This window comes from Streptomyces sp. NPDC052107 (assembly GCF_040680215.1).
Classification (GTDB): Bacteria; Actinomycetota; Actinomycetes; order Streptomycetales; family Streptomycetaceae; genus Streptomyces.
Map to the genome: position 1 here is coordinate 56,665 of NZ_JBFAWG010000004.1, position 57,380 is coordinate 114,044.

Here is a 57,380-nt window from a genome sequence, read left to right on the forward strand (position 1 = left end):
AGGCTGCTCAGGCTCTGCTCCTCCAGCAGCGCGAGCGCGGCGTCGAGGAACGCCTGCCGGGTCTTCTGCTTCTGCGCCTGCCGGATGCCGAGGGTGTGACTCATGTCATCCAGTTAACAACTGTTCTCTGGAATTGGGAAGCCGGGAAGCGCGCTAGAGTAGAAGTCAGTGAACAACTGTTACTACAACTGTTCACCGAAACTTCACACCGGCCCGATACGAGGTATCTCGGAGGGGGGATCTGATCCCATGCTGTTCCTCGTCGCCGCACTCATGCTGCTCGGTGTCGTGCTGGGCACCGTGGCCCACGCACCGCTGACCGTCACCGCCGCCGTCGCCGCCGTCATCGCCGTCTGGCTCGGCGTCTTCGCGATTCGCGAGCGCCTCGGCCGCCGGCGCCGTACGCCGGCCAACTGACCGTCCGCCACGACATCCAGGAGCTGAGCACCATGCAACTCACCGCACCGGTCACGAGCGGCAACGACACCCGCCCGGCCGCGCGCGACGCCGACGGCATGGCCGTGGCGTCCTTCATCCTGGGCCTTCTCGGCCTGCTCGTCCTCAACATCTTCCTCGGCCCGATCGCCATCGTCCTGGCCGCCGTCTCCCTCTGGCGCGGCACCACCCGCCGCGGCCGGGCCCTCCTGGGCCTGACCCTGGGCGTGGCAGACCTGGCCGTCCTGGCGATCGCCATGCAGGTCTCCCACACCCTGTCCTGGAGCCTGTGACCCGCCGAACCACCCCCTGACCGGCCAGGGCCCCGAGGGCGACGGGGCCACCGGCCGAAACACGAACACCACGTGGGCCGCGCCGCCAGGCAGCGACTTGCCACCGCGGCCATGGTTCCCACCGCCAGGCAGCGATCAGCCACCACGCCACGGCCCCACCGCCAGGCAGCCGCCCCCGCTACCGCCGCCGTGGGCAGCCGCCCCCGCTACCGCCGCCGTGGGCAGCCGCCCTGCCACCGCCGCCGTGGGCAGCCGACCTGCCGCCGCTACCGCCGCTACCGCCGCCACCGCCGTGGGGCCTGGGCCTGTCAACCGCCACCACCGCCGCGGGATAGTCGCCCCGCCAGCGCCACCGCCGGTCTAGCCTTGGGGGGACTTGGCCCGCCACCCGTCGCCCCGCCACCGCAGTGCGACAGCCGCCCGCCACGACCGCCCCGCCGCCACCGCCGTGGGCAGTCGTTCCGCTGGGGTGGAACGGGTGGGCACGGCCGACAGCGCAGGGCGCCTCGCCGCCAAGCCCAGGCGCAGGGCAGGCAGGGCGCACGGCAAGCCCAGCGCAGGGCACGTCGCCACCGAGCCCAGGTGCAGCCAGCGAAAGGCGCACGGCCGAAGCCAACCGCAAGGGACCCGTAGAATCAGGGCACCATGGCTTACCTCGACCACGCCGCGACAACCCCGATGCTCCCGGAGGCGGCAGAGGCCCTGACCGCCCAGTTGAGCATCACGGGCAACGCCTCCTCACTCCACGCATCCGGCCGGCGGGCGCGCCGCACGGTCGAGGAATCCCGCGAGATCCTCGCCGAAGCGCTCGGCGCCCGCCCCAGCGAGGTCGTCTTCACCTCGGGCGGCACCGAGGCCGACAACCTCGCGGTGAAGGGCCTGTACTGGTCCCGCCGCGACGCCGACCGGGCCCGCACCCGCGTCCTGGCCAGCCCCGTCGAACACCACGCCGTCCTCGACGCCGTCCACTGGCTCGGCGAGCGCGAGGGCGCGACGATCGAGTATCTCCCCGTCGACTCCTACGGCCGCGTCCACCCCGACGCCCTGCGCGAGGCCATCGCCCGCAACCCCGACGACGTCGCCCTGGTCACCGTGATGTGGGCCAACAACGAGATCGGCACGATCCTGCCGGTCCACGAACTCGCCGAGGTGGCAGCCGAGTTCGGGATCCCGATGCACGCCGACGCGGTCCAGGCCTTCGGTCAGGTCCCGGTCGACTTCGCCGCCTCCGGCCTCGCCGCGATGACCGTCTCCGGCCACAAGATCGGCGGCCCGTACGGCATCGGCGCCCTGCTGCTGGGCCGCGACCAGACCCCCGTGCCCGTCCTGCACGGCGGCGGCCAGGAGCGGCATGTCCGCTCCGGCACCCTCGACGTCCCCGCCATCGCCTCCTTCGCCGTCGCCGGGCGGCTCGCCACCGAGGGGCGGGAGTGGTTCGCCAGGGAGATCGGCGCCCTGCGCGACCAGCTGATCGCGGCCGTCCGCAGTGCCGTCCCCGATGCGATCCTCGGCGGCGACCCGGCGGCCGAGGGCCGCCTGCCGGCCAACGCGCACTTCACCTTCCCCGGCTGCGAGGGCGACTCCCTGCTGCTACTGCTGGACGCCCAGGGCATCGAGTGCTCGACCGGTTCCGCCTGCACCGCGGGCGTCGCCCAGCCCAGCCATGTCCTGCTCGCCACCGGCACCGACCCGGACCTGGCCCGCGGCACCCTGCGCTTCTCCCTCGGCCACACCTCCACGGAGGCGGACGTCGAGGCGGTTGCCAAGGCGATCGGCCCGGCGGTGGAGCGTGCCCGGGCGGCAGGGCTCAGCTGAGGGCACGAAAGCGACCTACGAGGCGGGTTCCCTTCGCCGGCATTGTCCGGATCAGGTTATGGGGGTCGCCTTCCGGTCCAGTACTTGCGACCTTCCGGCCTCTCAGCCCGAGCGTCGATGTCGGCACCAGCGGAGATGGTGTGTACCTCTCCTTGAAGAGAACAGATCTCTCACGCTGAAGTCGGCTACTCCGCTTGGGCTCCCTCACTCGTCTCGTAGGCCTTGTAAACAGGATAGAACCATCCCTACCGGACGAAAAAGGGCCTAGGCCTTGATTTTTTTCAGGTATCGCTCCCAGTCCCAGTGCGGCCCCGGATCGGTGTGGTCCGTCCCCGGCACCTCCACATGCCCGATGATGTGCTCACGGTCCACGGGTATGCCGTACCGCCCGCATATCGCCGCCGTCAGCCGCGCCGAGGACGCGTACATGGCGTCCGTGAAGGAGGACGCGTCCTCCACGAAGCCCTCGTGCTCGATACCGACACTGCGTTCGTTGTACTCCCGGTTGCCCGCGTGGAACGCCACGTCCAGCTCCCGTATCAGCTGGGTGATCCGGCCGTCCTTGCGCACGATGTAGTGCGCCGCCGCGCCGTACGCCGGATCCTGGAAGACCTTCACCGCGCTCGCGTAGCCGCCCTGCGTGACATGGATGACGACCCGGTCGACCGTGTAGTCGTCCGGCCGGTCCGCCCGCCGGTAGTTGGCCGGGGAGGCCGGCAGCCAGCGCGCACCCCGGAAGTCCACGGCCCCCGCCACCCGGGGCTTGTCCACGCCGGGCAGCCGCCACCACAGGTGCGTCAGCTCCTCGCGGGCCAGCGCGGCCGTGCCGACGGCGGCCGCCGCACCGCCGACGAGCAGGGCCCGCCGCCCCAGCCGCCGATCGGTGTCGCCTTCGAGCCGCCGATCCGTGGCGCTCATGCCCGCCCCCTCCGCCGTCTGGCCTGCCCGGCCTGTCCGTCCTGGCCGCCCTGTTCCGCCCCTCGTGATCGTCAACGGATATCCGGCGGTCCCGGTTCCCACGGCCCCGTACCCTGGAAGGGTTATGACTGAGACCCCGCTGCGCCCCCTCCGCGTCCTCGCCGCCATGTCCGGTGGAGTCGACTCCGCCGTCGCCGCCGCGCGCGCCGCGGAAGCCGGCCACGACGTCACCGGCGTCCACCTCGCGCTCTCCGCGAACCCGCAGTCGTTCCGGACCGGCGCGCGGGGCTGTTGCACGATCGAGGACTCGCGTGACGCCCGCCGCGCGGCCGACGTCATCGGCATCCCCTTCTACGTGTGGGACCTCGCCGACCGTTTCCGCGAGGACGTGGTCGAGGACTTCATCGCCGAGTACGAGGCCGGCCGCACCCCCAACCCGTGCCTGCGCTGCAACGAGAAGATCAAGTTCGCCGCGCTGCTCGACAAGGCCCTGGCCCTCGGCTTCGACGCGGTCTGCACCGGCCACTACGCCAAGGTGATCGTGAACGAGGACGGCTCCCGAGAACTGCACCGCGCCTCCGACATGGCGAAGGACCAGTCGTACGTCCTCGGTGTGCTGGACGAGAAGCAGCTCGCCCACGCGATGTTCCCGCTCGGCGACACGGTCACCACCAAGGAGGAGATCCGCGCCGAGGCCGAGCGCCGGGGTCTCGCGGTCGCCAAGAAGCCCGACTCGCACGACATCTGCTTCATCGCCGACGGCGACACCCAGGGCTTCCTCGCCCAGCGCCTGGGCAAGGCGGAGGGCGACATCGTCGACGAGTCCGGCGCCAGGCTGGGCACGCACGAGGGCGCGTACGGCTTCACCATCGGCCAGCGCAAGGGCCTCAGGATCGGCACCCCGGCCCCCGACGGCAAGCCCCGCTACGTCCTCGACATCTCGCCGGTCAGCAACACCGTCACCGTCGGCCCCGCCGCCGCCCTGGACGTCACCGCCCTCACCGCGATCAAGCCCCGCTGGTGCGGCACCGCCCCCGCCGGCCCCGGCACCTACACCGCCCAGCTGCGCGCCCACGGCGGCGAGACCGAGGTCACCGCGGAGCCGGTCGACGGCGAGCTGCGCGTCACCTTCACCGCACCGGTCCGCGGTGTCGCCCCCGGCCAGGCGATCGTCCTCTACGACGGCACGCGCGTGGTCGGCTCGGCCACGATCGCGTCGACCACGCGCGCGACGGCCGCGGCGGTGTAGTCGACAAAGCGACAGCCGCCTAGCCCGCGAAGAACTCCGCCAGCACCGGCCCCAGGACGTCCGGCTCCACCATGTGCGTCTGGCCCGCCAGCTCGCGGTAGACGCCGTCGGGCACCGCCCTGGAGGCCTCCCGGGACGCCTCACGCATCCACTGCGGGCTCGCGCCGCCCGCGACCGCCAGCACGGGCACGGAGATCGCGGCGAGCCGGTCCCGGGGGAGCAGACCGTCGCCCATGACCGTGTCGTCGTAGGCGAGACTCGGCGCGACGGCCTCCATGCCGGCCCACATCGGCGACTGGCGGGCGCGCTGGATCACCTCCTCGGCCAGGCCCGTCAGCCGCAGGAACAGCTCCACCGCGTCCCCTCGGCGGTCCTCCGAGAGCGCCTTGTTCAGCCGCTCCTTGTACGTGGCCTCTCGCTCGGCGCCTCCCTGAAGGAAGTTCGCGTACGGCACCTCGTACACGGCGGCCCGGCCGGCCGGCAGCCCGCTCGCCACCGCCTCCAGCACCAGCGCGCCGCCCGAGGAGACCCCGAACAGCGCCGCCCCGCCTCCCACGGCGTCGATCAGCGCGGCCAGGTCCTCGACCTCGCGCTCGACCGCGTACGGCTTCGTGTCACCGCTCTCGCCGCGGCCCCTGCGGTCGTAGACGACGGCCGTGCAGCGGTCCGCGAGCCGCTGCGCCAGGGGCGCCACGGTGCCACCGGTGGACATCGCGCCGCTCACCAGGATCACCGTCGGCCCCTGACCGGTCACTTGGTACGCGAGGGCCGTTCCGTCCCGCGAAGTCGTCTTCTTGTCCATGTCGGTGCAGACTGCCGTACCGGCACGGGCTCATCGCTCACGACACGTCGACGTCGTAGAAGCAGAAGTGATCCTTGATCTCCGCCACTCCCGGCTTCGGCTCCGGGTACGCCCACACCAGGTCCGGCGCGTCCGGCAGGGACCAGTAGGACGCCGTGCCCTTGAAGGGGCACACGGTGTGCGTCTCGGAGGGGGTCAGCAGATCGAGGCGTACGTCCGCGGCGGGGATGTAGTACCGCACCGGAGAGCCCGTCTCGCGCAGCACCAGCGGTCGGTCGGTCTCCGCGAGCACCTGGTCGCCGTGCACCACGCGCACGTGCTGCTCGCTCTTGTCGATGGTGATCGTATGTCCTTGGGCCATATAAGGGCAGCACCGGCGGGCCCGTGGTTCTTCCCGCCGGGTACGGCTTTCCCGGTACGCCCGCCCGGTTCGGTCCGTGCGGAGGGGCCGTGCGGAGGGGCCGTACGGTAGGGGCCATGAACATCTGCGTCTTCCTGTCCGCCGCCGATCTCGACGAGCGTTACACGCGTCCCGCGCGCGAGTTCGCGGAACTGATCGGCAAGGCCGGTCACACCCTGGTGTGGGGCGGTTCCAACGTCGGTCTGATGAAGGTCGTCGCGGACGGGGTGCACGAGGCGGGCGGCAGGCTGCTGGGCGTGTCCGTGGAGTTCCTCGCCGCCAAGGCGCGGCCCGCCGCCGACGAGATGGTCATCGCCGCCGACCTCGCCGAACGCAAGAAGCTGCTGCTGGAGAAGGCCGACGCCGTGGTGATCATGGTGGGCGGGACCGGCACGCTGGACGAGGCCACCGAGATCCTGGAGCTGAAGAAGCACGGCCGCACCGACAAGCCGGTCGTCCTGCTGAACACCGCGGGCTTCTACGACGGCCTCAAGCAGCAGTTCCGCCGCATGGAGGACGAGGGCTTCCTGCCGCGGCCGCTGTCCGAGCTGGTGTTCTTCGCCGAGGAGCCGGTCGGCGCGCTGGCCTACCTGGAGGAGTCGTTCGGCATCCGCTGATGCCAGCATGGCGGGCATGGCTACTCATGTGATCACCGGGGCCGGATCCGGCATCGGCGCGGCCGTCGCCCGCCGGCTGCACGCGCGCGGGGACGAACTCTTCCTGCACGCGCGTGACGCGGGCCGCGCGAAGGAACTTGCGGCGGAGTTCCCCGGCGCCCGCACCCTGGTGGGCGACCTCGCGGCCCCGGACAAGCTGTCCTGGGCGTTCTCCCACCAGACCCTCCCGGACCGCGTGGACTCGCTGCTGCACATCGCCGGTGTCGTCGACCTGGGCGAGGTCGGTGACCTGACCCCCAGGTCCTGGCACCACCAGCTCAACGTCAACCTGGTCGCCCCCGCCGAGCTGACCCGGCACTTCCTGCCCCAGCTGCGTGCCGCCCGCGGCCATGTGATCTTCGTCAACTCAGGCGCCGGCCTCAACGCCCACGCCGGCTGGTCCGCGTACGCCGCCTCCAAGCACGGCCTGAAGGCCCTCGCCGACTCCCTGCGCCACGAGGAGCACGCGAACGGCGTCCGGGTCACCTCCGTCTACCCCGGCCGCACGGCCAGCCCCATGCAGGCCAAGGTCCACCAGCAGGAGGGCAAGGACTACGACGCCTCGAAGTGGATCGACCCCGAGTCGGTCGCCACGACGATCCTGATGGCCCTGGACCTGCCCCGGGACGCTGAGGTCAACGACCTGACGATGCGTCCGGGGCGGTGAGCGGCACGGCGGGGTGGGCGCCACGATCCCGGTCCGGTGCGGTACAGGCGTGGTCCCGGACCGAGGCCGCGCCCACTGCACTCCGAGTCGGGTGGCGGGCGGGCGTAGGCCCGGGGTCCAGGGGCAAAGCCCCCTGGGTGTTCGGCATACCCTGCCGAGGTGAGTGACAACAGCGAGTTCAGGTTCCCGGGAGCCACCGGAATCGGGTCCATGCCCGGCGGCGACGCCAGGGAAGCCGCCAAGACCGTCACCGGCAGCTTCGAGGACTTCCCCTTCCTGCCCGAAATGCCCGCGCGCGGACCCGGTGCCGACATGATCGGCCGTACCGCCGGGATGCTCGTCGAGCTGTACGCGCGCGTGGAGCCCAGCGGCTGGCGCATCGGGGACCGGCCGGGCCGGGACACCAAGCGGGCGCGCTCCTGGCTGGGGGAGGACCTGGACGCCCTGGAGGAGTTCACCCAGGGGTACGAGGGCGACCTGAAGGTGCAGGCGGTCGGGCCGTGGACCCTGGCCGCCGCCCTGGAGCTGAAGAACGGCGAGTCCGCGCTCTCCGACCCCGGTGCCTGCCGTGATCTCGCCTCCTCCCTCGCCGAGGGGCTGCGACTGCACCTGGCCGAGGTCGGGCGCCGCATCCCGGGCGCCCGGCTCGTGCTCCAGCTCGACGAGCCCTCCCTCACCGTCGTCCTGCGCGGACAGGTCCGTACCGCCAGCGGCTACCGCACGCACCGGGCCGTGGACCGGCAGATCGTGGAGGCCACCCTGCGCGACGTGATCGGGGCCCACGACGGCGGGCCCGCGGTGGTGCACTCCTGCGCGCCCGACGTGCCGTTCGCCCTGCTGCGGCGGGCCGGCGCGACCGGCGTCTCCTTCGACTTCTCGCTGCTCACCGAACGTGACGACGACGCGATCGGTGAGGCCGTCGAGGGCGGTACCCGGCTGTTCGCCGGTGTCGTGCCGGGCACGGACGGCCCATTGTCAGACCCTGCCGGTAGCGTCGTGGGTGTCAGGACGCTGTGGCGCAGGCTGGGACTGCATCCGGGGCTGCTCGCGGAGGCGGTCACGGTCACCCCGGCGTGCGGTCTGGCGGGCGCTTCCCCCGCCTACGCACGGCAGGCGCTCGCCCACTGCGTCCGGGCGGCGAGATCCCTCGCGGACAACCCAGAGTAACGGGAGGACAACACGGTGGCCGGCGACAAGCAGCAGGCGGAGACGGCAGTGCCCGCCGAGGCACGTGACAAGCACGCGCAGCTCGCTGAGCAGATCGAGGAGCACCGCTTCCGGTACTACGTGAAGGACGCTCCCGTCATCAGCGACGCGGAGTTCGACAAGCTCCTGAAGACTCTGGAGGCCCTGGAGGAGCAGTATCCGGAGCTCCGTACCCCGGACTCGCCGACCCAGAAGGTCGCGGGGTCGTACGCGACGGAGTTCACCGCGGTCGAGCACCGCCAGCGGATGCTGTCCCTCGACAACACCTTCAACGACGAGGAGCTGGCCGCCTGGGCCGAGCGCATCGCGCGCGAACTCGGCGACCAGGACTACCACTTCCTGTGCGAGCTGAAGGTGGACGGCCTCGCGGTCAACCTCACCTACGAGAACGGCCGGCTCACGCGCGCGGCGACCCGTGGCGACGGCCGCACCGGCGAGGACATCACCCCGAACGTCCGGACGATCGCGGAGATCCCGGACCGCCTCAAGGGCGACGAGGTGCCCGACCTCGTGGAGATCCGCGGCGAGGTCTACTTCCCGATGGAGAAGTTCCTCGAACTGAACGAACGCCTGGTCGCCGCCGGTGACAAGCCGTTCGCCAACCCCCGTAACGCCGCCGCCGGTTCGCTGCGCCAGAAGGACCCGCGGGTCACCGCCACCCGCCCGCTGCACATGGTCGTCCACGGCATCGGCGCCCTGGAGGGCTTCACGGGCCTGACCCGCCTCTCCCAGGCCTACGACCTGCTGAAGACCTGGGGCCTGCCCACCTCCCCGCACAACCGCGTGGTCGACGACCTCGACGGCGTACGCGAGTTCATCGCCCACTACGGCGAGAACCGCCACTCCGTGGAGCACGAGATCGACGGTGTCGTCGTCAAGCTGGACGAGATCCGCCTGCAGGGGCGCCTCGGGTCCACCGCGCGTGCCCCGCGCTGGGCGATCGCCTACAAGTACGCGCCGGAAGAGGTCAACACCAAGCTCGTCGACATCAAGGTGGGCGTCGGCCGCACCGGCCGGGTCACGCCGTACGCCCAGGTCGAGCCGGTCACGGTCGCCGGCAGCGAGGTCGAGTTCGCCACCCTGCACAACCAGGAGGTCGTCAAGGCCAAGGGCGTCCTCATCGGGGACACGGTCGTCCTGCGCAAGGCCGGTGACGTCATCCCGGAGATCCTCGGCCCGGTGGTCGACCTGCGCGACGGCAGCGAGCGGGAGTTCGTGATGCCGGGCGAGTGCCCCGAGTGCGGCACTCCGCTCAGGCCCATGAAGGAGGGCGACATCGACCTCCGCTGTCCCAACGCCCGTACCTGCCCGGCCCAGTTGCGCGAGCGCGTCTCCTACCTCGCCGGCCGCGAGTGCCTGGACATCGAGCACTTCGGCGCGGTGGCCGCCGCCGCGCTCACCCGCCCGCTGGAGCCGGCCGGCCCGCCGCTGGTGGACGAGGGCGACCTGTTCGACCTGACGGTGGAGAAGCTGCTGCCCATCAAGGCCTATGTCCTCGACCCCGACAGCGGTCTGCCCAAGCGGGACCCCAAGACGGGCGAGGAGAAGGTCGTCACGGTCTTCGCCAACCAGAAGGGCGAGCCGAAGAAGAACACCCTCGCCCTGCTGGAGAACATCGAGGTCGCCAAGTCCCGCCCGCTCGCGCGCTTTCTGAACGGCTTGTCCATCCGGCACGTCGGACCGGTCGCCGCGCAGGCCCTCGCCCGAGAGTTCCGCTCCATCGACCGCATCGAACAGGCCACCGAGGAAGAGCTCGCCACCACCGACGGCGTCGGCCCGATCATCGCCGCCGCGCTCAAGGAGTGGTTCGCCGAGGACTGGCACCGCGAGATCGTCCGCAAGTGGAAGGCCGCCGGCGTCCCGCTGGAGGACGCCTCGACCGGCGAGGACGAGGGCCCGCGCCCGCTGGAGGGGCTCACGGTCGTCGTCACCGGCACACTGGAGAACTTCACCCGTGACGGCGCGAAGGAGGCACTGCAGAGCCGGGGCGCGAAGGTGACCGGATCGGTCTCGAAGAAGACCTCGTTCGTCGTCGTGGGTGACAACCCGGGATCAAAGTACGACAAAGCCGTGCAATTGAAGGTTCTGGTCCTGAACGAGGACGGTTTCGGCGTCCTCTTGGAGCAGGGTCCCGAGGCGGCGGCCGAAGTCGCGCTTCCGACCGAGTAGTAGCGGTTGAAGGCCACCCGTTCGGCGCATATCAGTTGCATACGGGTGGCTCGGGCACATTCGGGCAACCGTCGACGACCGGTGCCCGTGGAAGCCTTCCGCGGCCTACTGTTGAGATGTGCACCTGCCGTGCCCAACTGCGGTTGGGGCATCCCCGTGCGCTTCCGGCGTGCGAGGAAGGTTTCTTCAACGCGGAGCTGCTGATGGCTGTCGGACATCGGGCCGCGTGGCGTGGGCACCGCCGGCTGTGAGAGGGACGGGAATGGAACCGACCGAGAGCGTCGCCCCGGACTCACGGCTGCGTCTGCGCCGGCGCGCATGCACCTGGCGGGCGACCCGGTGGACGGGGCGGGGGCATGGACGCACCGGCGGCCGGGCCCGCGCGGCCGGACCGGGCGCCGCCGCCGACGCCCGCCCGCCGATACCCCTGGCCATCGAGCCCGCCCCCGTCCTGACCGGCGCCGACCCCGAACGGCACCTGTCCTGGCCCACCCTGCCGGCGGCCGTCGTGGCCGCCGCCGCGTTCGTCCTCGGCGCCGGCTTCTACCGCGCCTTCTCCGGCCACCACGCCCTCTTCCCGAGCGGCACCGTCGGCTGGGCGCTGGCCCTGCTCACCGGTGTGATCGTCGGCCACCTCGTCATGCTGGGCCGCGCCCGCTGGTGGCGGGGGACCGGCTCCGGCGCCGCGCTCACCCTCGCCGTACTGCTGCTCTACGGCTGGGTGCCGGCCGGCATGGTCAGCCTCACCGTCGTCGTCCTGGTCGGCATCGCCCGGCGCCACCACTGGCGGCAGGGCGTACTGCACGGCGCGGTGGACATCCTCGGCATCGGCGCCGGCGCGCTGCTGCTCGGCCTGTTCGGCCGCGTCCCGAGCGTCGAGACGCCCTGGCGGCCGGACACCTGGACCTTCGCCACCGCTCCCGAGGCGGTCCTCGCCGCCGCCACCTACCTCGCGGTCAGCCGCGGCCTGCAGTGGTACCTGTACGCCCCACGCGCCGGCGGAGTGCCCACCGTGGCCCGTACCGCTCTGGTCAGACAGGGCCTGCTCGCCGTCGCACTGCTCGGCATCGCACCGCTGCTGTGTGTCGTCGCCGACGCCCAGCCGGTCCTGCTCCCGCTGTTCGCCATCCCGCTCATCGCCCTGGACTCCACCCTGTGGATGGCACGCGCGCGTGCCGAGGAGCAACTGCGCGACCCGCTCACCGGGCTGCCCAACCGGCAGTGGCTGCTGGAGCGGATCTGGACGGCCCTCGACGACGCCGAACGCATCGGCGCCCGTTCCGCCCTCATGCTGATCGACCTCGACCGTTTCCGGTCGGTGAACGACACCCTCGGTCATCTCGCCGGTGACCGGCTGCTGCTCCAGATAGCCGACCGGCTGCGGCTCGCCCTGCCGCGCGGGGCGGAGGCCGCGCGGCTCGGCGGTGACGAGTTCGCCGTGTTACTGCCCGTCGCCGACTCCACGACCTCGGCCACGCGGGTCGCCCGCGGCCTCGTCGCCGCGCTCAGCTCCCCGCTGGACCTCGACGGGCTCACCCTCGTCCTGGAGGCCAGCGCCGGTGTGGCCGTCTTCCCCGACCACGCGCTGGACGCCGAAGGGCTGCTGCGGCGGGCCGATGTGGCGATGTACCAGGCGAAGAGGGACCGTACGGGCGTCGAGGTGTACGAGTCCAAGCGGGACTCCAACACCCCGGACCGGCTCGGTCTGCTGGGCGACCTGCGCCGGGCGCTGGACGCGCACGAGGTGCAGCTGCACTACCAGCCCAAGGTCCGCTTCGACGGACAGGTCGCCGGCCTGGAGGCGCTGGTGCGCTGGGTGCACCCCGAGCGCGGGAAGGTTCCGCCGGACGAGTTCATAGCGATCGCCGAGTCCTCGGGGTTGATGCCCCATCTGACGGAGTACGTCCTGGAGACCGCGCTCGGGCAGGTCGCCAAGTGGCGCGCGCAGGGGCTGCGGGTGCCGGTCGCCGTCAACGTCTCCCCGCGCGACGTCCACACGCCCGGTTTCGCGGGGTCGGTCGCCGCGCGGCTGGCCCGGCACGGGGTCCCTGCGGGGGCCTTGCAGCTGGAGATCACCGAGCATGTGCTGCTGGAGGATCCGCAGCGGGCCGCCGACACCCTCGCGGGTCTGACCGGACACGGCGTCAAGATGTCGCTGGACGACTTCGGCACCGGGTATTCGTCGCTGGTGCATCTGCGGCGGCTGCCGGTGAGCGAGCTGAAGATCGACCGGTCGTTCGTGGCTCGGCTGGCTGTCGACGCCGAGGATGCGGAGATCGTGCGGTGCACCGTGGATCTTGCGCATTCGTTGGGGTTGCTCGTCGTTGCCGAGGGGGTCGAGGACGACGAGACCTGGGAGCGGTTGCGGGATCTCGGGTGTGACGCCGTGCAGGGGTGGCTGGTCGCTGCGGCGATGCCGCCCGAGGAGACGACGGCGTGGTTGCGGGCGCGGGGGACCCGGGGGTGGCAGCGGCCGCGGGCGGCCCTGCCGGCCGCCGAATAGTTCTCCCACCCGCCCGTGCTGCTTGGCCGGAGGGCGGGCGTTCGCAGTGGGGGCTGGTCGCCGTCGGCGGGCGCGGGTCGTCGCGGGTTGCTCGCGTCCACGCGGCGGAGCCGCATATCGACACAGCTCCGTGCCCCTTACGGGGCGCCTCATCGCACCCTTTGCTTCCCCGGGGCCGTCAGTCGCCCGTGAAGTGGGCGATCAGCAGGGCCAGCCGGCGGTCATGCGCCTCCTCCGGCAGCCGACCGCTCCTCATCAGCGTCGCCAAGCCGTGCAGCGCCGCCCAGAACGTCTCCGTCAGCAAGCCGGGGTCCTCTCCTTCGGCCGTGATCGGCTCGACGACGACCATCAGCTCCCCGAAGGCCTCCCGCAGCGGGGCCGGGGCCTGCTCCGTGGCGAAAGGCAGGTCCACCAGGTGGGTGAACATCGCGTCGTAGAGGGCGGGCCGGCGTCGGGCGAAGGACGTGTACGTCTGCCCCACCGCCGTCAGCGCCTCCCACGTGCCCGGTGCCGCCGTCCGCGCCTGCCGCAGCTCGACCGCCAGGTCGGCGCAGCCCTGCACCGCCACCGCCGCCATGATCGCGTCCTTGCCCTTGAAATGGCTGTAGAGGACCGGCTGGCTGTACTCGATCTCGGCGGCCAGCCGGCGCGTGGTCACCGTGTCCCAGCCCTCCGCCTCGGCCAGTTCCCGTGCGGCCGTCACGATCAGCCGCTCACGCTCCGCTCGTTCGCGCTCCCGGCGCGTCTGGATCGTCATCCGAAATTCTAGCAACGCTAGCCAATCTGTCGATGCTCTGCTAGCTTCGCTCTTGTCGCTAACGATGCTAGAAAACCGGAGGGGTCATGACCGTCACCGCGTACACCCTGGCTGTCCTGCTCGACCTGTTCTGCGTGTTCCTGGGCTACCGGTTCTGGTTCCAGCCGGCTCCCGCCGCTGCCGGTTACGGCGTTCCGGCCGATCCGCGTGGCGACGCCGGCGCCTACCTGTCGATCAAGGGCCTCAGGGACGGCACCTTCGGAGTGCTGGGCCTGGTCCTGCTGGCCGCCGTCGGTGCCCGTGCCGAGGCGTGGTTCATGGTCTGCGTGGCACTCGTCCCGCTCGTCGACACCCTGATAGTCCTGCGCCACGGCGGGACGAAGGCGGTCGCGTTCGGGATCCACCTCGCCACCGCGATCGTTGTACTCATCAGTGCCGCACTGCTCTTCGCGGTCTGACCGACACTCTCAGGGGGAGAACGACCATGTCGTTGTTCGTACCGAAGTTCGAAGAGTCCGTGATCGTCCGCGAGGCCGAGGCCGAAGTCGTCGGGCGCGTCCCCACCACCGTCCGTCTGCTGGCCGACAGCAGCGCCACCGGCGGCGCCCTGTCCACCCAGCGAGTCACCCTCACGGCCGGCGCCGACGGCGCCAAACCGCACTGGCACGACAACTCCGCCGAGATGTTCTTCCTGCTCGACGGCGCGGCCGAGATCCTCTCCGGGGAGGACGTCGTCACCGCCGAGCGCGGCGACCTCGTCATCGTCCCGCCCGGCCGGCCGCACGCCTTCGCCGCCGTACCGGGAGCCGACGCCGATCTGCTCATCGTGATCACGCCGGGCGTGGAGCGTTTCGAGTACTTCCGTCACCTCCAGCGCATCCGCCTCGGCGAGGCAACCCCGGAGAGCATCCTCGAGGTCCAGGATCTGTACGACAACCACTTCCTGAAGAGCGAGGCCTGGGACGGGCGGCGCCGGTGAGCGACGGGGCCGGGAAACCGTTTCACGGCCACCCGGCCCCGCCCCATAGGATTGGGGCTCAGACCACACACACTCACCCCAGAGGATCGCTGCATGCCTGGCATCACGCGCGAGGAGGTCGCCCACCTCGCCCGGCTGGCGCGTCTGGAGCTGAAGCCCGAAGAACTCGAACACTTCGCAGGCCAGCTGGACGACATCATCGGCGCGGTCGCCCGCGTCAGCGAGGTCGCCGACCAAGACGTACCGCCGACCTCGCACCCGCTCCCGCTGACGAACGTCATGCGCGCGGACGAGGTCCGTCCCTCGCTCACCCCCGAGCAGGCGCTCTCCGGCGCCCCGGCCCAGGAGCAGCAGCGTTTCAAGGTGCCGCAGATCCTGGGGGAGGAGTGACCACCATGACGGACAGCAACATCATCAAGCTCACCGCCGCGCAGATCGCCGAGAAGATCGCCTCGGGCGAGCTCACGGCCGTCGAGGTCACCGAGGCCCACCTCGCCCGGATCGAGGTCGTCGACGAGAAGGTGCACGCCTTCCTGCACATCGACCGCGCGGGCGCCCTCGCCCAGGCCCGTGCCGTGGACGAGAAGCGGGCGCGAGGGGAGAAGCTCGGGCCCCTCGCCGGCGTTCCGCTCGCGCTCAAGGACATCTTCACCACCGAGGGCGTACCCACGACCGTCGGCTCGAAGATCCTGGAAGGGTGGATCCCGCCGTACGACGCCACCGTCACCAAGAGGCTGAAGGCCGCCGACGTCGTCATCCTCGGCAAGACCAACATGGACGAGTTCGCCATGGGGTCCTCGACGGAGAACAGCGCCTACGGCCCGACCGGCAACCCCTGGGACCTCACCAAGATCCCCGGCGGCTCCGGCGGCGGCTCCTCCGCCGCCCTCGCCGCCTTCGAGGCCCCGCTAGCCATCGGCACCGACACCGGCGGCTCCATCCGCCAGCCGGCCGCCGTCACCGGCACGGTCGGCGTGAAGCCGACGTACGGCGCGGTGTCCCGCTTCGGCATGGTCGCCTTCTCCTCGTCCCTCGACCAGGGCGGCCCGTGCGCCCGTACGGTCCTGGACGCGGCGCTGCTGCACGAGGTCATCGCCGGACACGACCCGATGGACTCCACCTCCATCGACGCCCCGGTCCCGCCGGTGGTCGAGGCCGCCCGCAACGGCAGCGTCCAGGGCATGCGCGTCGGCGTGGTCAAGCAGTTCCGCGGCGAGGGCTACCAGGCCGGTGTCATCCAGCGCTTCGACGAGTCGGTCGAGCTGCTGAAGGAGCTCGGCGCCGAGATCGTCGAGCTGGACTGCCCGTCCTTCGACCTCGCGCTGTCGGCGTACTACCTGATCGCGCCGTCCGAGTGCTCCTCCAACCTCGCCCGCTTCGACGGCCTGCGCTACGGCCTGCGGACCGGCGACGACGGCAGCCACTCGGCCGAGGAGGTCACCTCCCTCACCCGTGAGGCCGGCTTCGGACCCGAGGTCAAGCGCCGCATCATGCTCGGCACGTACGCCCTGTCGAGCGGCTACTACGACGCGTACTACGGCTCCGCGCAGAAGGTCCGCACGCTCATCACGCGCGACTTCGAGAAGGCCTTCGAGCAGGTCGACGTCATCGTCTCGCCGACGACCCCGACCACCGCCTTCGCGATCGGCGAGCGTGCCGACGACCCGATGGCGATGTACCTCGCGGACCTGTGCACCATCCCGACCAACCTGGCGGGCAACGCGGCCATGTCCCTGCCCTGCGGTCTCGCCCCGGAGGACAACCTCCCGGTGGGCCTGCAGATCATCGCCCCCGCGATGAAGGACGACCGGCTGTACAAGGTGGGCGCCGCCGTCGAGGCCGCCTTCGTGGAAAAGTGGGGTCACCCGCTGCTGGAGGAGGCTCCGTCGCTGTGAGCGCACTGTCCAAGGCCAAGGGCTTCAAGAAGTCCAAGTCCGGTACGTACCTGTCCATGGGCACCACCGCGTTCGGCGCGGTCGGTGTCGCCAAGCAGATCAAGAAGGCCCGTGCCGAGGGCGACACGCTGCGGCTGATCGACGCCACCGTGTCCGCCGTCGCGATCGTCACCGGCCTCGCGATCCTCTACCGCGAGCTGAAGCGGCTGGGCGACGACGACGTCCTGCTGGGCTGAGAGGGAAGTTTCACCGTGACCACCACGACCGACCTGGTGTCGTACGAGGACGCGCTGGCGTCGTACGACCCCGTCATGGGCCTCGAGGTCCATGTCGAACTCGGCACCAAGACCAAGATGTTCTGCGGCTGTTCGACGGCGCTCGGCGCCGACCCGAACACCCAGACCTGCCCCGTCTGCCTCGGCCTGCCCGGCGCGCTCCCGGTCGTCAACGCGACCGGCGTCGAGTCGGCGATCAGGATCGGTCTCGCGCTGAACTGCGAGATCGCCGAGTGGTGCCGCTTCGCCCGGAAGAACTACTTCTATCCGGACATGCCGAAGAACTTCCAGACCTCCCAGTACGACGAGCCGATCGCCTTCAACGGCTACCTCGACGTGCAGCTGGAGGACGGCGAGACCTTCCGCGTGGAGATCGAGCGCGCCCACATGGAGGAGGACACCGGCAAGTCCACCCACGTGGGCGGCGCGACCGGCCGTATCCACGGCGCGCAGCACTCGCTGCTGGACTACAACCGCGCCGGCATCCCGCTGATCGAGATCGTCACCAAGCCGATCGTCGGCGCCGGCGAGCGCGCCCCCGAGGTCGCCAAGGCGTACGTCCGTGAGCTGCGCGAGGTCATCCGTGCCCTCGGCGTGTCCGAGGCCCGCATGGAGATGGGCCAGATGCGCTGCGACGTCAACCTGTCGCTGATGCCCAAGGGCGCCGACAAGTTCGGCACCCGCAGCGAGACCAAGAACGTCAACTCGCTGCGTTCGGTGGAGCGCGCGGTCCGCTTCGAGGTCATGCGCCACGGCGCGGTCCTCTCCGGCGGCGGCACGATCGTCCAGGAGACCCGCCACTTCCACGAGGACACCGGCAGCACCACCTCCGGCCGTACGAAGGAGGAGGCCGAGGACTACCGGTACTTCCCGGAGCCCGACCTCGTGCCCGTCGCGCCCACGCGCGAGTGGGTCGAGGAGATCCGCGCGGCGCTGCCCGAGCTGCCGCTGGTCCGCCGCACCCGGCTGCTCGCCGAGTGGGGCATCTCCGCCACCGACATGCAGGCGATCCTGAACGCCGGAGCGCTGGACCCGATCGTCGCCACGATCGACGCCGGTGCCGACGCGGCCTCCGCCCGCAAGTGGTGGATGGGCGAACTGGCGCGCAGCGCCAACGAGTCCGGCAAGGCGCTGGACGAGCTGGCGATCACGCCCGCGCAGGTCGCCCGGGTCACCGAGCTGGTCGCGAAGGGTGACCTGAACGACAAGCTGGCCCGCCAGGTCATCGAGGGCGTCCTCGCGGGCGAGGGCACTCCGGACGAGGTCGTCGACAAGCGCGGTCTGAAGGTCGTCTCCGACGAGGGCGCGCTGACCGCCGCCGTCGACGAGGCCATCGCCGGCAACCCGGGCGTCGCGGACAAGATCCGCGGCGGCAAGGTGGCCGCGGCCGGCGCCCTGGTCGGCGCGGTCATGAAGGCGACCCGGGGTCAGGCCGACGCGGCCCGCGTCAAGGAGCTGATCCTGGAGAAGCTGGGCGTGAGCGAGGGCTGAGGCCCGGGCTTCATACGCGTACGGCCGTAAGGTCCCGTTAAGGCCCCGGAAGGCATGCCGCCTTCCGGGGCCTTACGTTTTTGCGCGAAGTGCCGGTCGGGGCGACAGAGTTCGCCGGAGTGTCCTGTGATGCCCCTCCCACTCCTGTGAATAAGCCCACGATCATGGCAAACGATCATTTTTGCCTGCAAGAGTGTCTGCAATTGCTCATTCGTTCTTTGCGGGCTGTTCAGTTTATGAACGATCGTTCCCGGTCAAAGATCCACAAATTATCTTCTGGGAGCAAGTCCGTGGCAGACCTCGCCCGTTGGTGCGTCCGGCATCGGCTGATCGCCGTGCTGCTGTGGCTCCTCGCCTTCGGCGGGGTCACCGCGGCCGGCGCCGTGGCCGGTTCGTCGTACTCGAACGCCTACGACGTTCCCGGCACCGAGGCCGGCCGCGCCGCGGAGCTGCTCAAGGAGGGCTTCCCGGGCCTGGGCGGGGACAGCGACACCGTCGTCTGGCACACCGGCAGCGGCACCGTCCGCGCCGCCGACGTCGAGCAGACCATGACCCGCACCCTGGACCGGATCGCCTCGCTGCCCGGCGTGGCCTCCGTGACCAGCCCGTACGGCCGCCAGGGCGCGCACCGGATCAGCGACGACGGACATACCGCCTACGCCACCGTCACCTTCACGCGGGAGGCCGAGCACATCGGCAAGGCCGAGGCGCAGGCCGTGGTGAACACCGCCAAGGCCGCCGAGGGCGACGGGCTCCAGGTGGAACTGGGCGGCAGCGCGATAGGCCTCACCGCGTCCCCGCGCGAGCACACCGCCGAGGTGGTCGGCGTGCTCGTCGCGGCCGTCGTGCTGTTCCTCGCCTTCGGCTCGCTCGCCGCCTCGGCTCTGCCCATCGCCACCGCCCTGGTCGGCGTCGGCACCGCCTACTCCGGTATCGGGCTGCTCGGACACGCCATGACGGTCGCCGACTTCGCGCCCATGCTCGGCATGCTCATCGGCCTCGGCGTCGGCATCGACTACGCGCTGTTCATCGTGACCAGACACCGGCGCGGACTGAAACAGGGCCTGAGCGTCACCGAGGCCGCCGTGAACGCCGTGGCCACCACCGGACGCGCGGTCGTCTTCGCGGGTGCGACGGTGTGCATCGCCCTGTTGGGGATGCTGATACTGCGGCTGAGCTTCCTCAACGGGGTCGCCGTGGCCGCCTCGTTGACGGTCCTGCTCACCGTCGCCGCCTCCGTCACCCTGCTGCCCGCCCTGCTGTCGTACATCGGCCCCCGGGCCCTCAGCCGCCGCGAGCGGCGCCGGCTCGCCGAGCACGGGCCGCGCCCGGAGCTGCCCACCGGTCTCGCCGCCCGCTGGTCGGCGTTCGTCGAACGCCATCCCAAGCTGCTCGGCTCGCTCGCCGTCGCCGTCGTCGCCCTGCTCGCCCTGCCCACCCTCTCCCTCCACCTCGGCACCTCCGACCAGGGCAACGACCCGCGCACCTCCACCACCCGCAAGGCCTACGACCTGCTCGCCGACGGCTTCGGGCCGGGCGTCAACGGGCCGCTCACCCTGGTGACGCGCGTGGACGGCGCCGCGGACAAGCTGGCCCTGGACAACCTCGACACCACCCTGCGCGCCACCCGGGGCGTCGCCTCCGTCACCCCGGCCACCTACACCTCCGGCGGCGGCATCGCCTACCTCACCGTCGTCCCCGACTCCGCACCGCAGTCCCAGGACACCAGCGACCTCGTGGCCCGGCTGCGCACGAAGGCGCTGCCGCGCGCGGAGGCCGGCACCGCCCTCGACATCCAGGTCGGCGGGGTCACCGCCGGCTACGACGACTTCGCGAGCGTGATCGTCGGCAAACTGCCGCTGTTCGTCGGCGCGGTCATCGGGCTGGGCTGTCTGCTGCTGCTCGTCGCGTTCCGCTCGCTCGGCATCCCGCTGAAGGCCGCCGTGATGAACATCGCCGCCGTGGCCGCCGCGTTCGGCATCGTCGTCGCCGTCTTCCAGTGGGGCTGGGGCAGCGAACTCCTCGGCCTCGGCCGGGCCGGCCCCATCGAGCCCTTCCTCCCCGTGATCATGGTCTCCGTCCTCTTCGGACTCTCCATGGACTACCAGGTCTTCCTGGTCGGCCGGATGTACGAGGAGTGGCTGGAGACCGGCGACAACCGGCGCGCCGTCCGGGTGGGCCTCGCCGAGACCAGCCGGGTCATCAACTCCGCCGCGATCATCATGATCTCGGTCTTCCTCGCCTTCGTCCTCAGCGGCGACCGCGTGATCGCCATGTTCGGCATCGCGCTCGCCTCCGCCGTCGCCCTGGACGCCTTCGTCCTGCGTACCCTCCTCGTGCCCGCGCTGATGCATCTGCTCGGCGCCGCCAACTGGTGGCTGCCGGCCTCGCTGGAGCGCCGCCTGCCCCGCGTCAGCATCGAGCCGCCCGAGTGCGGCGCCGCGCATGAGAGGCTCGGCAAGGTCTCGGTGGAGGAACTGCGGAAGGAAGAACAGCGCGATGTACGCGATATCCCTGGGTGACGACGGCGCCGAGCTGCGGCCCCTGGAGGTCTGGCACGCCGAGGAGGTCCTCGCCAACATCGACCGGGGGCGGGAGTTCATCGGCCGGCACATCGGGCTGCCGGACGTGATCACCGACCTGGACTCCGCCCGCGCGTACCTGAAGTCCTACGCCGACAAGCGCGGCGCCGACGCCGGCGGCCTGCACGGCATCTGGCTGGACGGGAAACTGGTCGGCGGTCTGCTGTTCCGGGTGTGGGACACCCCGAGCGGGGTGTGCGAGGCCGGCTGCTGGCTGGAGCCCGCGGCGGCCGGGCGCGGGCTGGTCACGCGGGGCATGCGGGTGCTGCTGGACTGGGCCTTCGAGGAGCGCGGCATGCACCGCGTGGAGTGGCAGGTGTCCTCCGCCAACGAGCCCAGCGTCAACGTGGCCCGCCGGCTCGGCATGAGCCGCGAGGGCGTCCTCCGCGAGAACTACCCGCACCGGGGAGTGCGCACCAGCACCGAGATCTGGTCGGTGCTCGCACCGGAATGGCGTGCGGCACGCGCGCGTACCGCACACAACGATCATTAAGGCGCCTCTCAGACTGGGTCCGTACGGTGCCGGGCATGGCTACGAAGACACAGGAAGGCGCCGAGGCCGGCACGACGGCCGGCACCGAGGTGCGCAGCGACGACGAGACCAGGGAGAACACCGGGACCGCCGGGGAGCGGGGGGCCGCCGAGCCCGAAGGCGCGGAGTCCGCGGCCGTGGCTGCCGGTGGGGCGGAGGCCGAGGACTCCTCGGAAGCCGAAGGGGCCGAGCTCGCTGAAGAGGCCGAGGGCGCCGAAGACGGCGATGCCGGCGGCAAGGCGCCCTCCGGAGTCGGACAGGGCGCCGGTGCCGTCGTCTCCGCCGCGCTGGGCTTCGTCTCGCTCAGCGGTGGCTGGATCGGCACCATCGCGGGCGCCCGTGAGCAGCTCGTCGGTCAGCTGCGGACCTCCTCCACCGCGAGCGTCGCCACCCAGATCAAGGCGGTCTACGGCAACGCCTGGCACAGCACCGCCCTGTGGGCCGGCCTGTTCGCGCTGGCCGCGCTGCTCACCGGCGTGGTCGTACTCGCCCGGCCCGCCTTCGGCGCCCCCGGTCGCCCTCAGGCGCCCTGGATCAAGTCGGTCACGTGGGCCGGGGTCTCGCTCGGCGTCATCGGCCTGCTGCTGGCCGTCCTGAAGTACTCCGACGCCCTGCTCGCCCTGCCCTCGACCGGCTGAGAACCCGCAGGTCCCAGGGGCCTTAGGGAATCCGAGACCACCTTACGGACTCCCTAAGGCCCCTTACGCGCGCGTGCGGCCCGTACGCCGCCCGAAGATGCGGAACACTCCCGATGTGGCGCACCCCCCTGGGAGACGAAGGTGGAGGCATCGCAGAAAGCGACGCACGACACCGGATCTCCTCGAAGGACACGTCATGATCGAGATCGAGTACCACAAGATGCGCTCCGCCCAGCTGATCCACGAGGCCGAGCAGGTGCGCCTGGCCCGCGAGGTCGCCCGGGCCCGCCGTGCGGCCCGCCGCGAGGGCTCCGCCGGCCACGACGGCGCGGCCGCCGAGTCCCATACCGACCGGCGCCGCCGGCCCCGCATCCCGCGCACCGCGTGAACACCGGACCGACGGACAGGGCCGGCACGGAGGGTGGCCGTACGGGGGTCGGCCGCCCTCCGGGCCTTCCGGACCAGGGCCGTACCACTGCCCACCCCAGTCGTACGACCCTTCCGTCTGTCACCACGACCGCCCAGCCCGTCAGTACGACGATCGCACCAGGCCTGTGGAAAACCGCTGCCCTGCCGTCCGGACCTCGTGCGATGCTCGGGCCCGTGGAGACCAGGTCCGTCAGCCCCGTGTTCGTCGGCCGCACCGACGAGCTGGACACCTTGAACGACGCGCTCGCCCGCGCCCGCGCCGGCGAGCCCCAGGCACTGCTGCTCGGCGGCGAGGCCGGGGTCGGCAAGACCCGCCTCGTCGAGGAGTTCGCCACGGCCGCCGGCCGGAACGCGGTCGTCGCCATCGGCGGCTGTGTGGAGATCGGCGCCGACGGGCTGCCGTTCGCGCCTTTCTCCACCGCGCTGCGCGCCCTGCGCGACGCCCTGCCCGAGGAGTTCGCCACCGCCGCCCAGGGCCAGGAGGAGGAACTGGCCCGCCTCCTGCCCGACTTGGGCGAGGCCGGCGCCGGCCGCCACGACGAGCAGGGCATGGCCCGCCTGTTCGAACTCACCGCCCGGCTGCTGGAGCGGGTCGCCGCCGAGCACCCGGTCGTGCTCGTCCTGGAGGACCTGCACTGGGCCGACGCCTCCACCCGCCACCTCCTCGCCTTCCTCTTCCGCACCCTGCGCGCGGGCAAGCTCCTCGTCCTCGCCAGCTACCGCTCCGACGACATCCACCGCCGCCATCCGCTGCGCCCCCTGCTCGCCGAACTCGACCGGCTGCGCACCGTCCGCCGCATCGAACTAGCCCGCTTCACCCGCGAGGAGGTGGGCCGCCAGATCGCCGGCATCCTCGCCGCCGAACCCGACCCCGCGCAGGTCGACGAGATCTTCGAACGCTCCGACGGCAACGCCTTCTTCGTCGAGGAACTCGCCGTCGCCGCCTGCGACGGCTGCTGCACCGGCCTCACCGACTCGCTGCGCGACCTGCTCCTGGTCCGGGTCGAGGCGCTGCCCGAGAGCGCCCAACGGGTCGCCCGGGTGGTCGCCGAGGGCGGCTCCACCGTGGAGTACCGGCTGATCGCCGCCGTCGCCCAGCTCGGCGAGGACGACCTCATCGAAGCGCTGCGGGCCGCCGTCGGCGCCAACATCCTCACCGTCACCGCGGCCGGCGACGGCTACCGCTTCCGGCACTCCCTGGTCCGCGAGGCCGTCGCCGACGACCTGCTGCCCGGCGAACGCTCCCGGCTCAACCGCCGCTACGCCGAAGCCCTGGAAGCCGATCCCACGCTCGTCCCGGCCGACGCCCGCGTGATGCGCCTGGCCAGCTACTGGTACCACGCCCATGACGCCGCCAAGGCCCTGCCCGCCGTCCTGGACGCCTCCGTCGTGGCCCGCCGCCGGCACGCCTACACCGAGCAACTCATGCTCCTGGAGCGGGCGATGGAGCTGTGGGACGGCGTTCCGGAGGAAGTGCGCTCCGCCCTGCGCCCGGTCGACTACACCGAGGTCTACCCTCCGTGCGGCTGCGACCCGGCCACCGCACCCCTGCGCTATCTCGACCTGATGGCCGAGGCGGCGGTGGCGGGCCGCTTCGGCGGGGAACGCGAACGCGCGCTGAAGATCACCAAGCGGGCCCTGCGCCTCCTGGAGGACGAGCCGGATCCTCCCCCTGGCTCTCAACACCGTCCGAGCAGGGGGGACCCCCAGCGCGCCGCCTGGTTCTGGATCCAGCGCTCCCGCCTGGTCCAGGCCCAGGCCCGCGGCGACGGCTGGCAGGAACTGGCCACCGCCCAGGACCTGGTGCGCGGCCTGCCGCCGTCCGAGGTGCACGCCGAGGTACTGGCCCTCGCCGCCAACTGGTCCATGCTGCACCGGCCCGGCCCCGACGCCTTCGCCGCCGCCGAGCGGGCCGTGGAGTACGCGCGCATGGTCGGCGCCCGCGAGATCGAACTCCACGCCCGCCTCACCCTCGGCTGCCTCAAGGTGGACGCGGGCGACACCGAGACCGGCCTGGCGGAGATGCGGCAGGTGCTGCGGGACACCCTCGCGGAGGGCGTACACCATGTCGCGGGCCGAGCCTATGTGAACCTTCCCTCCCAGCTGCAGGGCATCGGCCGCGACCGGGAGGCCGTGCCCCTCCTGCGCGAGGGCATCGCCTTCGCCCGCACCCACGGGCTGCTGGACTCCGAGGCCTGGATACGGGGCAACCTGTCCGAGGCGCTGTACTCGCTCGGCGACTGGGCGGAGGCCGCCGAGACCGCCACCCACGCCACCCGGGTCGGCCACAGCGCCAAGCCCCGTGGCCAGGGCGCCCTGCGCCTGGCACACCTGGCCCTCGCCCGCGGCGACCTCGCCGAGGCGGGCCGCCAACTCGCCGCGGCCCGCGCCCACTACGGCACCCACGACCCGATGCCCCAGCTCTCTTTGCCCCTGGCCCGGGTCGCCCTCGGTGTGGCCGCCGAGGAGGGCCGTATCGCCGACGCCCGCGCCGAACTGCTCCGGGCCCTGGACACCGGATTCCCACCCGGCACCCAGCGCTACGGCTGGCCGCTGCTGCGGGCCGCCGCCACCGTGGAGGCCGAGGCCCGCACCCTGTCCGCCGCCGAGCCCGGCCGCGCCGAGATCCTCGACCGCCTCGGCGAAGCCATACGGAATCTCACCACCGGCGCCCCCCTCTGGCAGGCCTACGACCAGTGGGCCCGTGCCGAACTGCGCCGCGCGAAGGGCATGGACACCACCGACGACTGGTCGCCGGTCGTCACCGCCTTCGAGTGCCTGGACCGCCCCTACGAGCTCGCCCGGGTCCGCCACCGCCTCGCCGCAGCGCTCCTGGCCGACGGCGGCGACGACGAACGCGACCGCGCGGTGGAACTGCTCCGGCTGGCCGCCGCCGTCGCCGCTCACCTCGACGCCCGCTCTCTCGCCGAGACCGTCGCCCGGCTCGCCCAGCGCGCCCGCCTCACCTTGACCCGCGCACCCCGGCAGGCCCTCGCCTCCACCGACCCGGCCGCGGCTCTCGGCCTCACCAGCCGGGAGCGGGACGTCCTGCGCCTGGTCTCGGCCGGCCGCACCAACCGCCAGATCGCCGAGGAGCTGTTCATCTCCCCGAAGACCGCGAGCGTCCACGTCTCCAACATCCTCAGCAAGCTCGGCGTCTCCGGCCGGGGCGAGGCGGCGGCGATGGCACACCGGCTGGGGCTGTTCCCGGCCGAGACGCTCACTGCCGGAACGGCGGGATGAGACCTACGCTGAAGAAAAGCCGCAAGGGGGAGAAAGCGGGGGAGGGGCCGTGTTCAATGCCTTCGAGGAACTCTTCGCACCCGGCCGCAAACACACCCGGGATGAACAGAACCGCTTGGAGCTGACCCGTGAGGACGTGGGCGACAACGACCCCGGAAGGGGCCCGATAGACCTGACCTCCGGGAAGGCGGTCATACGACTCCCGGATCCACCGCCGGCCGAGACGGAGCCGGAGGAGGGCCTGAAAGAGGGCACCGAAGGGGTGTGAGCCGTTCGGGGGGCGCTACTTCACCTCCAGTTCCAGCAGCCGGTCGTCCCCCTTCTTCGGTCGGCCCCGGCCGTCCGTGTTGCTCGTCAGCAGCCACACCTTGTCGCCGCCCGCCGCGACCACCGTGCGCAGCCGGCCGTACTCGCCGGTGAGGAGGGCCTGCGGTGGCGCCGAGGCCTCCGTGCCCTGGAGCGGGATGCGCCACAGGCGTTGGCCCTTCAGGCCCGCCATCCAGATCACGCCCTTGACGTAGGCGATGCCGCTCGGGGAGGCGTCGTCGGTGTGCCACTGGGCTATCGGGTTCTGGAAGGCGGCGTCGGAGGACCTGCCCTCGGCCTGCGGCCAGCCGTAGTTCGCGCCCGGCTTGATCGCGTTCAGTTCGTCCCAGGTGTCCTGGCCGAACTCCGAGGCGAACAGGCGCTGTCTGTCGTCCCAGGCCAGCCCCTGGACGTTGCGGTGGCCGTAGGAATACACCGGGGAGTCGGGGAAGGGGTTGCCCGGAGCCGGCTCGCCCTCCGGGGTCAGGCGCAGGATCTTGCCACCCAGGGACTTCTTGTCCTGGGCCAGGCCGCGCTCGCCGCTCTCGCCGGTGCCCACGTACAGCATGCCGTCCCGGCCGAACGCGATCCGGCCGCCGTTGTGGATGATGCCCTTGGGTATGCCCTTGAACACCGTGTCCGGAGCGCCCAGTTGCTCACCGGGCGGCTTCCGCTCGTCGTACAGCATGCGGACGATGCGGTTGTCCGAGGCCGAGGTGAAGTAGGCGTAGATCATGTGGTCCGAGGCGTAGTCGGGGGAGAGGGCGATGCCCAGCAGACCGCCCTCGCCGGCCGGGGAGACTCCGGAGACCGCGCCCAGCTCGGTCTTGCGGCCCGTCTTCTCGTCGATCCGGATGATCGTGCCGTCGTCGCGGGAGGAGACCAGCAGACCGCCGCCGGGCAGCGGGGCCAGCCCCCACGGTGTCTTCAGGCCGTCGGCCACTGTGCGCAGCACCTTCACCGAGCCCTTGGCCGGCGGTGCCGGCTCGGTGGCGTGGCCGGAGGGGGCCGTGCCCGGTGCCGTACTCGTGGCGGTCGTCCTCCCGGGGCCGCCAGGGGGCCCTCCTCCGTCGGAGGAGCAGCCGGCCGTCAGCAGGAGGGCGGCCGCGGCCCACACGGCCAACGAGGCCGACACAGCTCGTCGTTGCACGATCACGATCCCTTCGAGGCGGTCATCCAGCGGCAGGTGCTACTTCTCATACACCGCCCACCCCGCCCGGGTTCCCGCCCCGGCACAACCGATCCCGGAAAGCCTTCGGCCCCACGCTCCCTGGCCGCTCAGCCCGATGCGCCCTAGCCCCTCAGTCCGACGCCCCCTGGCTCCAGTCCCAGGACCCCCGCCCTCAGTCCCAGGACCCACGCGCCCCTGAGACCCACGGTTCCTGCGCCTGCGCTCCCGTCGCCCCTGCGCCGGGACGCCCACCGCCCCACGTGGTCAGCCCGACGGTCCCTGCACCGTCAATGCGACCGCCCCGGGTGGTCAGTCCCCCCGACCCCCGCGGAGGCATCCCACGCCCCCGCGCCATCACTCCCAAGACCCCTGAGCCGCCGGCAGTCGTGACGCCTCCGCGAGGTCCTCCTCGGTCAGGCGCAGGTCGCCGGCCGCCGCGTTCTCCACGGCCCATCGCTCCTGCTTGGTGCCCGGCAGGGCGATCACATGGCGGCCCTGTGCCAGAACCCAGGCCAGGGCCACCTGGGCCGGGGTGACGTGCTCGCCGTGGCGGCGCGCGATGCGGCGCAGGCCCGCGACGATCGGCTGGTTGGCCGCCATCATCTCCGCCGTGAAGCGGGGGTGGCGGGCCCGCAGGTCGTCCGGTTCGAAGCCCTCGCCCGGGGTCAGCGTGCCGGTCAGGAAGCCGTTGCCCAGCGGCATCGCCGCGAGGAAACCCACGCCCCGAGCCCGGCACCACGGCAGCAGCGCCTGGAGCGCCTCCGGCGACCACACCGACAGTTCCGCCTCCACCGCGGCGACCGGGAACACCTGCTGCACCCGTTGCAACTGGCGCAACGTTCCGTCGTACAGCCCCACCCCGGAGCGGCGGCCGCCACGCGCGCCCACCGCGCACAGGCCCAGCGCCCGCACCTTGCCGGCCCGCACCAGCTCGGCCATCGCGCCCCACGTCTCCTCTACGGGGACCTCAGGATCGGCGCGGTGCAACTGGTAGAGGTCGATCACGTCCGTCTGCAGGCGGCGCAGGGAGGCGTCACAGGCCCGCTTCACATACCCGGGGCGGCCGTTGGCCACGATGTGCTGCTCGCCCACCAGCAGCCCCACCTTCGTGGACACGAAGGCCTCCGCGCGCCGCTCCTTCAGCACCCGGCCCAGCAGCAGCTCATTGGTGAACGGCCCGTACATGTCCGCCGTGTCCAGGAGGGTCGAGCCCAGGTCCAGTGCCCGGTGCACGGTCCTGAGCGATTCGTCGCCCCGCTGCCGCGACCCGCTGTACGCCCAGCTCATCGGCATGCACCCGAGTCCGACGGCCCCCATCGCGAGCGCCCCCGCGCCGATCGTCCTGCGCTCCACCTGCTCGTGAACCTCCCTCTGCCCGGACCCCAACCTAACCTCTGCACGCGCGCGTGCCTGACATAGCCTCCATGGCATGAGTGCAGAGGTGTGGCTTCCCATAGCGCCGGACGAGATCGAGGGGCTCCCCGAAGGGCCCCGGTACCTGTTCTGGGACGGCGGCGAGGAGTTCCCGGCCGACCCGGCCGACTGCTCCTTCTACGTCGTGCCCTACATGAAGCCCGCCGGGATCGGTGTGCGCCCGCTGCCGGAGATGTCCTCCGTCGAGGTCGTACAGACGCTGTCGGCCGGGATCGACCATGTTCAGCCGGGCCTGCACCACCTGCGCCCGGGTGTGCGGCTGTGCAATGCGCGCGGGGTGCACGAGGCGAGCACCGCCGAGCTGACGCTGACCCTGGTCCTCGCCGCCCTGCGCGGCATCCCGGACTTCGTGCGGGCCCAGGAGCGCGGCGAGTGGCTCGGCGGGTTCCGGCCGGCCCTCGCCGACAAATCCGTCCTGATCGTCGGCTACGGCTCCATCGGTGCCGCCATCGAAGACCGGCTCGCGCCCTTTGAGGTCGCGCGGGTGGCGCGCGTCGCGCGCTCCGAGCGCACCACGGCGCGCGGTCCGGTGCATCCGTTCACCGAATTGCCTTCTTTGCTTCCACACGCCGATGTCGTGATCCTTTCCACGCCCTTGACGGAGGAGACGCGGGGGCTGGTCGACGCAGAGTTCCTCGCGCGGATGAAGGACGGGGCGCTGCTCGTGAACGTGGCGCGGGGCCCCGTGGTCGACACGAAGGCGCTGCTCGCGGAGCTGGAGAGCGGCCGTGTCACCGCGGCCCTGGACGTCACCGACCCCGAGCCGCTGCCGCCCGGACACCCGCTCTGGCAGGCCCCCGGCGCGCTCGTCACCCCGCACGTGGGAGGGCCCACCTCCGCCTTCCTGCCGCGCGCGAAGCGGCTGCTCGTCGACCAGTTGACCCGGTTCGTGAACCACGAGCCCCTGCGCAACGTGATCCTGACGACAGGCTCGTAATCCGCTCCCCGCTCTCGGCTTCGCCCGAGCGGGGGTCGCCATCGGCACCCTCCGCAACCCCTCGGATGCGGGCCGTACCCGCATCCCCGCTGGTCGTCACGGAGAGTAGAGAACCTATGTCCCTGAGTGACGATCCTGGTGTATCGTCCCGGACAGGGGCTGCGCCGCCTACCCGTTCGGCGCCGGGGATGGACATTTCAGATTTGTGAGGGGGGCGACGGGCGATGCACGGCCTATGGACGAACGATCCGACGCGGCGGAGCCGCCGACGGCGACCCTGGCGCACGGCCGCGCGTAGACGCGGTCACCAGACCAGCCATCACAGCCACCAGCAGCGCAGGCACAGCGGCCGCAGGAGGCATGCGCACCCAGCGCACCGGGACCGTCGGGACCCGGGAGCGGCGCTCACCGGGAGGCCCCGGTGAGCGCGCCGCCCCCGGTGACGACCGCCCTCGACGCGGCGGTGCGCGCCTCGCATCCGCAGCAGGCGCCGCCGCCCTGGCGCGCGCCCGCCGCTGGACGCACGCGCGCGATGGAGCAACTCGTTCTCGCCCTGGTCTGCGCGGCCTACGCCGTCGGGGCCGCGTTCGACTGGGGTGCGGACGAAGTGGCACTGATCATGGGCGACTTCGGGCTGAGCGCCGCGGCGGGCACCGCCGCAGTCTCGTGCTTCCTGTACGCCCGCAGTCGCCGTGTCCGCTTCCGCTCGGCCTGGCTGCTGTTCGCCCTGTCCTCGGCGATGGCGGCCCTCGGCAACGCGGTCTGGGGCTGGTACGAGGTCGTCCTCGGCCGGCCGGTGCCCAGCCCCTCCTACGCGGACCTGTTCTTCCTGTGCTTCGCGCCGCCGGCCATCGTGGGCCTGCTGGTGCTCGCCAAGCGGCCGGTGACCAAGGCCGGCTGGATCTGCCTGGCGCTGGACGCCTGGCTGATCGGCGGCTCGCTGCTCACGCTGTCCTGGAGCCTGGCGCTCGCCCAGGCGGCCCGGTTCGACGGACCGAGTGTGGCGCACACCGCGCTGTCGCTGGCGTACCCACTGCTCGACATCGCGCTCATCAGCATGGTGCTCGCGCTGCACTTCCGCCGCACCCCGGGCAATCGCACCGCGGTGAACACGGCGATCGGGGCGCTCGGGCTGACCGTGATGTGCGACGCGCTGTTCACCTCGCCGCTGCTGCACAGCAGCTACCGCTCCGGGCAGCTGCTGGACGCCGGATGGTTCGCCGGTTCGCTGCTGCTCGCCTACGCCCCCTGGGCCGCGCCCCGCCGCAAGAGCGCACAGGAGGCGCACGTACCGGACGGGCACACGCGCGTGGTCCACGAACACATGCCCGGACAGCGCGGCACGGGCCACCACCACGTGTCCGTGTCCGCACCGGGAGGTGATCACAGCCGGTATCCGGCCGGCCGGCCGCTCACCGGCTCCCTCGCCGCCCTCACCCCGTACCTCGCCGCCGCCGTGTGCACCCTGGGCATCCTGTACAACGTCCTCAACGGGCGCCGACCCGACCATGTCGTGCTGATCACCGCGGGCGCCGTCGTCCTCGCGCTCGTCATCCGGCAGGGCATCATGCTGCTGGACAACATCACCCTGACCCAGGAACTGGCGCAGAAGGAGAACCACTTCCGCTCCCTGGTGCAGGGTTCCAGCGACGTGATCATGATCGCCGCGCCCAACGGCGTCCTGCGGTACGTCTCCCCGGCCGCCGCCGGGGTCTACGGCCGCCCCGCCGAGGAACTGGTGGGCACGGAACTGGCCGGCCTCATCCACCCGGAGGACCTGGGCTGCGTGGTGCACGAGGTGCGCCGCTTCCTCGCCGCCAGCCCTCTGGAGGAACCCACCACCCGCATCGAATGCCGCTTCCGGTCCGGCGACGGCGGCTGGCTCAACGTCGAGTCGACCGTCAACCGTCACCACGGCGGCCTGATCTTCAACAGCCGGGACGTGACCGAGCGCGTCCGCCTGCAGGCGCAGCTGCAGCACAACGCCGAGCACGACCCGCTGACCGACCTGCCCAACCGCGCGCTGTTCACCCGGCGCGTGCAGCAGGCCCTGTCCGGCCGCCGCGCCACCGACCGGGGCGCCGCCCTGCGCAACACGGCCGTGCTCTTCATCGACCTGGACGGATTCAAGGCCGTCAACGACACGATCGGGCACCAGGCCGGGGACGAGCTGCTCGTCCAGGCCGCCCGCAGACTCCAGGACGCGGTCAGGCAGGGGGACACCGCCTCCCGGCTCGGCGGCGACGAGTTCGCGGCCCTGATCGTCGGGGACGGCACCCGTGACCGTGCCGCCCGGGAGCGGAACATCCTGGAGCTCGCCGACCGCCTCAGGCTGACCCTCTCCCAGCCGTACGCCATCGACGGCAGCGACGTCAGGGTCAACGCCTCCATCGGTGTCGCCTTCGCCGAACAGGGCCTCGCCGCAGGCGAGTTGCTGCGCAACGCCGACCTCGCGATGTACCGCGCGAAAGCGGCCGGAAAGGGCCGGGTCGAGCTCTACAAGCCGCAGATGCAGCAGGACGTCGTACGCAGGGCGGAGCTGGCCACCCGGCTGCGTGCCGCACTGCACGACGGCGAGTTCGCCCTGCTGCACCAGCCGGTGGTGTGCCTGGCGAGCGGCCGGATCACGGCGGTCTCGGCGCAGGCGCGCTGGCGCTCCTCGCAGGGGGTGCTGTTCACCCCGGCCGAGTTCCTGCGGGTGACCGAGGACGGCGACAAGACCGCCGAGCTGGACCGCTGGATCCTGCACGAGGCCGTCGAGCAGGCCGCCGAGCGGGTCGCGACCGGGACCGTCGTACCGGTGGCCGTCCGCACGAGCGCCCGGCGGCTGCTGGAGCGCTCGATGCCGGTCGGCTCCGTGGAGGCGCTGCTGACCCGGCACGGGCTGCCGCCCGGTGGGCTGCTCCTGGAGCTGTCCGACACCGATCCGCGGGTCTGCCTGGACGAGCTGGAGCGGCGGCTGACCGCGCTCAGCCGGCTCGGTGTGCGGATCGCGCTGGACGGTTTCGGCAGCGGCTACGCGTCCGTCACCGCCCTCAGAAGGCTTCCGGTGGACATCCTGAAACTCGACCGCAGCCTGGTCGAGGGCGTCGTGGAGTCCGCGCGGCTGCACAAGATCACCAGCGGTCTGCTGCGGATCGCCGGCGATCTCGGGCTGCAGTCCGTGGCCGAGGGCGTGGATCTGCCGGAGCAGGTCGTCGTGCTGCGCGCGATGGGCTGCACGCACGGGCAGGGCACGGCGTTCGCGGGGCCGCTGGACGAGTACCGGCTGCGCCGGGCGCTCGCGTCCGGCCACTACCCGGTGCCGCACGCACCGGCCGAACCGGCGTTTGCGGGGAGTGTGAGCGAGCCGAAGGGGCGCTCAGGGGTGTACACAGGGGGTGTTACGGCTGTCTTCGGAGGCGGCAGTGCCCATCGTTCACATTCTGAGACTCCCGTCCCACCCACTTGACACGTGGTGCGCGTCGGGGGGAGGGTCAGTGCCATGCGCACCCGAATTCTCGTACTTGGACAGCGCGTCGGCTGAGCTGGGACCCACCGGAGGACGATCCGGAAACCCCAGCGACCTCACCGGCGCGCTCCCCTCGCTTGCCTTGCGGCACGAGGGGTTTTTTGTTGCACGAGTGCCGTTCGTGCAGCGCGTGAACTCCGTACAAACCTCGCAAAAACCCTCAGCATCGAGAAGAGAATGCCGATGACCGAGCAGGCCACCGGGGCCCATCCGCAGCCGCGGCCCCGATCCGGAGGACAGCAGTCCGCCCCCGTCGAGCACGTCACGGGTGCGCAGTCCCTCATCCGCTCCCTCGAGGAGGTCGGCGCTGACACGGTATTCGGCATTCCCGGCGGCGCGATCCTGCCGGCGTACGACCCCCTGATGGACTCGACCAGGGTCCGTCACGTACTGGTCCGCCACGAGCAGGGCGCCGGCCACGCGGCCACCGGCTATGCGCAGGCCACCGGCAAGGTCGGCGTGTGCATGGCCACCTCCGGCCCCGGCGCCACCAACCTGGTGACCCCGATCGCCGACGCCCACATGGACTCGGTGCCGCTCGTGGCGATCACCGGGCAGGTGGCGTCGAAGGCGATCGGCACGGACGCCTTCCAGGAGGCGGACATCGTCGGCATCACCATGCCGATCACCAAGCACAACTTCCTCGTCACCAAGGCCGAGGACATCCCGCGGGTCATCGCGCAGGCGTTCCACATCGCCTCCACCGGCCGCCCGGGCCCGGTCCTGGTCGACATCGCCAAGGACGCCCTGCAGGCGAAGACCACCTTCACCTGGCCGCCCACCATGGACCTGCCCGGCTACCGCCCGGTGACCAAGCCGCACGCCAAGCAGATCCGCGAGGCCGCGAAGCTGATCACCTCCGCCAAGCGGCCCGTCCTCTACGTCGGCGGCGGCGTCATCAAGGCGCAGGCCACCGCCGAGCTGAAGGTCCTCGCCGAACTCACCGGAGCGCCCGTCACCACCACCCTGATGGCGCTCGGCGCGTTCCCCGACAGCCACCCGCTGCACGTGGGAATGCCGGGCATGCACGGTGCGGTCACCGCCGTCACCGCGCTGCAGAAGGCCGACCTGATCGTCGCCCTCGGCGCCCGTTTCGACGACCGCGTCACCGGCAGGCTGGACAGCTTCGCCCCGTACGCCAAGATCGTCCACGCCGACATCGACCCGGCCGAGATCGGCAAGAACCGCGCCGCGGACGTGCCGATCGTCGGTGACGCCCGCGAGGTCATCGCCGACCTGGTCCAGGCCGTGCAGAAGGAGCACAGCGAGGGCCACAAGGGGGACTACACCGCCTGGTGGAGCGACCTGAACCGCTGGCGCGAGACCTACCCGCTCGGCTACGACCAGCCGGAGGACGGCTCGCTCTCCCCGCAGCAGGTCATCGAGCGCGTCGGCCAACTCGCGCCCGAGGGCACGATCTTTGCCGCGGGCGTCGGCCAGCACCAGATGTGGGCCGCGCACTTCATCCAGTACGACAAGCCCGCCACCTGGCTGAACTCCGGCGGCGCCGGAACCATGGGCTACGCGGTCCCGGCCGCCATGGGCGCCAAGGCCGGACAGCCGGACCACACGGTCTGGGCGATCGACGGCGACGGCTGCTTCCAGATGACCAATCAGGAACTGACCACCTGCGCCCTGAACAACATCCCGATCAAGGTCGCCATCATCAACAACGGCGCCCTCGGCATGGTCCGCCAGTGGCAGACCCTGTTCTACAACCAGCGCTACTCCAACACCGTGCTGCACAGCGGCCCCGACGACATCAACCCGGAGGCCAAGGGCACGCGCGTGCCCGACTTCGTGAAGTTGTCCGAGGCGATGGGCTGCGTGGGCCTGCGCTGCGAGCGGCCGGAGGACCTGGACAAGGTCATCCAGGAGGCGAACTCCATCAACGACCGCCCCGTCGTCATCGACTTCATCGTCCACGAGGACGCGATGGTGTGGCCGATGGTCGCCGCCGGCACCTCCAACGACGAGATCATGGCCGCCCGGGACGTCCGCCCCGACTTCGGCGACAACGAAGACGACTGACCCTCGACCAGCAAGGAAGAGCAGAACACCATGTCCAAGCACACGCTCTCCGTCCTGGTGGAGAACACACCGGGCATCCTCGCCCGGATCGCCGCCCTGTTCTCGCGCCGCGGCTTCAACATCGACTCGCTCGCGGTCGGCGTCACCGAGCACCCCGACATCTCCCGCATCACCATCGTGGTGGGCGTCGAGGACCTGCCGCTGGAGCAGGTGACCAAGCAGCTCAACAAGCTCGTCAACGTGCTGAAGATCGTCGAGCTGGAGCCCGGTCAGGCCGTGCAGCGCGAACTCGTCCTGGTGAAGGTCCGCGCCGACAACGAGACCCGCTCCCAGATCGTCGAGATCGTCCAGCTGTTCCGCGCCAAGACCGTCGACGTCTCCCCGGAGGCCGTCACCATCGAGGCCACCGGATCCAGCGAGAAGCTGTCCGCCATGCTCAAGATGCTGGAGCCGTTCGGCATCAAGGAGCTGGTGCAGTCCGGCACGATCGCGATCGGCCGCGGCGCCCGTTCCATCACCGACCGCTCGCTGCGCGCTCTCGACCGATCCGCGTAAAGCTGAAGTACGGCTGAAACCGGGCGGTCGGCGACACGCCGTCCGCCCGGATGCCGAGACCCCGAGACTTCCTTTCCCCCCACCGTCATACGGTGGGACGCACAATCTGCACACCAAGGAGAGAACCCAAAGTGGCCGAGCTGTTCTACGACGCTGACGCCGACCTGTCCATCATCCAGGGCCGCAAGGTCGCGGTCATCGGCTACGGCAGCCAGGGCCACGCCCACGCGCTGTCGCTGCGTGACTCCGGTGTCGACGTCCGCGTCGGTCTGCACGAGGGCTCCAAGTCCAAGGCCAAGGCCGAGGAGCAGGGCCTGCGCGTGGTGACGCCGGCGGAGGCCGCCGCCGAGGCCGACGTCATCATGATCCTGGTGCCGGACCCGATCCAGGCCCAGGTCTACGAGGAGTCCATCGCCCCGAACCTGAAGGACGGCGACGCGCTGTTCTTCGGTCACGGCTTCAACATCCGCTTCGGCTTCATCAAGCCGCCGGCCGGCGTGGACGTCTGCATGGTCGCCCCGAAGGGCCCGGGCCACCTGGTCCGCCGCCAGTACGAGGAGGGCCGCGGCGTTCCGTGCATCGCCGCCGTCGAGCAGGACGCCTCCGGAGACGCCTTCTCGCTGGCCCTGTCGTACGCCAAGGGCATCGGCGGCACCCGCGCGGGCGTCATCAAGACGACCTTCACCGAGGAGACCGAGACCGACCTGTTCGGTGAGCAGGCTGTCCTCTGCGGTGGTACGGCCGCGCTGGTCAAGGCGGGCTTCGAGACGCTGACCGAGGCTGGTTACCAGCCGGAGATCGCCTACTTCGAGTGCCTGCACGAGCTGAAGCTGATCGTGGACCTCATGTACGAGGGCGGCCTGGAGAAGATGCGCTGGTCGATCTCGGAGACCGCCGAGTGGGGCGACTACGTCACCGGCCCGCGCATCATCACCGACGCCACCAAGGCCGAGATGAAGAAGGTCCTCGCCGAGATCCAGGACGGCTCCTTCGCCCGGAACTGGATGGACGAGTACCACGGCGGTCTGAAGAGGTACAACGAGTACAAGAAGCAGGACTCCGAGCACCTGCTGGAGACCACGGGCAAGCAGCTGCGCAAGCTGATGAGCTGGGTGAGCGAGGAGGCGTAAGCCTCACGTCAGGGGGCCGGGGCATGATGCTCCGGCCCCCGTCGTCCATCTGTTGTCCACCCCGTCCAGCCCCGGACGGGTGATCCTTCCGTGGAGGCGCAAGATGCCCTGCGCCACGCCACTAGACTGCTGCACAACACGCGTCAGGCCCACAGCGTCGTGCGTCTTCCGCGGCTAGCCCCCCTCCTCCGCCTGCGGCCGTCGGGACGGCCGTCCGCATGCTTTGGACTTGTGAGGACCTCACGTGAGCTCGAAACCCGTCGTACTCATCGCTGAAGAGCTGTCGCCCGCGACCGTGGACGCACTCGGCCCGGACTTCGAGATCCGGCACACCAACGGAGCCGACCGAGCCGAACTGCTCCCCGCCATCGCCGACGTCGACGCGATCCTGATCCGCTCGGCCACCAAGGTCGACGCCGAGGCCATCGCCGCGGCGAAGAAGCTCAAGGTCGTCGCCCGCGCCGGCGTCGGCCTGGACAACGTCGACGTCTCCGCCGCCACCAAGGCCGGCGTGATGGTCGTCAACGCCCCGACCTCCAACATCGTGACCGCCGCCGAGCTGGCCTGCGGTCTGATCCTCGCCTCCGCCCGCAACATCCCGCAGGCCAACGCCGCGCTGAAGAACGGCGAGTGGAAGCGCAGCAAGTACACGGGCGTCGAGCTGGCCGAGAAGACCCTCGGTGTCGTCGGCCTCGGCCGCATCGGCGCCCTGGTCGCCCAGCGCATGTCCGCCTTCGGCATGAAGGTCGTCGCCTACGACCCCTATGTCCAGCCCGCCCGCGCCGCGCAGATGGGCGTCAAGGTCCTCTCCCTGGACGAGCTGCTGGAGGTCTCCGACTTCATCACCGTCCACCTGCCCAAGACGCCCGAGACCCTCGGCCTCATCGGCGACGAGGCGCTGCGCAAGGTCAGGCCGAGCGTGCGCATCGTCAACGCCGCACGCGGCGGCATCGTGGACGAGGCGGCGCTGTACGCGGCGCTGAAGGAGGGCCGGGTCGCCGGCGCCGGCCTCGACGTGTACGCCAAGGAGCCGTGCACCGACTCGCCGCTGTTCGAGCTGGACCAGGTGGTGTGCACCCCGCACCTGGGCGCCTCCACCGACGAGGCGCAGGAGAAGGCGGGCATCGCGGTCGCCAAGTCCGTCCGCCTCGCCCTCGCCGGTGAGCTGGTGCCGGACGCGGTGAACGTCCAGGGCGGTGTCATCGCCGAGGACGTCAAGCCCGGTCTGCCGCTCGCCGAGCGCCTCGGCCGTATCTTCACCGCGCTCGCCGGAGAGGTCGCGGTCCGCCTCGACGTCGAGGTGTACGGCGAGATCACCCAGCACGACGTGAAGGTGCTGGAACTGTCCGCCCTCAAGGGTGTCTTCGAGGACGTCGTCGACGAGACGGTGTCGTACGTCAACGCGCCGCTGTTCGCGCAGGAGCGGGGCGTCGAGGTCCGGCTGACCACCAGCTCCGAGTCGGCCGAGCACCGCAACGTCGTCACCGTGCGGGGCACGCTCGCGGACGGCGAGGAGGTGTCGGTGTCCGGCACACTGGCCGGCCCGAAGCACGTCCAGAAGATCGTCGCGGTCGGCGACTACGACGTCGACCTCGCCCTCGCCGACCACATGGTCGTCCTGCGCTACGAGGACCGTCCCGGTGTCGTCGGCACCGTCGGCCGCATCCTCGGCGAGGCGGGCATCAACATCGCCGGCATGCAGGTCGCTCGCGCGGTCGCCGGCGGCGAGGCACTGGCCGTGCTCACCGTCGACGACACGGTGTCCGCCGGCGTGCTGAGCGAGGTCGCCTCCGAGATCGGTGCGACGTCCGCCCGCTCGGTGAACCTCGTCTGACGCATCGACAAACGCCGGACGGGCTGAGGTGTCTCAGCCCGTCCGGCGTTTGTCTGTGCCCTACTTCTGTGTGCCCTGCTCGTCGTCCCGCACCTCGATCGTCCGCAGGCTCAGCGCCGCCCCCACCGCCGCCAGCACCAGCAGCGCCGCCCCGGCGATCGCCGCGCCCTGCATCCCCGTGGTGAAGGCCTCCCGGGCCGTGGCGAGCAGGGACTGACCGGCCGCGCCGGGCAGCCGGGCTGCCGTGGCGAGGGCGTCGCCCAGGGTCTCGCGGGCCCCGGCCGGGGCGCCGGCAGGCATCTCGTGGCGGTAGATCGCCGTACCGATCGAGCCGAGGACCGCCATGCCGAGCGCGCCCCCGAACTCGGCGCTGGTCTCCAGAAGGGAGGAGGCCGTGCCCGCCCGCTCCACCGGGGCGCCGCTCAGGGCCAGGTCGGTCAGCTGGGAGACGATCGCGACCATCCCGCAGGCGAGGACGCCGGCCCCGGCCAGCGCCAGCCACAGCGAGTCGGTGCCGACGAGGGCGAGCATCGAGTAACCGGCCGCCATGGCGGCGAAGCCGCCGGCGACGACGTACCCCCGGTTGACGCCCCGCTGGATGAGCTGTGCGGTGACCGGACCGGCGAACCCGATGAACACCGAGGGCAGCAGGCTCCACAGGGCCGCCGACAGCGGGCTCTTGCCGAGGACCGACTGCAGGTACTGCGTGGTGAAGATGGCCGAACCCATCATGGCGAGGGCGGCGACGAGGTTGAGGACCAGCGCCGGGGCGAAGCCGTGGCCCTTCAGCAGGGCCGGCGGGATCAGCGGGGAGGCGCTGGTGCGCTGCCGGTGGACGAACAGAGCCGTGAAGAGCAGGCCGACGGTGACGGAGACGACGTACAGCGGGTGCCAGCCCTCGGAGGGGATCTCCTTCAGGCCGTAGATCACGGGGAGCACGGCGGCCATCGACAGCGGGACGCTCAGCCAGTCGAAGCGGCCGGGGTTCGGGTCCTTCGACTCGGGCAGCAGCACCGGGCCGAGGAGCAGGAGCAGGGCCATCGCGGGCAGGTTGACCAGGAAGACCGAGCCCCACCAGAAGTGCTCGACGAGGATGCCGCTCATCACCGAGCCGAGCGCGATACCTCCGGTCATCACCCCGGACCACAGACCGATCGCCTTGGCCCGCTGGCCGGGGTCGGTGAACATCGTGCGCAGCAGCGCCATCGTCGACGGCATCAGGGTCGCCCCGCCGATGCCGAGGATCGCGCGGGCCGCGATCAGGGTCTCGGCGCTGTCGGCGTAGGCCGCGAGGAGCGAGGCGCCGCCGAAGGCCGCGGCGCCCATGAGCAGGAGCTTGCGGCGGCCGATGCGGTCGCCGAGGGAGCCCATGGTCATCAGCAGGCCGGCCAGGACGAAGCCGTAGATGTCGAAGACCCACAGCTGCTGGGTGCCGCTCGGGTGCAGGTCCGCGGCGATCGCGGGGGTTGCGAAGTACAGGACCGAGACGTCCATCGAGACCAGCAGCAGCGGCAGCATCAGCACGCCGAGAGCGGTCCACTCGCGGCGCCCGGCGCGGCCGGGGGCGGCGCCGTCGGCGCCGACGGAGGTGATTGTGCTCGTCGAGTTCGTCATGCCAGTGACTGTACGGGCGTCTTAAACGCTTGTCTAGAACGAATGTATAAGTCACTCGTCTAGGACATCCGTATGGATCGTCGCTAGGCTGGTGGCCATGGGACACCGTGAGGATCTGCTCGAAGGCGCCAAGCGCTGCCTGCTGGAGAAGGGGTTCCTGCGCACGACCGCGCGGGACATCGTCAAGGCGTCGGGCACCAACCTGGCGTCCATCGGCTACCACTACGGGTCGAAGGCCGAGCTGCTGGTGCAGGCCTACATCTCGCTGATCGAGGGCGTGGGGGAGAGGTTCGACCCGGGACTCGGCGGGACGGTGACAGAGCCTCCGGGTTCGCTGGAGCGCTTCCAGGAGGTGTGGACGAGCATCCTCCGCACGGTGCCCGAGTCACGGGCGATCTGGATGCTGAGCTTCGAGCTCATGTTCCAGGACGAGCGACTCGAAGAGGTGCGCAAGCTGCTGGCCGAGGCCCAGGAGGGGGGCCGCTCGGGGCTGGTGGCGATGTTCAGCGGCATCCCGGAGTCCGACGTCGACAAGGACACCGTCGACACCGAGGGCCGCTTCTACCAGACCCTCCTCAACGGCCTCATGGTCCAGTGGCTCTTCGACCCCGACTCGGCGACCACGGCCGAGCAACTCACCACTGGCCTACGGCGGATCATCGCGGCGACGAGCACGGGCGACACTCGGTGAGGTCCTGCGCTGAGACCGCGTAGACCGAGCAGTGACCCTTGGGCGCCCCACGGCAACTCTTCGACTTGGTCTGCGATGCCCAGTCCCGCCCGGGACGGCGGCTGACGTACAGCGTGGCCGGATTGGCCCGGGTGGACGGTGTGCGGTGAAGGCAGGACCGGCCCGACTCCGGCGATCCGCAGGCGTGATTCGGACATCGGGCAGGGTTACAGCCGGGCCCGCTTCAGCGCCATGTGGAGGAGCAGGCGGTCCTCGCCGTCGTCCAGGTCCAGGCCCGTCAGCTGCTCCACCCGGGAGAGGCGGTAGTACAGGGTCTGCCGGTGGATGCCCAGTTCGGCGGCCGTGCGGGCGGCCTGGCCCGCGCAGTCGAGGTAGACCTCGGCGGTGCGGGCCAGTTCCCGGTGGGTGGGGGAGAGGAGGGGGCCGACCACGGGATCGTGCGCGGCCTGCGGCGGCAGCGCGGTCAGCAGCCGGTACGGCCCGATGCGCGCCCACTCCGCGACCGGCCCGAACCGGGGCTCGGCCAGCGCGGCGCGCGTGGCGCCGGCGGCCTCCTGCCAGACCGTGCCCAGCTCGGCGAGACCGATGCGAGGGTCGCCGACCCCGGCGGCGCATCCGACGCCCCCGGCGACCCGGGCCGCACCGGCGAATCCCGCCGCGGCTGCCGCGGCCGCCCGAGCCCCAGCCCCGCGCGCCCCATTCCCCGGCGCCGGAACACCAGCGCCTGAGCCTGCCCCGCCCCCGCGCCCCGCTCCTGCCCCCGCCCCGGCCCTCCGCCCCGCTCCTCCCGCTGCCCCGCCCCCGAACGCCCCGCCTCCCCGCCCCGCGCGAGCCCCCTCAGCCTCCTTCAGCAACCGCCCAGCCGCTGCCAGGGCAGGTGCGGTCACCTCCGTGGTCCGGAGCCGTACCAGCAGGGCGAGGCTCTGTTCCGAGGTCCCCCAAGGGAGCGTGCACAGGGCGGTGGTGTGAGGGATTGTGCGGGCGGCGGGGGCGTCGTCCGGGTCGGGCGACGGCCAGGGGGCCACGCAGACGAGGGTGAGCGGGCCGTCGGCGCGGGGGCCGAGGGCGGTGCGCAGTTCCGCCACCGCCATGTCCTGCTGCCAGCCGGGCTCGGCGGTGAGCACCGCCCGCAGCTCCCGGCTGAGCCCGGCCCCGGCCTCCGCCTCGTCCGCGAGCAGCGCGCCGATCCGGCCGGCCACCTCCATCGCGGCGGCCAGCTGCGCGTCCGTCGGCCCGGGATCGCCGTCCAGCAGCCAGACGTAACCGAGGACGACACCTCGATGGCGTACGGGCAGACAGATCCGGCCGCGGTACACGCCCGCCTCCGGGCTCGACGGGATCCGCACCGGGCCGGTCGCGCGGGTGATGCCGAAGCCCTCGAACCACGCCCGGACCGTGGCCGTGGAGCGCCGGGTCAGGATCGAGCGGGTGCGCACCGGGTCCAGCGCGGAGGGATCCAGCTCGTCGTCGCTGTCGTACGCCCCGAAGGCGATCAGCTCGAAGTCGCGGTTCTCCAGGGTCGCCGGGACCCCGAGCAGCTCCGAGATCTCGTCCACGAGCTCCTGGTAGTCACCCTTGAAAGCCTTGAAATCCGCCGCCACTCGGGCATTCTCCCTCATTTTCCGGCGGCCTTCATACATCTGTCTGAGATCCCGTGCGCGGATGCGTGACAGCTGTCGATGGCCCACGATCGGAGAGATCCTTAGGTTTCACGGTGGTTCTCCGTGCCGTACCCGAATCGTTGGGTGATGGCCGATTTGGTGCTTGTCTGTGGAGGTGCCCCGTGCTAGGTCCCGTGATTCTCGCCGCGTCGCGCAGCGACCGGATGCGACGCCTGATCTCGGCGGCCCCGGTGACCAAGCAGGTCGTCGACCGCTTCATCCCCGGCGAGACCGTCGGCGACATCGTGCCGATCATCAAGGACCTGACGGCCAAGGGCCTGGAGCTGACGATGGACGTCGTCGGCGAGGACATCACCACCCCGGAGCAGGCCACCGCCGCCCGGGACGCCTACCTGCTGCTGATCGACCATCTCAAGGAGCTGCAGCTCGGCGAGAAGGTCGAGATGTCGGTCAAGCTGTCCATGTTCGGCCAGGCGCTCGAAGGCGGCCACGAGCTGGCCCTCGCGAACGTCCGCCCGGTCGCCGAGGCTGCCGCCGCCATCGGTACGACCGTCACCCTCGACGCCGAGGACCACACCACCCTCGACTCGATGTTCGCCATCCACGAGGAGCTGCGGAAGGACTTTCCGCAGACCGGCTGTGTCATCCAGGCCTACCTCTTCCGCACCGAGGCCGACGCCCGCCGCCTCGCCGCCTCCGGCAGCCGGGTCCGCCTGGTGAAGGGCGCCTACAAGGAGCCCGCCGAGGTCGCCTACCAGCAGAAGCACGAGATCGACAAGGCGTACGTCCGTGTTCTGCGGATCCTGATGGAGGGCGAGGGGTACCCGATGATCGGGTCGCACGACCCGCGCCTGATCGCCATTGCCCAGGAGCTGGCCCACAAGGCCGGCCGCAAGCTCGACGAGTACGAGTTCCAGATGCTGTACGGCATCCGCGGTGACGAGCACCTGCGACTGGCCGCCGAGGGCCACCGCATGCGCGTCTACACCGCCTACGGCACCGACTGGTACGGCTACTTCATGCGCCGTCTGGCGGAGAAGCCGGCGAACCTGCGCTTCTTCCTCCGTTCGATGGTCAGCAAGGGCTGAGTCCGAACACCCGCTCACGTACAAGGAGTCAAGGAACCTATGGACGCTGTGACCCAGGTCCCCACCCCGGTCAACGAGCCGGTGCACGGCTACGCCCCCGGCTCGCCCGAGCGCGCCCGGCTGGAGGCCAAGCTCAAGGAGCTGGCCGAGAACCCGATCGACCTGCCGATGACCATCGGCGGCGAGAAGCGGATGGGCGGCGGCGAGCCGTTCCAGGTGGTCCAGCCGCACAACCACAAGGCCGTCATCGGCACCCTGCGCAACGCCACGCAAGCGGACGCGAAGGACGCCATCGACGCGGCCCTGGCCGCCGCCCCGGCCTGGCGCGCCATGTCCTTCGACGACCGCGCCGCGATCATCCTGCGCGCCGCCGAACTGCTTTCCGGCCCGTGGCGCGAGACGATCGCGGCCTCCACCATGCTCGGCCAGTCGAAGACCGCCCAGCAGGCCGAGATCGACACTCCCTGTGAGCTGATCGACTTCTGGCGCTTCAACGTCCACTACGCCCGCCAGATCCTGGCCGAGCAGCCCCCGGCGAACTCCCCGGGCGTGTGGAACCGCATGGACCACCGTCCGCTCGAGGGCTTCGTCTACGCGATCACGCCCTTCAACTTCAGTGCCATCGCGGGCAACCTGCCGACGGCGCCGGCTCTCATGGGCAACGTCGTGGTCTGGAAGCCGTCCCCGACGCAGACCCACGCCGCCGTCCTGCTCATGCAGCTGCTGGAGGAGGCGGGCCTGCCCAAGGGCGTCATCAACCTCGTCACCGGCGACGGCATCGAGGTCTCCAAGGTCGCCCTGGAGCACCGTGACCTCGCCGGCATCCACTTCACCGGCTCGACCAAGACCTTCCAGTACCTGTGGAAGACGGTCGGCAACAACATCGAGAAGTACCGCACCTACCCGCGTCTGGTCGGCGAGACCGGCGGCAAGGACTTCCTGGTCGCCCACCCGAGCGCCGACCGCGCGGTGCTGAAGACCGCCCTGACCCGCGGTGCCTTCGAGTACCAGGGCCAGAAGTGCTCCGCCACCTCCCGCGCCTACATCCCGGCCTCCATCTGGAACTCGGGCTTCAAGGAGGAGTTCGCCGCCGAGGTCGACTACCTCACCATGGGTGACGTCACCGACCTGTCGAACTTCATCGGCGCCGTGATCGACGACCGCGCCTTCGCCAAGAACAAGGCCGCGATCGACCGCGCCAAGGAGGACCCGACCTGCGAGATCGTCGCGGGCGGCAGCTATGACGACTCGGTCGGCTACTTCGTCCGTCCGACGGTCATCGTCTCCACCGACCCGGAGAACGAGGTCTTCCGCACCGAGTACTTCGGCCCGGTCCTCGGCGTCTACGTCTACGAGGACGACAAGTACGACGAGATGCTGGAGCAGATGGAGTCGGTGTCGGACTACGCCCTCACCGGTTCGGTCATCTCCAACGACCGTGCGGCGGCGGCCTACACGATGGAGAAGCTCCGCTACGCGGCCGGCAACTTCTACATCAACGACAAGTCGACCGGCGCCGTCGTCGGCCAGCAGCCCTTCGGCGGCGGCCGCGCCTCCGGCACCAACGACAAGGCCGGTGCCCCCCAGAACCTCCTGCGCTGGACCCTGACCCGCGCCATCAAGGAGACCCTGGTCCCGCCGACCGACTACTCCTACCCGCACATGGGCTGACCCTCAGCCCCCGCGAACACGGGCCGGCAAGCCTGACCTCTGAGCAGGCTTGCCGGCCCGTTCCCAGTCACGAGAAGTTCAGCGTGACATTGCCCCCGTCGTGTCGGCTGTTCTGGGTTCGTGTTCGGGTGGAAACCGCTGGCCGTCCCGCTCTGGGTCTCGCAGTTCACGGTGACACGGAGCGTTGAACTTCTTGCCCACCGGTACCGGCGGGGTCGGCCGTGCGTCGGCCGGTATGTCACTGCGGTTCTGTCACAGCAGCACCGACCGCCCATCCGTTGCCCTGACAACGTTGCTACAGGGTCTCCCTGCCTGCCACCGCAAACGCTGCTGACCAGGGATTTCCGGGCCTTCAGTCGTTCTGGCCGGGGCGCGCGAGCCGGTCGGCGTCGCCTGCTTCCCCAGCCCGCCCATCTCTAGCCCGTCAAGCATGCTTCAGTGGTTAGGTGCGATACTGCGGCGCATGGCCGTCGATCTCCGTCTCGCCCGCACCGCCGACCTGGATCCCCGCGAACTCCGCGCCGTCCGCGCCCTGTTGGACGAGTCGTTCGACGGGGACTTCTCCGACGAGGACTGGGATCACGGGCTCGGGGGCGTGCACGCGGTCGTTCGCGACGGCGCCGGGATCGTCGCGCACGGAGCCGTCGTGACGCGCCGGATCCGGTACCGCGGGCGCTGGCTGCGGACCGGGTATGTGGAGGCCGTCGCCGTACGCGCCGATGTGCGGCGGTCCGGGCTCGGTGGGCGGGTGATGGCCGGGCTGGAGCAGGTGATCGACCGGGCCTACGACCTCGGCGCGCTCTCCGCGAGCGACGAGGGCGCCGCGCTGTACGCCGCCCGGGGCTGGCAGCAGTGGGGCGGGCAGGTGCACGCCCTGTCCCCGGACGGAATCGTGCGGCTCAAGGAGGAGGAAGGGGGAGTCTGGCTGCGGCCCGCGCTCGCCGGTCCCCTCGATCACGGCGGCGAGCTGGTCTTCGACTGGCGCGAAGGCGATGTCACCTGAGGGTGCTTCAGGCCGCGCGGACCAGGAATCTTGCCCATGTTCCCGCCGCGCGGCATCAGCAGGAACGCCTCCACGATCCGCCCGAACCCGTCGACCACCGTCTCGTCCGCCGTCAGCGCCCCGCTGCGCAGATGCGGTACGGCGAAGTCGTACAGCTCCTCCTGCGCGTCCCGGTGGTCCTTCACCAGGAAGCCCTCGATGCGCAGGCTCTTCTCCACCACGTCCGCGTGGTCGAAGAGGACGGGCGGGGCATCGGGGTTGTTGTACTGGCTGATCGTGCCGACCCGCACCACCCGGCCCCGCTCGCGCAGCGCGCCGATCACCGCGCCGAGTTGCTCGCCGCCGACGTTGTCCACGAGGACGTCGATGCCGGAGGGTGCCGCCTCGGCCAGCAGGTCGGCGGCCGGGGCCGCGCGGTGGTCGAAGGCGGTGTCGTAACCGACCTGTTCCGTCAGGTACTTCACCTTCTGCCCGGTGCCCGCGCTGCCGATCACCCGGCCGGCGCCGAGCAGCCGGGCGAAGCGGCCGGCCGCCGTGCCGACCCCGCCCGCCGCGCCGGAGACGAACACGTCCTCGCCCTCGCGCAGCCGGGCGATCCGCGTCAGGGCGACGTACGCCGTCAGGCCCGTGCCGCCCAGCACGCTCAGATACGCCGGCAGCGGCACGCCCGGGTGGTGCGGGAGCCGCCGGACCTCCTCGGGGCGCACCACGGAGTGCGTGCGCCAGCCCTGGCGGTGGAAGACGATCTCGCCCTCGGGCAGCTCCGGGGTGCGGGACGCGGTGACCCGGCCCAGCGTGCGGCCCTCCAGCGATGGGGGAGTTCGACGGGATGTCCCCGTCCATCATTTCGCGGTGGTACGGGTCCACGGACCACAGCAGGTTCTCCACCAGGGCCGTGCCGGGCGCCGGTTCGGGCACCGGGGACTCGGCGAAGCGGAAGTGTCCGGCGGTGGGGAAGCCGGTGGGGCGGGCGGTCTGCTGCACGGTGAGCGCGATCTCGGTCATGGCAGGGGACGGTGGGGAGGAATGCCGGACGCGGGTAGGGGTTGGGCTCATGGAACGCGCCGATCCATGAATCCGTCTCATGGACGCGGGTGGGAGCCCCGAATGACAGCGGTCGACCTTGCCCCGCAGGAGCTGAGGATCCTGGTCGCGGTGGCCGACGAGGGTGGGTTCTCCACCGCTGCCGCCCGGCTGTGTCACCACCCCCGAGCTCGCCGCCACGACCGCCGTACGGGCCCTGATCCGCACCCTGCGGTCCCTCGGAGCGCCTTCACCCGAACACACGAAAGCCCAGCTCAGAGCGGTGTGACGGGGTCCACCGTCTCAGATAGTAGGAAGTCCGAGTAATTGTGCAGACAGAACCGGGCCGCTCCCTTAACTTTGTAGGAGCCGAACGTCTCGCTCGATCAAGCGAATGGCGGTCGTGAGCCGGGCCCGGTGCAGGCAACCCCTGCGGCCCTTGGCTCCCCGCCCCTACCGGCGTCTCGCAATCTCTCATTGCCGTGCTCCGTGTTTGCCGAAGGAGTCGATTCCCATGGCCGAGACGACCGTCCGCCGCCGCGTCCGCCACGTGACCCGCGCGAGCGAGTCCGACCGAAAGAACGCCGCCGCCGCCCTCCAGCGCGCCCTGGACCGTCGCGACAACGGCGGCGAGACCGGCCACTGACACCTCGTCCGATGCCGTCCCCGTCGTCCATATGGTGGACGGAGCATGTCATTACCTGGGACGAGGAGTAGGGTGCCGACATGTCTCGCAGCATCAATCTCGCAGTGATCCCCGGGGACGGCATCGGACAGGAAGTCGTGTCCGAGGGTCTCAAGGTCCTCTCCGCCGTCCTGCCGCAGGATGTGAAGCTGGAGACCAAGGAGTACGACTTCGGCGCCAAGCGCTACCACGCCACCGGTGAGACCCTCACCGACGCCGATCTCGGCGCGCTGAAGCAGCACGACGCCATCCTGCTCGGCGCCATCGGCGACCCGTCGGTGCCGTCCGGCGTCCTGGAGCGCGGCTTCCTCCTCAAGCTCCGCTTCGCCTTCGACCACCATGTCAACCTGCGCCCGTCGAAGCTCCTGCCCGGTGTCGCCACCCCGCTCGCCGGCCAGCCGGAGATCGACTTCGTCGTCGTCCGTGAGGGCACCGAGGGCCCGTACACCGGCAACGGCGGCACCATCCGCAAGGGCACCGAGCACGAGGTCGCCACCGAGGTCTCCGTCAACACGGCCTTCGGTGTCGAGCGCGTGGTCCGCGACGCCTTCGCCCGCGCCCAGGCCCGCCCGCGCAAGAAGCTCACCCTCGTCCACAAGAACAACGTGCTGACCTTCGCGGGCCACCTGTGGACGAACATCTTCAACAAGGTGGCCAAGGAGTTCCCCGAGGTCACCACCGACTACATCCACGTCGACGCGGCGACGATCTACCTCGTCACCGACCCGGCGCGGTTCGACGTCATCGTCACCGACAACCTCTTCGGCGACATCATCACCGACCTCGCCGCGGCCGTCTCCGGCGGCATCGGCGTGGCCGCGAGCGGGAACATCAACCCCTCTCGCGAGTTCCCCTCGATGTTCGAGCCGGTCCACGGTTCCGCGCCCGACATCGCCGGCCAGGGCAAGGCCGACCCCACCGCCACGGTCCTGTCCGTCGCCCTGCTGCTGCGCCACCTCGGCTACGACGGCGAGGCCGACCGCATCGACACGGCGGTCGCCGCGGACCTCACCGAGCGCGCCGCGCTGGGTGCCCGCAGCACCTCGCAGATCGGCGACGCGCTCGCCGCCCGAGTAGCCGGCTGACCCGGCGCTCCACCCACGAAGCCGCCGGGTCGGACGACCGCCCGGCGGCTTTTCCATGTCCCCGCCGGGTGCCACCATCGACCCCTGGGCCGCTTTCACCCCCATTCCTTCCGCCGCGGGGCCCGCGCGATAATCGGACGCGGAGCCGCGGTATGAGGGAAAGCTCGGACGTCCTAACACTGGCAGGTCGCAGTGACGGGGCGTGAGCGCGGCCCGTCACTACAACCGGTGAAGGACAAACCACTCATGACGACGCCCACGATCGAGCTCAAGCCCTCCGCCAGCCCCCTCGCCGCCGCCGAACGCGAGGCGATCCTGGCCAACCCCGGGTTCGGCCGCCACTTCACCGACCACATGGTGACGATCAAGTGGACCGAGGGCCGCGGCTGGCACGACGCGCAGCTCGTCCCGTACGGCCCGATCTCCCTCGACCCCTCCACCCACGTCCTGCACTACGGCCAGGAGATCTTCGAGGGACTGAAGGCCTACCGCCAGCCCGACGGCTCGATCGCGCTGTTCCGCCCCGAGGCGAACGCCCGCCGCTTCCGCAACTCCGCCCGCCGCATGGCCATGGCCGAGCTGCCCGAGGAGCTGTTCATCGCCGCGCTGGACGCGCTGCTCACTCAGGACGCCGACTGGGTTCCGCCGCACGGTGGCGAACAGTCCCTGTACCTGCGGCCGTTCATGTTCGCCACGGAGGCCGCGCTCGGTGTGCACCCGGCGAACGAGTACCTGTTCATGCTCATCGCCTCGCCCTCCGGCGCGTACTTCGCCGGTGGCGTCAAGCCGGTCACGATCTGGGTCTCCGAGGACCACGTCCGTGCCGTCCCCGGCGGCACCGGCGACGCCAAGACCGGCGGCAACTACGCCGCGTCCCTGCTGCCGCAGGCCGAGGCCGCCGCGCACGGCTGCGACCAGGTCGTCTACCTCGACGCGGTCACCCGCACCAAGGTCGAGGAGAGCGGCAGCATGAACGTCGCCTTCGTCTACGGCGACCGGATCGTCACCCCGGAGCTGACCGGCTCGATCCTTGAGGGCATCACCCGCGACTCCCTCCTCCAGGTCGCCCGCGACCTCGGCTACACCGCCGAGGAAGGCGTGATCACCCTGGAGCAGTGGCGTGCGGACGCGGCCTCCGGCGCCCTCACCGAGGTCTTCGCCTGCGGCACCGCCGCCGTGGTCACGCCCATCGGTCACGTCAAGACCAAGACGGACGGCTGGACCCACGGCGACGGCACCCCCGGCGAGGTCACCCTCCGCCTGCGCGAGGCCCTGCTCGGCATCCAGCGCGGCGTGACGGAGGACAAGCACGACTGGATGCACAAGATCGGCTGAGGTCCGACGCGCCGGCCGCCCGACGGGGAGTGAATGGTGCGCGCGTTCGAGGCGTACCCCCACTCCCGCCCGGGTATCCACCCCTTCCGCGGGGGCGCGTGCCCCCGCGGACACACATCCGGGGTGACACCCGACACGGGGGAGGGGCGCACGTGAACGCATGGTCGCCGGTGCCACGACTGCGCTGGTTACTGCGCGCGTTACGCACCCCGCGCCGACCGCAGAGCCTCACCGCGCTCGCGGCCCTCGCCGGCTGCGCCGCCCTGCTGCTGTGGACCGCTCACGGCATGGACGCCTACCAGCAGAACCTCGCCCTCAATCTCGGCACTGACCTCGTCGGCGTGGTCATCACCGTGTTCGTGATCGGTCCGTTGATCTCCCGCGCCCAGGAGGGCCGGGTCCGTGAACACACCCGGCTGGACTACGAGTGGTTCGCCTCCCAGGTGCACGGCGCCACGGCCTGCGTGAAGGTGCTCGACACCTTCTCCAACCTGTTCGGGCCGCAGTTCTCCGAGCGGCTCTTCCGGGGGATAAGGGCGGCCACCGCGCACGGGGCGCGGGTGCAGATCCTGCTTCTGGACCCCGACTCGCTCGCCGTCATCCTGCGCGGCCGTGAACTGGGCGAGCAGAGCGCCGACATCCGCCGCGACATCATGCGCAACCTGCGCACCCTGGACCACTTCGCGCGCCGCCTGGACGACACCTCCCGCGCCCTGCTCGAGGTCCGCCTGTGCCAGACGTCCCCCGGCGTGACGCTCTACCGCTGGGACGAGCGCTGTCTCGTCTCCTTCCTCACGGTGGGCCGGCTGTCCGGCGAGGGCGTCCAGCTGGAGGTCGCCGTCCGCTCCCCGCTCGGCACCTTCGTGGAGCAGCGCTTCGACGAGCTGTGGGGGCAGGGCAAACCGATGGAGCACTTCACCCGGCTGCCGCTCACCCTGGTGGACGCCTCCGACGCCCGCCGGGAGTTCCGCTGCCCGTTCGTGTCCGTCGAGGACCGCCTGTACGTCGCCGCGCCCGACCTGGTGTCGTACCTGGCCCGGCACCGCCGCGGCCAACTGTCCGCCTACAGCGATGTTTTGACCGTGCCGGGTGGGCACGAGCTGGTCGTGGTCGACGACGAAAGTCCGCTGCACGCGCTCCTCATCCAGCACTACGCGGAGAAGTACGATGCGTCGGCGGCCGCCTTTGTGGAGTTGCGACCGCCGGTCCTGGTCACGGATTAGCGGACCTGGCACAGAATAGAGGCCCTGGCAGAGATGAGTTCAGCGCACCACCCCGCTCCGCACGCGAAACCTCGGTACCGCGCCTTCACCCCCCGTGACCTGGACGGACTGCTGGACCGGGTGTCCCTGCCGCCTGCCGAGCGGCTCGCCCTGCGGGCCGTGTCGGCGGTCCTGCCCTTCCGCACGAACTCCTATGTGGTGGACGAACTGATCGACTGGTCGGCCGTCTCCGAGGACCCCGTCTTCCGGCTGACCTTCCCGCAGAGCGGCATGCTGCCCGCGCACGAACTGCGCCGGATGGCGGACCTGCTCGCCCGGGACGCGCCCGCCGCCGAGGTCCGGCGCGCCGCGCACGAGATCAGGATGCGGCTCAATCCGCACCCCTCCGGCCAGCTCGACGCCAACGTCCCCGTGCACGAGGGCCGCCGTCTGACGGGGCTTCAGCACAAGTACCCCGAGACGGTGCTGGTCTTCCCGCGGCAGGGCCAGACCTGCCACGCCTACTGCACCTACTGCTTCCGCTGGCCGCAGTTCGTCGGCGAGTCCGAGCTGCGCATCGCCACCGACGACGTCGCCGCCACCAGCGCCTACCTGCGCGCCCACCCCGAGGTGACCAGCACGCTCATCACCGGCGGCGACCCGCTGGTGATGAGCACCGAGGTGCTGCGCCGCTATGTGGAGCCGCTGCTGGAGATCGACACCGTCCGCTCGGTCCGGATCGGCACCAAGTCGCTCGCCTTCTGGCCGTACCGCTTCCTGACCGACCGGGACGCCGACGACCTGCTGCGGCTGTTCGAGAAGGTCGTCGCCGGTGGCCGTCACCTGGCGCTCATGGCCCACTTCACGCACCCGCGGGAGCTGCGCCCGCCGGCGGTGCGGGAGGCGATGCGCAGGGTGCGGGACACCGGCGCCGTGATCCGCTGCCAGGGCCCGCTGGTCGCCGGGATCAACGACAGCGCCGAGGCGTGGGCGGAGCTCTGGGAGGAGACGACCGCGCTGGGGGCGGTGCCGTACTACCAGTTCGTGGAGCGGGACACCGGCCCGCAGGGATATTTCGGGGTGCCGCTGGCCCGCGGCCACGCGATCTTCCGGGACGCCTACGCCCGGGTCTCCGGGCTCGCCCGCACCGTGCGCGGACCGGTGATGTCGGCGATGCCGGGCAAGGTCTGCGTGGACGGCATCGCCGAGGTGGCGGGCGAGAAGGTGTTCGTCCTCCACCTCATCCAGGCCCGCGATCCCGGGCTGGTGGACCGGCCGTTCTTCGCCGCGTACGACGAGGGCGCGACCTGGTTCACCGACCTGAAGCCGGCGTTCGGCGCCGAGCGGTTTCTGCCGGGACTGGAGGCGGGATGACTGCCTGAGCGCTCCGCGGGAAGAGCGGGTACGTCTCCTGCGGGTCCGTCGTGGCTGGTCGCGCTCACGCGGCGGAGCCGCATATCGATACAGCCCCGCGCCCTTCGGGGCGCGGCCGAACCGCACCGAACCTCGCCGGGACCCGCTTCAGACCCGGCTCTCGGTGCCGACCGGTTCCTGCGCGGCCTCGACGCGGGCCGATGCCGGCTGCCGCGGCGCCAGGATCAGGTGGATCAGCCCGCCGACCGCGCCCGAGAGCAGGAAGCTGCAGTCCACGCCGCCGGTCAGGTGCAGCAGCGGGCCCTGGTACGACGGCAGGGACACGGCCAGCAGGCCGACGCCGGCGCCCAGGGCCCAGGAGACGGTGGCCCGTACGTTCCAGCCCGCGCGGTACCAGTAGATCCCGCCCCGCGAACGGCGGTTGAAGACCTGCAGGGCGTCGGCGTCGTAGACACCGCGGCAGCGGGCGAAGCCGATGAGGGTGATCACGGCCCAGGGGGTGCCGATGGCGGTGAGGAGGAGGACGAAGGACGTCATCGCGGACTGGGCGTTCCAGGCGTAGTGGCCGACGAACACGCAGGCCGTGGCCACGATCGCGACCGTGCAGGTGGCGCGGGCCCGGGACGCCCTGGGCAGGATGGCGTCCAGATCCAGGCCCATGGAGTACAGCATCAGACCGGCGTTGCCGACCGAGCCGGCCGAGGCGGCCAGCAGCAGCGGGATCAGGTACCAGGTGGGGGAGGCCTGCACCAGCGGGCCGGCGTAGTCGAGCGCCGCGTGGGCGCCGTACGCCGTGAAGGTGCCGAACAGCTGCGGCACCAGCAGGCCCAGCGTCAGTCCCGCCCAAGTGGCCTTCAGGACACGGCGGCTGGAGTGCCGGGCGGGGGAGATGTAGCGGGTGTAGTCGCCGAGCACGGTGATGAAGGCGATGGGACCGGACAGGCCGGCGGCCACGGCCGACAGGAACCAGGTCGGCCAGAACGAGCCGAGCAGGTAGCCGCCGGTCTGCGGCAGCGCCGCGGTGGTGAAGTGCGGGGCGTAGGCGAAGACGCCGAGCACCAGCAGGAGGGTCATGGCGATGGACAGGACCTTGGACATGTTCAGCAGCACCCGGTAGCCGTACACCGCCCCCGCGACCGTGGCACCGGCGAGCAGCGCGTAGACGACGGCGTACGACACCCCGTCCGCGGGCAGCCCGACCATCCGGCCGAGCACGCCGATCATCACGTCGCCGCCGATCCACACCGTCAGCGCGGTGTACCCGAGGGCGAGCAGCAGGCCGACGACCGAGCCGACCAGCCGGCCCCGGACGCCGAACTGGGCGCCGGAGGAGGTGGAGAGGTTGGTCGCGGTGCGCAGGGAGATGAGGGCGAGCGGTGCCGTCACCGCCGTACCGACGATCGTGCCCGCGACGATCGAGCTGACCGACGCCCACCAGCCGAGCCCGAAGGACGGGGGCAGCCAGCCGAAGATGATCACCCCGAGGCAGAGGTTGGAGCCGAGCAGGATGGAGACGAGGTCGCGCGGACCACTGGTCCGCTCCTCGTCCGGGATGGTGTCGACTCCGCGCTGTTCTATCGGCATGGCTGGTCTCCCTCGACTACCGCCGGTTTAGTTTGAGCGACGTTCAATGTGACGTGAAGCCTGGCCCCCGGTCAATGCTTCCGTTTCGTGAATTCCGCGTTTAGAGTGATGTTCTAAAGTGTGGAAGACAAGGAGGCGCCGCGTCGTGAGACTGACCCCTACGGAACGTGACCGGCTGCTGCTCTTCGGAGCCGCCGAGCTGGCCCGGGCCCGCCGGGCGCGCGGCCTGAAGCTGAACGTGCCGGAGGCGACCGCGCTGATCGCGGACACCGTGTGCGAGGCGGCGCGGGACGGCAGGCGGCTCGCCGAGGCCATCGAGGCGGCGCGGTCCGTGCTCGGCCCCGAGGACGTGCTCCCGGGCGTCTCCGACGTCGTCACCGAGGTCATGGTCGAGGCGGTCTTCGACGACGGCTCCCGGCTCGCGGTGGTCTCCGACCCCATCGGCGGCGGTCTGGGGGAGGACGCCCCGGGCGCGCTGCTGCCGGGGCCCGAGCACGCCGACCCCGAGGCGGTCGTACGGCTCACCGTCACCAACACCGCGACCGTGCCGGTCTCCGTCACCTCCCACTTCCACTTCTTCGAGGCCAACCCGCGGCTGGACTTCGTACGGGAGAAGGCCTACGGGATGCGCCTCGCCGTCCCTGCGGGCTCCTCGATGCGCTTCGGCCCCGGCGAGAGCGAGGAGGTCGGTCTCGTGCCGATCGGCGGCGACCGGATCGCGATCGGCTTCGCCGGACTGGTGGACGGACCGCTGGACGCGCCCGGCGCGAAGGAAGAGGCCCTGCGCAGGGCCGCGGCCTGCGGATACCTGGGAACCGCACACGCCGTCACGCCGGAAGGAGGCGAGGAGCGATGAGCCGCTCGAAGGGACGAGAGGTGAGCCGGGCGATCCACATCGACCCGCACGCCTACGCCGCCACCCACGGCCCCCGCGCCGGCGACCGCATCCGCCTCGGCGACTCCGGGCTCACCGTCCGCGTGGAGTCCGACTCCCAGCGCTACGGCGACGAGTTCCTGGCCGGCTTCGGCAAGACCGCCCGCGACGGACTGCACCTGAAGGCCGCCGCCGTCCGCGAGACCTGTGACGTCGTCATCAGCAACGTCGTGGTGATCGACGCCGCCCAGGGCATCCGGAAGGTCTCCATCGGCATCCGGGAGGGCCGGATCTGCGCCATCGGGCGCGCCGGCAACCCGGACACCCTCGACGGCGTGGACGTCGTCGTCGGCACCGGCACCTCCATCGTCTCCGGCGAGGGGCTGATCGCCACCGCCGGGGCCGTCGACACCCATGTCCACCTGCTGTCACCGCGCATCATGGAGGCCTCCCTCGCCTCCGGCGTGACCACGATCATCGGGCAGGAGTTCGGCCCGGTGTGGGGCGTCGGCGTCAACTCGCCCTGGGCGCTGCGCCACGCCTTCAACGCCTTCGACGCCTGGCCGGTCAACATCGGCTTCCTCGGCCGGGGTTCGTCCTCCTCGGACGCCCCGCTCATCGAGGCGCTGGCCGAGGGTGGCGCGTCCGGCTTCAAGGTGCACGAGGACATGGGCGCCCACACCCGGGCCCTCGACACGGCCCTGCGGGTCGCCGAGGAGCACGACGTCCAGGTCGCCCTGCACAGCGACGGCCTGAACGAGTGCCTGTCGGTCGAGGACACGCTGAGGGTGCTGGAGGACCGGACCATCCACGCCTTCCACATCGAGGGCTGCGGCGGCGGGCACGTGCCCAACGTGCTGAAGATGGCCGGTGTGCCGAACGTCATCGGCTCCTCCACCAACCCCACCCTGCCCTTCGGCCGGGACGCGGTCGCCGAGCACTACGGCATGATCGTCTCCGTCCACGACCTCAAGCCCGACCTGCCCGGCGACGCCGCCATGGCCCGCGACCGCATCCGGGCCGGCACCATGGGCGCCGAAGACGTGCTGCACGACCTGGGCGCGATCGGCATCACCTCCTCCGACGCCCAGGGCATGGGCCGCGCCGGTGAGACGGTCCGCCGCACCTTCGCCATGGCCGGCAAGATGAAGGCCGAGCTCGGCCCGATGGAGGGCGACGGCGAGGGCGACGACAACGCCCGCGTCCTGCGCTACATGGCCAAGCTGACCATCAACCCGGCCATCGCGCACGGCCTCGCCCACGAGGTCGGCTCCATCGAGGTGGGCAAGCTCGCCGACATCGTGCTGTGGCGCCCGGAGTACTTCGGCGCCAAGCCGCAGCTCGTCCTCAAGTCCGGCTTCCCGGCCTACGGAGTGGTCGGCGACCCCAACGCGGCCACCGACACCTGCGAACCCCTCGTGCTCGGCCCGCAGTTCGGCTCGTACGGCGCCACGGCGGCCGACATCTCGGTCGCGTTCGTCGCCCGGGCGGCCGTCGACCAGGGCGACGACACCATGCCCACCCGCCGGCGCCGGGTCGCCGTGCGCGGCACCCGGGGCATCGGCCCGGCCGACCTGCGGCTGAACGCCCGCATCGGAGCGGTCGACGTCGACCGGCGCACCGGACTGGTCACCCTCGACGGCGACCCCCTGCGCTCCGAGCCCGCCGACTCCGTCTCCCTCAACC

49 protein-coding genes, 1 pseudogene and 1 riboswitch (2 of these 51 only partly in view) are annotated in these 57,380 nt (G+C 71.2%); of the genes and pseudogenes, 39 read left to right on the forward strand and 11 right to left on the reverse strand.

From position 1 onward, the window contains the following. Window positions 1-104, reverse strand: partial view of a TetR family transcriptional regulator gene (locus AB0M27_RS05760; RefSeq protein WP_365718317.1) — the 5' end (the start) only. Its footprint begins 523 nt before the window's first position; 104 of the gene's 627 nt are visible here — the first part of the coding sequence; the start codon lies at window positions 102-104; the stop codon falls past the left edge of the window. A 145-nt stretch (window positions 105-249) separates the two neighbouring features. Here AB0M27_RS05760 and AB0M27_RS05765 point away from each other — a divergent pair, with 145 nt between their 5' ends. The 3 genes from AB0M27_RS05765 to AB0M27_RS05775 all read left to right on the forward strand — a co-directional run bounded on the left by AB0M27_RS05765 (window position 250) and on the right by AB0M27_RS05775 (window position 2,543). Further along, a complete protein-coding gene (locus AB0M27_RS05765) occupies window positions 250-417 on the forward strand; it encodes a hypothetical protein (protein ID WP_194294248.1) in 168 nt (55 codons plus the stop codon). Window positions 418-449: 32 nt separating this feature from the next. Next, window positions 450-728, forward strand: coding sequence for a DUF4190 domain-containing protein (locus AB0M27_RS05770; protein WP_365718319.1), 279 nt, complete (start codon window positions 450-452; stop codon window positions 726-728). A 645-nt stretch (window positions 729-1,373) separates the two neighbouring features. Next, a complete protein-coding gene (locus AB0M27_RS05775; protein ID WP_365718321.1) occupies window positions 1,374-2,543 on the forward strand; it encodes a cysteine desulfurase family protein in 1,170 nt (389 codons plus the stop codon). An 11-nt stretch (window positions 2,544-2,554) separates the two neighbouring features. After that, a riboswitch (TPP riboswitch) is annotated at window positions 2,555-2,759 on the reverse strand. A gap of 48 nt (window positions 2,760-2,807) precedes the next feature. On the opposite strand, the gene AB0M27_RS05780 is transcribed toward AB0M27_RS05775, so the two are convergent. Beyond that, window positions 2,808-3,461 (reverse strand): N-acetylmuramoyl-L-alanine amidase, encoded by a 654-nt coding sequence (locus tag AB0M27_RS05780; RefSeq protein ID WP_365718323.1) that lies wholly within the window; start codon window positions 3,459-3,461, stop codon window positions 2,808-2,810. 124 nt (window positions 3,462-3,585) lie between these two features. Between AB0M27_RS05780 and mnmA the strand changes: the two genes are divergently transcribed. Further along, entirely contained in the window at window positions 3,586-4,710 is a 1,125-nt protein-coding gene (gene mnmA / locus AB0M27_RS05785) for a tRNA 2-thiouridine(34) synthase MnmA (RefSeq protein ID WP_365718325.1), read from the forward strand. 19 nt (window positions 4,711-4,729) lie between these two features. Here mnmA and AB0M27_RS05790 read toward each other — a convergent pair whose 3' ends face one another. Both AB0M27_RS05790 and AB0M27_RS05795 read right to left on the reverse strand, forming a co-directional pair. Then, entirely contained in the window at window positions 4,730-5,512 is a 783-nt protein-coding gene (locus AB0M27_RS05790; RefSeq protein ID WP_365718327.1) for an alpha/beta hydrolase, read from the reverse strand. Between the two features lie 37 nt (window positions 5,513-5,549). Further along, window positions 5,550-5,873, reverse strand: coding sequence for a DUF427 domain-containing protein (locus tag AB0M27_RS05795; protein ID WP_365718329.1), 324 nt, complete (start codon window positions 5,871-5,873; stop codon window positions 5,550-5,552). A gap of 116 nt (window positions 5,874-5,989) precedes the next feature. Here AB0M27_RS05795 and AB0M27_RS05800 point away from each other — a divergent pair, with 116 nt between their 5' ends. The 5 genes from AB0M27_RS05800 (at window position 5,990) to AB0M27_RS05820 (ending at window position 13,113) form a co-directional block, all read left to right on the forward strand. After that, complete coding sequence (locus tag AB0M27_RS05800; protein WP_365718331.1) at window positions 5,990-6,529, forward strand: TIGR00730 family Rossman fold protein; 540 nt, start codon at window positions 5,990-5,992, stop codon at window positions 6,527-6,529. 7 nt (window positions 6,530-6,536) lie between these two features. Further along, window positions 6,537-7,235 (forward strand): SDR family oxidoreductase, encoded by a 699-nt coding sequence (locus tag AB0M27_RS05805; RefSeq protein WP_365718332.1) that lies wholly within the window; start codon window positions 6,537-6,539, stop codon window positions 7,233-7,235. A gap of 159 nt (window positions 7,236-7,394) precedes the next feature. Further along, complete coding sequence (locus tag AB0M27_RS05810; protein ID WP_365718334.1) at window positions 7,395-8,402, forward strand: methionine synthase; 1,008 nt, start codon at window positions 7,395-7,397, stop codon at window positions 8,400-8,402. Between the two features lie 15 nt (window positions 8,403-8,417). Beyond that, window positions 8,418-10,610, forward strand: a complete 2,193-nt coding sequence (gene ligA / locus AB0M27_RS05815) for an NAD-dependent DNA ligase LigA (RefSeq protein WP_365718336.1) — start codon at window positions 8,418-8,420, stop codon at window positions 10,608-10,610. A 262-nt stretch (window positions 10,611-10,872) separates the two neighbouring features. After that, window positions 10,873-13,113, forward strand: a complete 2,241-nt coding sequence (locus AB0M27_RS05820; protein ID WP_365718338.1) for a bifunctional diguanylate cyclase/phosphodiesterase — start codon at window positions 10,873-10,875, stop codon at window positions 13,111-13,113. Window positions 13,114-13,291: 178 nt separating this feature from the next. Here AB0M27_RS05820 and AB0M27_RS05825 read toward each other — a convergent pair whose 3' ends face one another. Continuing rightward, window positions 13,292-13,870: a TetR/AcrR family transcriptional regulator gene (locus tag AB0M27_RS05825; protein WP_365718340.1), complete on the reverse strand. Its 579-nt coding sequence runs from the start codon at window positions 13,868-13,870 to the stop codon at window positions 13,292-13,294. Window positions 13,871-13,956: 86 nt separating this feature from the next. Here AB0M27_RS05825 and AB0M27_RS05830 point away from each other — a divergent pair, with 86 nt between their 5' ends. The 12 genes from AB0M27_RS05830 (at window position 13,957) to AB0M27_RS05885 (ending at window position 26,202) form a co-directional block, all read left to right on the forward strand. Beyond that, entirely contained in the window at window positions 13,957-14,328 is a 372-nt protein-coding gene (locus AB0M27_RS05830) for a DUF4267 domain-containing protein (protein WP_365718342.1), read from the forward strand. A gap of 26 nt (window positions 14,329-14,354) precedes the next feature. Next, window positions 14,355-14,849: a cupin domain-containing protein gene (locus AB0M27_RS05835; protein WP_365718344.1), complete on the forward strand. Its 495-nt coding sequence runs from the start codon at window positions 14,355-14,357 to the stop codon at window positions 14,847-14,849. Window positions 14,850-14,942: 93 nt separating this feature from the next. Beyond that, the gene (gene gatC, locus AB0M27_RS05840; protein WP_070023066.1) at window positions 14,943-15,239 is read left to right on the forward strand and encodes an Asp-tRNA(Asn)/Glu-tRNA(Gln) amidotransferase subunit GatC; all 297 of its coding nucleotides are present in this window, start codon (window positions 14,943-14,945) and stop codon (window positions 15,237-15,239) included. 5 nt (window positions 15,240-15,244) lie between these two features. Then, the gene (gene gatA, locus AB0M27_RS05845) at window positions 15,245-16,744 is read left to right on the forward strand and encodes an Asp-tRNA(Asn)/Glu-tRNA(Gln) amidotransferase subunit GatA (protein WP_365718346.1); all 1,500 of its coding nucleotides are present in this window, start codon (window positions 15,245-15,247) and stop codon (window positions 16,742-16,744) included. Continuing rightward, the gene (locus AB0M27_RS05850; protein ID WP_365718348.1) at window positions 16,741-16,980 is read left to right on the forward strand and encodes a hypothetical protein; all 240 of its coding nucleotides are present in this window, start codon (window positions 16,741-16,743) and stop codon (window positions 16,978-16,980) included. The genes gatA and AB0M27_RS05850 overlap by 4 nt, the downstream gene beginning before the upstream one ends. Before the next feature lie 15 nt (window positions 16,981-16,995). Further along, window positions 16,996-18,510, forward strand: coding sequence for an Asp-tRNA(Asn)/Glu-tRNA(Gln) amidotransferase subunit GatB (gene gatB / locus AB0M27_RS05855; RefSeq protein ID WP_365718350.1), 1,515 nt, complete (start codon window positions 16,996-16,998; stop codon window positions 18,508-18,510). A 290-nt stretch (window positions 18,511-18,800) separates the two neighbouring features. Next, window positions 18,801-21,032: an MMPL family transporter gene (locus AB0M27_RS05860; protein WP_365718352.1), complete on the forward strand. Its 2,232-nt coding sequence runs from the start codon at window positions 18,801-18,803 to the stop codon at window positions 21,030-21,032. Continuing rightward, window positions 21,010-21,585 (forward strand): GNAT family protein, encoded by a 576-nt coding sequence (locus AB0M27_RS05865; protein ID WP_365718354.1) that lies wholly within the window; start codon window positions 21,010-21,012, stop codon window positions 21,583-21,585. The genes AB0M27_RS05860 and AB0M27_RS05865 overlap by 23 nt, the downstream gene beginning before the upstream one ends. Window positions 21,586-21,620: 35 nt before the next feature. Continuing rightward, entirely contained in the window at window positions 21,621-22,262 is a 642-nt protein-coding gene (locus AB0M27_RS05870; RefSeq protein WP_365718356.1) for a hypothetical protein, read from the forward strand. A 196-nt stretch (window positions 22,263-22,458) separates the two neighbouring features. Then, on the forward strand, window positions 22,459-22,650 hold the full coding sequence (locus AB0M27_RS05875) for a hypothetical protein (protein WP_365718358.1): 192 nt from the start codon (window positions 22,459-22,461) through the stop codon (window positions 22,648-22,650). Between the two features lie 203 nt (window positions 22,651-22,853). Further along, window positions 22,854-25,934: an AAA family ATPase gene (locus tag AB0M27_RS05880; protein ID WP_365718360.1), complete on the forward strand. Its 3,081-nt coding sequence runs from the start codon at window positions 22,854-22,856 to the stop codon at window positions 25,932-25,934. 49 nt (window positions 25,935-25,983) lie between these two features. Then, complete coding sequence (locus AB0M27_RS05885) at window positions 25,984-26,202, forward strand: DUF6191 domain-containing protein (RefSeq protein WP_365718362.1); 219 nt, start codon at window positions 25,984-25,986, stop codon at window positions 26,200-26,202. 15 nt (window positions 26,203-26,217) lie between these two features. Here AB0M27_RS05885 and AB0M27_RS05890 read toward each other — a convergent pair whose 3' ends face one another. Beyond that, a complete protein-coding gene (locus tag AB0M27_RS05890) occupies window positions 26,218-27,396 on the reverse strand; it encodes a PQQ-dependent sugar dehydrogenase (RefSeq protein ID WP_365718364.1) in 1,179 nt (392 codons plus the stop codon). 369 nt (window positions 27,397-27,765) lie between these two features. Then, a complete protein-coding gene (locus AB0M27_RS05895) occupies window positions 27,766-28,764 on the reverse strand; it encodes an aldo/keto reductase (protein WP_365718366.1) in 999 nt (332 codons plus the stop codon). Window positions 28,765-28,840: 76 nt separating this feature from the next. Between AB0M27_RS05895 and AB0M27_RS05900 the strand changes: the two genes are divergently transcribed. From AB0M27_RS05900 to serA, 6 genes are all read left to right on the forward strand, one after another. Beyond that, on the forward strand, window positions 28,841-29,782 hold the full coding sequence (locus AB0M27_RS05900; protein WP_365718368.1) for a 2-hydroxyacid dehydrogenase: 942 nt from the start codon (window positions 28,841-28,843) through the stop codon (window positions 29,780-29,782). Between the two features lie 421 nt (window positions 29,783-30,203). Next, a complete protein-coding gene (locus AB0M27_RS05905) occupies window positions 30,204-33,233 on the forward strand; it encodes an EAL domain-containing protein (protein WP_365718370.1) in 3,030 nt (1,009 codons plus the stop codon). 243 nt (window positions 33,234-33,476) lie between these two features. Next, window positions 33,477-35,324 carry an acetolactate synthase large subunit gene (locus AB0M27_RS05910; RefSeq protein WP_365718372.1) on the forward strand — a complete coding sequence of 616 codons (1,848 nt, stop codon included), beginning with the start codon at window positions 33,477-33,479 and terminating at the stop codon, window positions 35,322-35,324. 30 nt (window positions 35,325-35,354) lie between these two features. After that, window positions 35,355-35,879 carry an acetolactate synthase small subunit gene (gene ilvN / locus AB0M27_RS05915; protein ID WP_055708145.1) on the forward strand — a complete coding sequence of 175 codons (525 nt, stop codon included), beginning with the start codon at window positions 35,355-35,357 and terminating at the stop codon, window positions 35,877-35,879. A 131-nt stretch (window positions 35,880-36,010) separates the two neighbouring features. Then, window positions 36,011-37,009, forward strand: a complete 999-nt coding sequence (gene ilvC / locus AB0M27_RS05920; protein WP_365718374.1) for a ketol-acid reductoisomerase — start codon at window positions 36,011-36,013, stop codon at window positions 37,007-37,009. Between the two features lie 244 nt (window positions 37,010-37,253). Beyond that, window positions 37,254-38,843, forward strand: coding sequence for a phosphoglycerate dehydrogenase (gene serA / locus AB0M27_RS05925; protein ID WP_365718376.1), 1,590 nt, complete (start codon window positions 37,254-37,256; stop codon window positions 38,841-38,843). A 60-nt stretch (window positions 38,844-38,903) separates the two neighbouring features. On the opposite strand, the gene AB0M27_RS05930 is transcribed toward serA, so the two are convergent. After that, window positions 38,904-40,457 (reverse strand): MFS transporter, encoded by a 1,554-nt coding sequence (locus tag AB0M27_RS05930; protein WP_365718377.1) that lies wholly within the window; start codon window positions 40,455-40,457, stop codon window positions 38,904-38,906. 97 nt (window positions 40,458-40,554) lie between these two features. On the opposite strand from AB0M27_RS05930, the gene AB0M27_RS05935 reads away from it, so the two are divergent. Further along, entirely contained in the window at window positions 40,555-41,148 is a 594-nt protein-coding gene (locus AB0M27_RS05935) for a TetR/AcrR family transcriptional regulator (RefSeq protein WP_365718379.1), read from the forward strand. Between the two features lie 206 nt (window positions 41,149-41,354). Here AB0M27_RS05935 and AB0M27_RS05940 read toward each other — a convergent pair whose 3' ends face one another. After that, complete coding sequence (locus AB0M27_RS05940; RefSeq protein WP_365718381.1) at window positions 41,355-42,767, reverse strand: helix-turn-helix domain-containing protein; 1,413 nt, start codon at window positions 42,765-42,767, stop codon at window positions 41,355-41,357. A 164-nt stretch (window positions 42,768-42,931) separates the two neighbouring features. Here AB0M27_RS05940 and AB0M27_RS05945 point away from each other — a divergent pair, with 164 nt between their 5' ends. The 3 genes from AB0M27_RS05945 (at window position 42,932) to AB0M27_RS05955 (ending at window position 46,532) form a co-directional block, all read left to right on the forward strand. Then, a complete protein-coding gene (locus AB0M27_RS05945; RefSeq protein ID WP_365718383.1) occupies window positions 42,932-43,858 on the forward strand; it encodes a proline dehydrogenase family protein in 927 nt (308 codons plus the stop codon). A gap of 39 nt (window positions 43,859-43,897) precedes the next feature. Next, window positions 43,898-45,529: an L-glutamate gamma-semialdehyde dehydrogenase gene (gene pruA, locus AB0M27_RS05950; RefSeq protein ID WP_365718385.1), complete on the forward strand. Its 1,632-nt coding sequence runs from the start codon at window positions 43,898-43,900 to the stop codon at window positions 45,527-45,529. 463 nt (window positions 45,530-45,992) lie between these two features. Continuing rightward, the gene (locus AB0M27_RS05955; RefSeq protein ID WP_365718387.1) at window positions 45,993-46,532 is read left to right on the forward strand and encodes a GNAT family N-acetyltransferase; all 540 of its coding nucleotides are present in this window, start codon (window positions 45,993-45,995) and stop codon (window positions 46,530-46,532) included. Here the strand turns inward: AB0M27_RS05955 and AB0M27_RS05960 are convergent. Next, window positions 46,484-47,537: pseudogene (locus AB0M27_RS05960) on the reverse strand (NADP-dependent oxidoreductase). The gene AB0M27_RS05955 and the pseudogene AB0M27_RS05960 sit on opposite strands and share 49 nt — an antisense overlap. A 163-nt stretch (window positions 47,538-47,700) precedes the next feature. On the opposite strand from AB0M27_RS05960, the gene AB0M27_RS05965 reads away from it, so the two are divergent. The 6 genes from AB0M27_RS05965 to AB0M27_RS05990 all read left to right on the forward strand — a co-directional run bounded on the left by AB0M27_RS05965 (window position 47,701) and on the right by AB0M27_RS05990 (window position 53,236). Then, a complete protein-coding gene (locus tag AB0M27_RS05965; protein WP_365718389.1) occupies window positions 47,701-47,844 on the forward strand; it encodes a hypothetical protein in 144 nt (47 codons plus the stop codon). Window positions 47,845-48,069: 225 nt separating this feature from the next. After that, window positions 48,070-48,201: a hypothetical protein gene (locus AB0M27_RS05970; protein WP_283844273.1), complete on the forward strand. Its 132-nt coding sequence runs from the start codon at window positions 48,070-48,072 to the stop codon at window positions 48,199-48,201. An 80-nt stretch (window positions 48,202-48,281) separates the two neighbouring features. Further along, entirely contained in the window at window positions 48,282-49,325 is a 1,044-nt protein-coding gene (locus tag AB0M27_RS05975; RefSeq protein WP_365718391.1) for a 3-isopropylmalate dehydrogenase, read from the forward strand. 246 nt (window positions 49,326-49,571) lie between these two features. Beyond that, window positions 49,572-50,660: a branched-chain amino acid aminotransferase gene (locus AB0M27_RS05980; RefSeq protein WP_365718393.1), complete on the forward strand. Its 1,089-nt coding sequence runs from the start codon at window positions 49,572-49,574 to the stop codon at window positions 50,658-50,660. A 152-nt stretch (window positions 50,661-50,812) separates the two neighbouring features. Then, entirely contained in the window at window positions 50,813-51,883 is a 1,071-nt protein-coding gene (locus AB0M27_RS05985) for a hypothetical protein (RefSeq protein WP_365718395.1), read from the forward strand. Window positions 51,884-51,916: 33 nt separating this feature from the next. Beyond that, a complete protein-coding gene (locus AB0M27_RS05990) occupies window positions 51,917-53,236 on the forward strand; it encodes a lysine 2,3-aminomutase (protein WP_365718397.1) in 1,320 nt (439 codons plus the stop codon). Between the two features lie 147 nt (window positions 53,237-53,383). Here the strand turns inward: AB0M27_RS05990 and AB0M27_RS05995 are convergent, their stop codons facing one another. Further along, window positions 53,384-54,820, reverse strand: a complete 1,437-nt coding sequence (locus AB0M27_RS05995; protein WP_365718399.1) for a cytosine permease — start codon at window positions 54,818-54,820, stop codon at window positions 53,384-53,386. 145 nt (window positions 54,821-54,965) lie between these two features. On the opposite strand from AB0M27_RS05995, the gene ureA reads away from it, so the two are divergent. Both ureA and AB0M27_RS06005 read left to right on the forward strand, forming a co-directional pair. Then, on the forward strand, window positions 54,966-55,676 hold the full coding sequence (gene ureA, locus AB0M27_RS06000) for an urease subunit gamma (RefSeq protein WP_365718401.1): 711 nt from the start codon (window positions 54,966-54,968) through the stop codon (window positions 55,674-55,676). Further along, a protein-coding gene (locus AB0M27_RS06005) for an urease subunit alpha (protein WP_365718403.1) crosses the window boundary here: on the forward strand, window positions 55,673-57,380 show its 5' portion. It continues 17 nt past the right edge of the window; 1,708 of the gene's 1,725 nt are visible here — the first part of the coding sequence; its start codon is at window positions 55,673-55,675; the stop codon falls past the right edge of the window. The genes ureA and AB0M27_RS06005 overlap by 4 nt, the downstream gene beginning before the upstream one ends.

Excerpts from the sequence above, each read along its gene's own strand:
- AB0M27_RS05900 (WP_365718368.1), top strand. The coding sequence starts at position 28,841 with ATGAGTGCAGAGGTGTGGCTTCCCATAGCGCCGGACGAGATCGAGGGG.
- AB0M27_RS05980 (WP_365718393.1), top strand. The coding sequence starts at position 49,572 with ATGACGACGCCCACGATCGAGCTCAAGCCCTCCGCCAGCCCCCTCGCC.
- AB0M27_RS05970 (WP_283844273.1), top strand. The coding sequence starts at position 48,070 with ATGGCCGAGACGACCGTCCGCCGCCGCGTCCGCCACGTGACCCGCGCG.
- AB0M27_RS05780 (WP_365718323.1), bottom strand. The coding sequence starts at position 3,461 with ATGAGCGCCACGGATCGGCGGCTCGAAGGCGACACCGATCGGCGGCTG.
- gatA (WP_365718346.1), top strand. The coding sequence starts at position 15,245 with ATGACGGACAGCAACATCATCAAGCTCACCGCCGCGCAGATCGCCGAG.
- AB0M27_RS05790 (WP_365718327.1), bottom strand. The coding sequence starts at position 5,512 with ATGGACAAGAAGACGACTTCGCGGGACGGAACGGCCCTCGCGTACCAA.
- AB0M27_RS05930 (WP_365718377.1), bottom strand. The coding sequence starts at position 40,457 with ATGACGAACTCGACGAGCACAATCACCTCCGTCGGCGCCGACGGCGCC.
- AB0M27_RS05775 (WP_365718321.1), top strand. The coding sequence starts at position 1,374 with ATGGCTTACCTCGACCACGCCGCGACAACCCCGATGCTCCCGGAGGCG.
- AB0M27_RS05995 (WP_365718399.1), bottom strand. The coding sequence starts at position 54,820 with ATGCCGATAGAACAGCGCGGAGTCGACACCATCCCGGACGAGGAGCGG.
- AB0M27_RS05805 (WP_365718332.1), top strand. The coding sequence starts at position 6,537 with ATGGCGGGCATGGCTACTCATGTGATCACCGGGGCCGGATCCGGCATC.
- AB0M27_RS05765 (WP_194294248.1), top strand. The coding sequence starts at position 250 with ATGCTGTTCCTCGTCGCCGCACTCATGCTGCTCGGTGTCGTGCTGGGC.
- AB0M27_RS05795 (WP_365718329.1), bottom strand. The coding sequence starts at position 5,873 with ATGGCCCAAGGACATACGATCACCATCGACAAGAGCGAGCAGCACGTG.
- ilvN (WP_055708145.1), top strand. The coding sequence starts at position 35,355 with ATGTCCAAGCACACGCTCTCCGTCCTGGTGGAGAACACACCGGGCATC.
- AB0M27_RS05975 (WP_365718391.1), top strand. The coding sequence starts at position 48,282 with ATGTCTCGCAGCATCAATCTCGCAGTGATCCCCGGGGACGGCATCGGA.
- AB0M27_RS05910 (WP_365718372.1), top strand. The coding sequence starts at position 33,477 with ATGACCGAGCAGGCCACCGGGGCCCATCCGCAGCCGCGGCCCCGATCC.
- AB0M27_RS05880 (WP_365718360.1), top strand. The coding sequence starts at position 22,854 with ATGCTCGGGCCCGTGGAGACCAGGTCCGTCAGCCCCGTGTTCGTCGGC.
- AB0M27_RS05830 (WP_365718342.1), top strand. The coding sequence starts at position 13,957 with ATGACCGTCACCGCGTACACCCTGGCTGTCCTGCTCGACCTGTTCTGC.
- AB0M27_RS05870 (WP_365718356.1), top strand. The coding sequence starts at position 21,621 with ATGGCTACGAAGACACAGGAAGGCGCCGAGGCCGGCACGACGGCCGGC.
- AB0M27_RS05940 (WP_365718381.1), bottom strand. The coding sequence starts at position 42,767 with ATGAGGGAGAATGCCCGAGTGGCGGCGGATTTCAAGGCTTTCAAGGGT.
- AB0M27_RS05865 (WP_365718354.1), top strand. The coding sequence starts at position 21,010 with ATGTACGCGATATCCCTGGGTGACGACGGCGCCGAGCTGCGGCCCCTG.
- AB0M27_RS05820 (WP_365718338.1), top strand. The coding sequence starts at position 10,873 with ATGGAACCGACCGAGAGCGTCGCCCCGGACTCACGGCTGCGTCTGCGC.
- AB0M27_RS05770 (WP_365718319.1), top strand. The coding sequence starts at position 450 with ATGCAACTCACCGCACCGGTCACGAGCGGCAACGACACCCGCCCGGCC.
- gatC (WP_070023066.1), top strand. The coding sequence starts at position 14,943 with ATGCCTGGCATCACGCGCGAGGAGGTCGCCCACCTCGCCCGGCTGGCG.
- AB0M27_RS05800 (WP_365718331.1), top strand. The coding sequence starts at position 5,990 with ATGAACATCTGCGTCTTCCTGTCCGCCGCCGATCTCGACGAGCGTTAC.
- AB0M27_RS05935 (WP_365718379.1), top strand. The coding sequence starts at position 40,555 with ATGGGACACCGTGAGGATCTGCTCGAAGGCGCCAAGCGCTGCCTGCTG.
- pruA (WP_365718385.1), top strand. The coding sequence starts at position 43,898 with ATGGACGCTGTGACCCAGGTCCCCACCCCGGTCAACGAGCCGGTGCAC.
- AB0M27_RS05990 (WP_365718397.1), top strand. The coding sequence starts at position 51,917 with ATGAGTTCAGCGCACCACCCCGCTCCGCACGCGAAACCTCGGTACCGC.
- AB0M27_RS05825 (WP_365718340.1), bottom strand. The coding sequence starts at position 13,870 with ATGACGATCCAGACGCGCCGGGAGCGCGAACGAGCGGAGCGTGAGCGG.
- AB0M27_RS05955 (WP_365718387.1), top strand. The coding sequence starts at position 45,993 with ATGGCCGTCGATCTCCGTCTCGCCCGCACCGCCGACCTGGATCCCCGC.
- AB0M27_RS05875 (WP_365718358.1), top strand. The coding sequence starts at position 22,459 with ATGATCGAGATCGAGTACCACAAGATGCGCTCCGCCCAGCTGATCCAC.
- mnmA (WP_365718325.1), top strand. The coding sequence starts at position 3,586 with ATGACTGAGACCCCGCTGCGCCCCCTCCGCGTCCTCGCCGCCATGTCC.
- AB0M27_RS05835 (WP_365718344.1), top strand. The coding sequence starts at position 14,355 with ATGTCGTTGTTCGTACCGAAGTTCGAAGAGTCCGTGATCGTCCGCGAG.